The sequence below is a fragment of the Amaricoccus sp. W119 genome (assembly GCF_047275745.1).
Classification (GTDB): Bacteria; Pseudomonadota; Alphaproteobacteria; order Rhodobacterales; family Rhodobacteraceae; genus Amaricoccus.
Window position 1 is genome coordinate 1 of sequence record NZ_JBKQWU010000002.1, and the last position, 54,392, is coordinate 54,392.

Here is a 54,392-nt window from a genome sequence, read left to right on the forward strand (position 1 = left end):
CCCATCATCGAGCAGCCGAAACCACCCTAGAGAGCCGATATGCCAGCGATCCGCTTCGTCGAAACGAAACCCAACCGCCCGCATATCCCTTCATCAAATTCAAATTTCAAAGAGCTACCGGGGCCAAAAAACCGACCGTCTGCGCTTTCCTTGAGCGCATCCAGCCGCCTCAACTCCGATCTTTCACCGTCGCGGGCCGTTCGGAGCGTTTCGCTCGTTCCGTCCTCGCCGCCGGTGGAGGGGTGTTTAGGGTTATGGCCGGAGAGTCGCAAGCGGAAAAAACGCGCTTCATGACAGATTTTTCTCAGACCCTGATTTCACTCGATTTTTTCTCACTCCGCCCCTTCGCTCAGGCCGGCCGGGCGAGAGTTCGAACCCGCCCTCGGCGCGGCAGAAGGCGGTAAAGCAGCAGAATCGCCACGATTCCCGCGTAGACCAGAGGCTCGGGTGGCCAGGCCTTCACGAGCCAGACGAAGTGAATCGCCCCAAGCGCGGTTGCCGGATAGGCCAGCCGGTGCACCGTCCGCCATCTCGCCCCACCCAGCGCGCGCACGGCGCGGTCCGTCGAGGTCAGCGCGAGCGGCAGCAGCAGGAGAAGCGCCGACATGCCCACGATGATATACGGGCGCTTGGTCAGGTCCGTCACCGCCGCCGCCACGTCCAGCCCGCGATCGAAGGCGAACCAGGCCCCCAGATGCAACAGCACGTAGTAGAAGGCCATCAGCCCGATGAGCCGCCGGAAGCGGAGGAAGTTGACGCCGGTCAGTTCGCGCACCGGTGTCACCGCCAGCGCGGCGATCAGGAGTTGCAGCGCCGTGATCCCGAGGTTCTGCTCCAGCGTGCGCGCGGGGTCCGGTCCGAGCTGATTGAGGAGACCCGCGCGCAGCCAGAGCGCCGCCGGGATGAAGCCGATCAGATACCACGGCCAGACCGGCACGCGCCGGAGCCACCGGTTCACCAGAGGGGCGACATCACCCATCGACCCGCCCCTCAGTAGAACTTCCGGAGGTCCATGCCCGCGTAGAGGCTCCCGACCTCTTCGGCGTAGCCGTTGAACATCTCCGTGTCGCGCTTGGCGAAGAGCCCGCCGCCGATCACCCGCTCGCTCGCCTGACTCCAGCGCGGGTGGTCCACATTCGGATTCACATTCGCATAGAAGCCGTATTCATTGCCCGCCTGCTGCTTCCAGGTCGTGGGCGGCTGATCGGCGACGAGGCTGATCCGCACGATCGACTTGATCCCCTTGAAGCCGTATTTCCACGGCACGACCAGTCGGAGCGGCGCGCCGTTCTGGTTCGGCAGCGTCTCGCCATAGAGGCCAACCGCGAGGATCGTCAGCGGATGCATCGCCTCGTCGAGCCGCAGCCCCTCGACATAGGGCCAGTCGAGCGTGGGCAGGAAGCCGCGTTGCGCCGGCATCTCCTCCGGGCGCACGACGGTCTCGAAGGCGACGTATTTCGCGCCCGGCGCCGGCTCGACGCGGGCGAGGAGGCTCGCGAGCGGAAAGCCGACCCAGGGGATCACCATCGACCACGCCTCGACGCAGCGCATCCGGTAGATCCGCTCCTCGAGCGCCTCGGGTCTCACGATGTCCTCGAGCGCGTAGGTGCCGGGCTTGCCGCAGGCGCCGTCGATCACGACGGACCAGGGCTCGGTCGTGAGCGCGCCGGCGTGTTTCGCGGGATCGCCCTTGTCGAAGCCGAATTCGTAGAAGTTGTTGTAGGTCGTCACATGCTCGTAGGAGGTCGGCCGCGCATCGGTGGAGAACGGGCTCGGACGCGCGTCGAGCTTCGCCGCTTCTCCCGGCCCCGCGAGTCCCGCCGCCGCGAGACCGGCCATTCCAGCGAGCAGGGCGCGGCGGTCGAGATAGGCTGCTTTCGGCGTCACCTCGGAATAGGGCAGTCTGGGTGCTCGGCGGATCAGCATGGTCTTCTCCCGTTTTCCCGAAGCTAGCGCGAATCCCGGCGGATTTCCGCTCAAACTCCGCGGGCATCCCATCACTTCCGCGCGAATCGCCCGTGCTCGCCCGACCTCGGACGCCGCTAGCCTGGACGGCGCGCGAGCAGGAAAAGCCGCGGGAACCGCAGCGCGACCCGGCCGTCGGGAAGCGGCGGATAGGCGGCGCGCAGTTCCTCGAGATAGGCGGCGGTGAAATCCGGGCGCTCCTCCTCGTCGAGCCGGTCGAGATAGGGCTTGAGCCCGGTCGAGCTCACCCAGTCCACGATGGCCTCTGGCCCTGCGAGCTGGTGATAGTAGGTGGTGCGCCAGACCTCCGCCGTCGCGCCATGCCGCTGGAAAAGCGCGAGATAGCCCTCGGCGGTCATGAGAGGCGCCCGTCGCGCCGAGGCGAGTCGCTCCGCCCAGGGACCGCGCGCCGCCACCTCGGCCATGAGCACGTGGCTCGGCTCGGTGAGATTGTCCGGCATCTGGACCGCGAGCCAGCCTCCCGGCCTGAGCCGCCCGATGAGGTCAGGGAGCAGCCGGTCATGATCCGGCAGCCATTGCAGCACCGCGTTGGCGAGCAGAAGATCCGCGGCCTCTCCCGATCCCTCGCCGAGATCGCCGAGGGTGAACCGGGTATCTGGAAGGCGCCGGCGCGCGGCGGCGATCATGTCGGGCGAGGAATCAACCCCTTCCACCTCCGCTCCGGGGAAGCGCGCGATCAGCACCTCCGTCGAATTGCCCGGCCCGCAGCCGAGATCGACGGCGCGGCTGATCCCCTCGGGCGGGATCTCGGCGAGGAGATCACGAACCGGGCGGGTCCGCTCGCGCTCGAAGGCGAGGTAGCGGGTGGCCGACCAGTCGCGGCCCGCGCGGCCTTCCGCCGTCACCCGCGCGCCTCCAGCCAGGCCGAGAATTCGGCGATCAGCGGGCCGACCTCCTCCTCGCCGGGGAAGGTCTGATAGGAACGGACCGCTCCGGTTTCCGCCCAGGGCAGCTTGTCCGCGGCGCAGGTCTCCATGAACGGCGCGAACCAGGAGTGATCGTCGAGCATCGTCGGGCGCATGTTGACGAGCCCCGCGAGCATCGGAATTCTCGAGAACATCCAGGTCTTGCAGAAGCCGCAGAAGTGGTGCTTCGCCTCGCCCTGAAGCCCACCGAGCACCGTCTCGCCGGCGATCACCTCGAAGGCGGGTTCGGGCACCGCCATCGAGAGCGAATAGGCGCTCGACGACATCTTCTGGCAGCCCGAGCAATGGCAGGCGACGGTGAAGACCGGCGGCGCGCTGATGCGCAGCCGCACCCGGTCGCAACGGCAGCCGCCTTCCATGGGCCTCGTCCAGTCCGGCATCGTCATCCTCCGTTTTCGCAACGAAATCGCATCCGCTTCGCGCCCGCTGTTTCCGCCGACCAGCCCAACCGGGCGGCCCTCTCCGCCTTCGATCACCTGGCGCGCGATCAACCCGCCTTCCCGGCCTTCCGGCTGTCGAGGATCAGCTTGAGCGGGTTGGGCTTCGCGGGGCCGATGCGCCGCAGCGTGTTCTGGTCATGATGGTCGAACGGCTTGTCGCGCCCATGCACCAGAAGGGTCGTGCGGACCTCATAGCTCCACGAATCCTCGCCCTCGAAGCTCAGGTCGATCCGGTAGTTCTCCGTGCGGAACGCGTATTCGAGGAAGGCGGTGGAGCAGATCCCGTCCTCGGTCTCGCCGCGTTTCGCGGTCAGCACCAGCCGGTCGTCGTCGGGCTTCGCTTTCCCCGCCGCCAGCGCCACCTGCCCGCGCGGGATCGTCAGCGTCTGGAGCACGAGGCCGGTCGCCGGTTCCCACAGCCAGTAGCCGATCTGGTCGTGGAAGGTGATCGCCTCTTCCTTCGTCGTGATATGGATATGGTAGCGCAGCCCGTAGAAGAGCTGCGGCCCGTTGGTCTGCGGGTCGATCGCATCGAAGGTGACATGCTCGATGAAGGTCCGGCGCTCCGGCCCGGCGGCCTTCGGATTAACATCGACGCCCTTCTCCGCCTCCCATTCACCCGCGAGCCGCCTGAGCGGCCCGAGATTTGCAAGCGTGTCGGGATCGACATCGCTCGGCTCGGTGAAGATATCGGCCGGGAATGGGTTCACCGCCTGCTCCTTCGACGACACTGCGAACTGGCGTCACAGTCGGCGAACTCTAGACCGCGCGGGCGCGGCGAGGCAACGGGCGCGGCGAAGCGACCCGCGACCCGGCCCCCGTCGCCCTAGAGGATGAAATCTCCAGCTGTATAGGCCGAGGCACGCACCGCACCATCGTCGATCCGGACCTCGAACTCGATCGTGCCGTCGAGATCGACGTTGCCGCGGACGAGCGTGCTGTCCCCGGGACCTTCCTCGGTCCAGAGACGGCCCCGCCCGGTTCCCCCGAAGGTGAAATCCTGGCTTCCGGATCGGGTCGTATCGGCGTCGATCCGCGAGACATCGATCACATCGCCACCGGAACGCCCCGCCCGCGCGAAAGCCGCGGTGCCGGAGTCGCCCACAATGGAATCGCGTCCCGCGCCCGGTCTCGAATGGATCACGGAATCGAAGCGGAAAGTGTCCGTGCCGGTTTCGCCGTAGAGCACATCCGCTCCCGCCCCGCCCGAGAGCGTGTCGGAACCGGCGCCACCCCTCAGGCCGCCGTCGACGCTTTCGGTGCCATCGTTGCCCGTGCCACCGAAGATCAGGTCGTCGCCGCCGTCACCGGAAAGTAGCTGGTCGTCACCCGCGCCGCCAAGGATCAGGTCGTTCCCATGGTCGGCGCCGGATCCGGTTCCATCGTCGCCGTAAACCGCATAGTCGTCGCCAGATCCGCCGCGGATGGTGTCGTTGCCGGCACCGCCATCAACGGAGCTGTCACCATTCTTCGACCCGCGATAAAGGTCGTCGCCGTCACCCAGTTTGACATGGGTACTCGCGGAAGCGGTGTCGAGGCGGCTTCCGCCATCAAGGATCGGCCGCGCATCGCCGCGCGCGTCGACGACATCGTTGCCCGCGCCCGCGTCGACCCTGTTCTCTTCCCCGCCGGCGATGTAGATCGTGTCGTCCCCGTCACCGGTGTTTGTGTTCAGGAAATTGGCGAACATGGGGTAGACGGTGTCGTCTCCCGACCCGGTCGTGAGAGTGGTGTAGTCGCCGAAAATGGCGTGGGTCATCTGATCGTAGTAGAGGCCTGGCTCCAGATCGGACCCGAACGGGTCTTCATAGCTTTCAGATCGGGGGATCCGGCCATAGCCGACGATGAAGAGATCTTCGTCGAGCGCGCCGAGGTCCAGAAAGGCCTCCGGTCCGTACTCGGTCACAATGAGCGTCCGACCAGCGGCCGCCCCGACTTCCCGGTAGGTTCCGGCGCCGGCGTCCATCCAGACGCCGTTGTCACCAGTTCCCGGGTCCACCTCGATCGAACCACCGAAGTAGAGGATCGTGTCGTCACCGGCACCGCCGAGGATCGTGTCATTTCCCACCTCGCCGTCGATCGTGTCATTCCCGGCGCCGCCGTCGATCCAGTCGTCTCCCGCGCCGCCTCTGATGGAATCGTGCCCTGTGCCGCCCTCGATCGTATCGTTTCCGCCGCCGCCATCGATCGTGTCGGCGCCGCCACCGCCGTCGATGACATCCACCCGGTCCGTCACCGTGCCGTCATAGTCGGCCCTCGCCACGTCCGTGAAACCGTGTCTGTAGAGGCCCGTGATGGGATCCCGGATCAGGCCCCAGTTGTAAGGGATGAACTGATAGCTATCGACGGAGGGCGAGACGTAGGAGGTTGTGATCGTCTCGGCGCGCCCGGTGCCCCGAAAATGAGGCGTGAAAAACGGTGTCGCCATGTGCATATCCAATCGTCATAAAGTTTTTCAGGCTCCGAAATATTGAGCTGTGGAATTTTACAATTCTCGGATCGCTTTGACAACGCGCCCATACTCATGGGATTCCGACCCATACGGCAGGCGACTGGCGGGTATTTCTGAACCGGCGCGGTGGCGATGAACCGGACTCCCGCGATGATCACCTTCGAAAGCCAGTCCCCGGAGCTCGCGCCGGCGGCGCTGCTCGACCACTTCGCCGGTATGCTCATCGTGCGCGGCGGCATCGGCGGGCCTTCGCGGGCGATCAACGGCCCCGAGGTGCGATTGTCCTGGCAGCGACGGTACCCGCGGGCAGGCGGCCTCGGCGGATCGAGCCGCGTGGGCCGTCCCCCGTCAATCGTCGCCTTCGGCATGCTCCAGTATTCCGGCGTGCCGCGTCGATGCGAGGTCTTCGAACTGGTCCTCGATCATCGACCGCGCATGTCGAGCGAGGCGCCCTGAAGTTCGGATTTCGGGTTTGGCCGCGTTTTCGCGGAGAGCGCCGCGCCCGCGGCCTTCTGTTGCGCCTTCGACTTGGTCGGCACCATCACGCCTTCCGCCTATCGTCGCTGAGCGAACGCGGATCACGCGCCACCGTTCCTGCCACGCGGGCCGGACGAGCCGGAATGCCGCCGCCCGGTGAAACCCGCCTCAGACGCCGAGGCACCAGCGCATGATCGCCTTCTGCGCGTGGAGCCGGTTCTCCGCCTCGTCGAAGACGACGGAATTCGGACCGTCCATCACCTTGTTGGTGACCTCCTCGGAACGGTGCGCCGGCAGGCAATGCATGAAGAGCGCGTCGGGCTTGGCCGCGTCCATCAGGTTCTGGTTGACCTGATAGGGGCGGAGCAGCTTGTAGCGCCGCTCGCGCGCGCTCTGCGCGTCATGCATCGAGAGCCAGGTGTCGGTGACGACCAGATCCGCGCCCTCGACCGCGCGGGCGGGGTTCCGTTCGATCTCGACCGTGGCGCCCTTCTCCCGCGCGAAGGCGATCGCGCGCGGGTCGGGATCGAGCGACTGCGGCCCGGTGAAGGTGAGGTCGAAGCCGAACTGCCCGGCCGCGTGCAGGAAGGAAGCACAGACGTTGTTGCCGTCGCCGACCCAGACCACCTTGCGGCCCCTGATCGGCCCGCGATGCTCCTCGAAGGTCATCACATCCGCCATGATCTGGCAGGGGTGGCTCGCGTCGGTCAGCCCGTTGATCACCGGTATCGTCGCATGTTCCGCGAGTTCGAGCAGCGTGGTCTCCTCGAAGGTGCGGATCATCACGATATCGACGAAGCGCGACAGCACGCGGGCGGTGTCGGCGATGGTCTCGCCATGGCCGAGCTGCATCTCGCCGCCCGAGAGCACCAGCGTCTGGCCGCCCATCTGACGCGCGCCCACGTCGAAGCTGACGCGGGTCCGCGTCGAGGGCTTCTCGAAGATCAGCGCCATGACGCGGCCCGCCATCGCCTGCTCCGCGTCGGGCGTGCCTTTCGGCTGGTCGCCGCGCGCGGTCTTCATCCTCACCGCGAGATCGAGGATGCCCCGCAGGTCCTCCGCGGGGGTTTTGTGCAGATCGAGGAAATGCCGCATCACGCGGGTACCTTCGCCGCTTCGAGAGCGGTCGCGGCCGCGTCGAGACGGCGGAGTCCTTCGTCGATGTCTTCGTCAGAGATATTGAGCGGCGGCAGCAGGCGGACGAGATTGTCGGCCGCGGCGACCGTCAGCACCTTCTCGGCATAGCCCGCCTTCACCACGTCGGCGTTCATCGCGCGGCATTTCAGACCGAGCATCAGACCTTCGCCACGCACACCTTCGAAGACCGCCGGATGCCCGGCGACAAGCCCTTCGAGCCCCTGACGCAGCCGGCCGGCGGCGCGGCTCACCTGGTCGAGAAAGCCCTTTTCGGCGACGATATCCATGACCGCGTTCGCGACCGCGCAGGCGAGCGGATTGCCGCCATAGGTCGAGCCATGCGTGCCGAGGCCCATGCCGGAGGCCGCCGCCTCGGTCGCGAGACAGGCGCCGAGCGGGAAACCGCCGCCGATTCCCTTCGCGACCGTCATGATGTCGGGGGTGATCCCCGCCCATTCATGATGGAAGAGCTTGCCGGTCCGGCCCATCCCGCACTGGATCTCGTCGAGGATCAGAAGGAGGCCGTGCTGATCGCAGAGCTCGCGCAGGGCGCGCAGGTCTTCCGGCGAAACCGGACGAATGCCACCCTCGCCCTGGATCGGCTCGATCATGACGGCGCAGGTCTCGGGCGTGATCGCGGCCTCGACGGCTGCGAGCTCGAGGAAGGGCACCACGTCGAAACCCGGCAGGACCGGGCCGAAACCCTTCACCATCTTCTCGGCGCCCGAAGCCGCGATCGCCGCGGTCGAGCGGCCGTGGAACGAGCCCTCGAAGGAGATGATCCGGTAGCGTTCCGGTTCCCCCTTCTCGGCGAAATGCTTGCGCGCCATCTTCACCGCGCATTCGATCGCCTCCGTGCCCGAATTGGTCACGAAGACCGTGTCGGCGAAGGTACTGGCGACCAGCCGCGCCGCGAGCGCCTCCTGATTCGGGATCGTGTAGAGGTTCGACGTGTGCCACAGGCGTCGCGCCTGATCCTCCAGCGCCTTCACGAGCGCGGGATGCGCGTGGCCGAGGACGGTGACGGCGATGCCGGCGCCCAGGTCCAGATAGCGCTCCCCACTCTCCTCGATCAGCCAGGAACCCTGCCCTTCGACGAAGGACATGGGAGCCCGCGCATATGTCGGCAGGACGGGCGAGATCACGGGGTCGAACTCCCTCGAAGCGGCCGCGGGCGAGAAAGGCGAAGCCCCGCGAGCGGCCGGGGGCGCGGGGCGAGCGGGTCTTCTGGCCCAAAGCACCCCTTCGAGTCAACTCGGACGCCTGCCCGCCGGCGGGGGTGACAGCCGGGCCACACGGGCGGTGGCGCATGGCACCCCCGCGGCCATGCGCCCCCCTCCCTTGTAACCGCCGGTCGGGTGACTAGAATAGAGCCCGAGTTGAAGGCCTGTCGGCCTGTCCCATCGCAAAAGTTTCTCTGGAGTGCCGGCCAATGTCCTGGACCGATGAACGTGTTGAGATGCTCAAGGTCATGTGGTCCGAGGGCAAGAGCGCGAGTCAGATCGCCAAGGAACTCGGCGGCGTGACCCGCAACGCGGTGATCGGCAAGGTGCATCGCCTCGGCCTCTCGAACCGCGGGCCCGGGGCCGAGGGCGCCGACGAGGAGATCGCCGCCCAGTCCGGCGTCCAGTCGGGCGTCCCGTCCGGCGCGCAGCCGGGCGCCCCCTCCGGCACGCTCTCCGCCGCTTCGATGGAACAGGCGGCCGCGCACGCCGGCGAGGAGGAGGAAGAAGTGCACGAGCAGCCCCGGCCCGCCACCGCGTCGCCCGCCTCGGCGCCGCCGCGTCCGCCGGTAAAGGAAACCGCGCCGGTCCCCCCGCAGCGCCCGAAGCCGATCATGGGCCAGCCGCTGCCGCCGCAGCCCGCGCAGAACGAGATCAGCCCCGAGGCGCTCGCCAATCTCGCCGAGGTGGCGAAGAAGGCGAAGAAGCTCACGCTGATGCAGCTGACCGAGCGGACCTGCAAATGGCCGGTCGGCGACCCCGCGACCGAGGATTTCTGGTTCTGCGGCCTGCCCTCGGCTCCGGGCAAGCCCTATTGCGAAACCCATGTCGCCGTCGCCTTCCAGCCGATGTCGGCCCGGCGCGACCGGCGTGCCGGCGGGCGTTGACCTCCGAGGCATCGGCGCGCGAGGCGCCCGTTCCCGACAGGGCCGCATCCGTTGGGTCCCGATCCAGAGGCGCCGCGGCGGCGGCCGGGCATACGTCCCCGGCATTGCCGCCCGCGCGCGCCTTGCCCGACCTCAGCCATGAGAGCGCCTGCGCCGCGCCGGTCTGTGGCGTGGACGAGGTGGGCCGCGGCCCCTGGGCGGGCCCGGTCGTCGCCGCGGCGGTGATCCTCGACATATCGGCGATCCCCTCCGGCCTCGACGACAGCAAGCGCCTGCCCGCCGCCCGGCGCGCGGCGCTCTATGACGAACTCACCGTCTCGGCCCGCTGGGGCGTCGGCATCGCCAGCGTCGCCGAGATCGACGAGATCAACATCCTCCAGGCGAGCTTCCTCGCGATGCGGCGCGCGCTCGGAGCACTCGGAGCGCCGCCCGCCGTCGCGCTCATCGACGGCAAGCACCTGCCGCCCGACCTGCCCTGCGAGGGCCGCGCGATCGTCGGCGGCGACGGGCGCGCGCTCTCGATCGCCGCCGCCTCGGTGATCGCCAAGGTCACACGCGACCGGATGATGATCGAGCTGGCGGGCGAATTTCCGGGCTATGGCTGGGAAAGCAACATGGGCTACGGCACCAGAATTCATCAGGCGGGGCTCGCGCAACACGGCGTCACCCCACATCATAGACGCTCGTTTCGCCCCATACACAACATGTTGTGCAAAGCCGAATAGATAAGTCGTTGATTCAATTTACAAATTGACGGCGAATCAGTTTTGACTCATCTTAGCCGCCTGAACGCGGTACAAATGAGAAACAGAACCGATGGCGCGAGTGAAAGCCTTGACCGAATCCTCCGGTCCGACCCTGAACACCATTCTCGCGGGGGATTGCATCGAGGCGATGAACGCGCTGCCCGCGGAGAGCGTCGATCTGATCTTCGCCGATCCCCCCTACAACCTCCAGCTTCGCGGCGACCTGCACCGCCCGGACAATTCCAAGGTCGACGCGGTGGACGACGACTGGGACCGGTTCGCCTCCTTCGGGGCTTATGACGACTTCTCCCGCGCCTGGCTCTCCGCCGCGCGCCGGCTCCTGAAACCGGACGGCGCGATCTGGGTGATCGGCTCCTATCACAACATCTACCGCGTGGGCGCCAACCTGCAGGACGCGGGCTTCTGGATCCTGAACGACGTGATCTGGCGGAAGTCGAATCCGATGCCGAATTTCCGCGGCAAGCGGCTCACCAACGCGCATGAGACGATGATCTGGGCCGCGAAGTCGGACCAGTCGAAATACACGTTCAATTACGAGGCGATGAAGGCGCTGAACGACGGGGTGCAGATGCGCTCCGACTGGGTGATCCCGCTCTGCACCGGCTCGGAACGCCTGCGGACCGCGGATGGCGAGAAGGCGCATCCGACGCAGAAGCCGGAGGCGCTGTTGCACCGCGTGCTGGTCGCCTCGACCAATCCCGGCGACATCGTGCTCGACCCGTTCTTCGGCACCGGAACGACCGGCGCGGTCGCCAAGCGGCTCGGACGGCATTTCATCGGCATCGAGCGCGACCCCGCCTATCGCATCGCCGCCGAGGCGCGGATCGCAGCGGTCCGCGCCCTGTCGCCCGACGCGGCCGCCGTGACGCCGCGCAAGCGCGCCGAGCCGCGGGTCGCCTTCGGCCAGCTCGTCGAGCGGGGCATGCTGAGCCCGGGCGAGATGCTGCACTCGATGAACGGCAGGCGCGAGGCGAAGATCCGGGCCGACGGCACGCTGGTGGCGCGCGACGTGCGCGGCTCGATCCACCAGGTCGGCGCGGCGCTCGAGGGCGCGCCATCGTGCAACGGCTGGACCTACTGGCATTTCAAGCGCGACGGCGTCTCGATCCCGATCGACGTGCTGCGCCAGCAGGTCCGGGCGGAACTCACGGACTAGCCGCGACCGGGACGCCGCGGCCGACCCGGAGAAAGCTCAGGCTTCGAAGGCGTCGAGGCCGAGCCGCAGCGCCTTGCGCATCACGGTCGGCATCGCCGCGGCCGCCTCCCCGCGCGGGCGGTAGTCGCCCGGCGCATCGGCTGGAACCGTGGCGCCCATGAGCCGCAGCCGCAGATGAAAATGCGTGAAGGTGTGCCGCGCCTCGGCGTCGAGCGGGCGCCAGTCCGCCGCGAAGGGCGGAGCCGCCTCCGCCGCGTCGCCCCAGGCCCCGCCCGGCAGGCCGAGCATTCCGCCGAGCAGGCCCGAATCCGGCCGCCGTTCCACCAGCACCGCGCCATCGGTCCGAACCGCGAGATAGGCGATGCCAAGACGCACCGGTTTCGCGGCCTTCGGCGCCTTGAGCGGCAGGTCCGCCGCGACCCCGAGCGCGCGACCGGCGCAGTCGTCGAGCCAGGGGCAGATGCCGCAGGCCGGCCGGCGCGGTACGCAGATCGTGGCGCCGAGATCCATGATCGCCTGCGCATAGTCTCCCGGGCGGTCATCGGGCGTCAGTTCGGCGGCGAGCGCGCGGAGCCGTTCCTTCACCCCCGGCAAGGGCTCGCGCACCGCGCGAAGCCGGGCGATCACCCGCTCGACATTACCGTCGAGCACGGTGTCGGGCCGGTCGAAGGCGATCGCCGCGATCGCCGCCGAAGTGTAGGCGCCGATACCGGGGAGCGCGCGCAGACCGGCGCCGGTGCCTGGGAACCGCCCTCCATGCTCACGCGCCACGACGCGGGCGCATTTCAGAAGATTGCGCGCCCGCGCATAATAGCCGAGCCCCGCCCAGGCGGCCATGACCTCCTCATCCTCGGCGGCCGCGAGGTCGGAGACGGTCGGCCAGCGGGTTACGAATCTCTCGAAATAGCCCTTCACCGCCGCGACCGTGGTCTGCTGCAGCATCACCTCGGAAAGCCAGACGTGGTAGGGATCGGGCCGGACGCCGGCGAGACGCGCGCCCGGCGGCACCCGCCACGGCATCCTCCGCGCCGCGCGGTCGTACCAGGCGAGCAGATCCGCCGCCATCCTCGCATTCGCCATCCTCGCATTCGACCGCCTCGCAGCGCCGCCGTCCAAGCGATCCCCTCCTGACAACCGCGCCGTGAGGCGCTAGCCTCCGCACCTCGCAGGCAACGGAAGCTGGCATGGCCGGGAACAGTGACACGCGCAAGCCCGAAGGCAAGGGCGGGAGACGGTACGGGGGCGGCCCGCCGGAGCGGCGCGCCCGCGGCTTCACCCGCGCGGGCGGCCTGATCGGCGCGCAGATGGGCCGGGTCTCGGCCCGGCGCGGCTATCTCGAAGCCCGTCTCGCGGCGCTCTGGCCCGAGATCGCCGGGCCGGAGATCGCGGCGATCGCCTGGCCCGCGCGGCTGACGCTGAGCCGGGGACCCGCGGGCGGCGCGCTTTCCCTCGCCGTGCGGGGCGCCCACGCGCCGCAGGTGCAGATGATGTTGCCCGCGATCCTCGAGCGGGTGAGCGCGGCGGTCGGGCCCGGCCTCGTGCGCCGGATCACGCTCACGCAATCGCCCCGCGCCTTCGCCGACACGCCCCGCGCGGCGGCGATGCCGGCGCACCGCGCGCCCGTGCCGGAAGAGGCGGTACCGGAAGAAATCTCAAGTATTGGTGATGACGATCTGCGGCGGGCGTTGGAGACTTTGGCGCGGAATGTGCTAAGCCGGGATCGCACCTGATTTCGATGGACCCACCGATGACCATGCTTCTGTCCCGCCGCCACGCGCTCATCACCGGCCTGGCCGCCGGCCTCGCCGTGCCCGGCCTCTCCCTCGCGCAGACAACAGAGGCTGACTCGGCCTCCGAGGGGTCCGCGGGAGCATCCTCCGGGGCACCGGCCCGCACGGTCCAGGAAATGACGATGGGCGATCCGGACGCGCCGATCACCATGATCGAATACGCGATGTTCACCTGTCCGCATTGCGCCGATTTCGTCACCGACGTCTTCCCGAGGATCAAGGAGAATTACATCGACACCGGCAAGGTGCGGCTGATCTTTCGCGAGGTCTATTTCAACGCCCCGAGCCTCTGGGCGGCGCTGATCGCACGCTGCGCGCCCGCCGACCGGTATTTCGGCATCTCCGACCTGCTGTTCGAGACACAGGCCGGCTGGCTCAATTCGACCGACGGCCCGACGATCATGAAGAACCTCTACGGCATCGGCCGGCAGGCGGGGCTGACGGACGCCGAGATGGACGCCTGCCGCGAGGATACCGCCTTCGCCGAGGCGCTGGTCGCGGAGTACCAGAAGTATCAGGCGGAGCACCGGATCGATGCGACGCCGATGTTCGTCATCAACGGCGAGCGGCTCGAGAACGCGCCCTACGAGATGTTCCAGCAGAAGTTCGACGCGATCCTCGCCGGAACCCAGGGCGCGAACTGATCCGTCCCGGCTGGCGCGCGGCCTACCGCGGGCGGCGCGCCGTGGGGGCGTGAAAGGCCGGCGGCTTGCCCTGGACCCAGGCGCGGAAGCGCGCGAGACCGGGATGCGCGCGCAGCGCCTCCACCGTCGCGTAGTTCCGGGCAAGCTCCGCCTCGCTCAGCGTCGCATGGATCGTATTGTGACAGATCTGGTGCAGCAGAACGGTCGGACCGCGCTTGCCGCCCTTGAGTCGGGGAACGAGGTGATGGATGCTCTGGCGTGCCTCCGGCGGGATCGGCCGGTCGCAGAGCGGGCAGATCGGATGCTCCATGCGGCGAGGATGCGCCGGGAGGACGCCGGCGCCAAGGGGAGGCGATGAGCGCGGAAGACGTCGAAGCCCTGGTGATCGGCGGCGGGCCGGCCGGGCTCATGGCCGCGGCGATGCTCGCCGAGGCCGGGGCCGGGGTGATCGTCGCCGAGGCGAAGCCTTCGCTGGGCCGCAAGCTTCTGATGGCGGGCAAGTCCGGTCTGAACCTGACCAAGGACGAGACCCCGGCGCAGTTTCTCGACGCCTACGGGCGCGAAGGCGCCTGGCTCGCGCCATATCTCGCGGCGTTCGGGCCGAAGGAGGTCAAGGCCTGGGCGCGCGACCTGGGGCAGCCGGTCTTCACCGGGACCTCGGGCCGGGTCTTTCCCGAGGCGATGAAGGCTTCGCCGCTCCTGCGCGCCTGGGTGGCGCGCCTCGCCCAGAGCGGGGTCGCGACGCGCCCGCGCTGGCGCTGGATCGGCTGGGCTGGCGGTGTGGCGCGATTCGAGACGCCGGACGGTCCGCGCGATATCCGTTCGCGGGCGACGGTGCTGGCGCTCGGCGGCGCGTCCTGGTCGCGACTCGGCTCCGACGGCGCATGGGCGGTGGTGCTCGCGGGGGAAGGAGTCGCGCTCGCGCCCTTCGCCCCGTCCAATACCGGCTTCAGGATCGCATGGTCCGGGGCGATGGCCCGGCATTTCGGCGCGGCGATCAAACCCGCGCGGCTCTCCGCCGGGGCCCGTGAGTCGCGGGGCGAGATCGTCCTGACGGCCCAGGGGATGGAAGGCGGCGGCATCTACGCGCTCGGCCCGGAACTGCGCGCCGGCGCGCGGGCCGTGCTCGACCTCGCGCCGGATCTGACGGAGGCATCGGTGCTGGCGCGGGTCTCGCGGCCGCGGGGCGGCGACAGCCTGTCGAACCACCTCCGCAAGGTGCTGCGCTTCCCGCCGCAGAAGATCGCGCTCCTGCGGGAATGCGCGCCGGACCGGCTGGCCGAACCCGCGAGCCTCGCGGCGGCGATCAAGGCGCTGGACCTCCCCCTCGAAGGCCCCGGCCCGCTCGACGCGGCGATTTCCACGGCGGGAGGCGTGGCGGCGGCGGCTCTCGACGGCGACCTGATGCTCCGCGCGCGGCCGGGCGTCTTCTGCGCGGGCGAAATGCTCGACTGGGACGCGCCAACCGGCGGCTATCTCCTGACGGCCTGCCTCGCGACCGGACGGCACGCCGGACGGGCGGCGGCTGCCTGGCTCGGACGGAACGCCGGGTGAGGAACCTAGCAGGCGGTCAGAGCCGACGCAGCGCCTCCTCGACCTGATCGCGCGTCAGCCCGACATCACGCAGGAAATCGTCATGGTGGCGCAGCAGTTCGATGTATTCGCGCCGCTTCCGCGCGGCGTCCCGCCGCTGCGAACCGATCATGCGCGCACGACGCTCCAGTTCGCCAAGGAAGCCCCGCAGGCTGAAGCCCCGCCGGGCCCCGCTCGTGAAGTCGAATAGAGTGAACATGAGTTCTGTCCTGAACTTGCGTTGAACCCCGCGCTTCCGAAGAAAACAGGCGTCGTGGGCAGGGTTATTCTCGCAAATCGGCCGTGACGTCCCCGTGACGAGGCTGTGACGTCTGGGAGTGGTGAAGCCCGCGGGGGAGAAAGCGCGCGTCACGCGCGACGGAGCATCGCGATCCGGATGAAGAGCCGCTCGACCAGCGCGGCCGCCGGCACGGGCCGCGAAGAGCGCAGATCGAGCTCGGTATCGACGATCCAGGCCAGCGCGCGTTCGAGCCGTTCGGGCCCCAGCGCGCCCGCCTGACGCGCCATGCGCGCCCGGCGAGGGCCGAAGACCGGCGGACGCGCGCGCGACAACGCCGCTTCCGGACCCTCGGGCGCGACGGCGGCGGCGTGCAGGGCACGAAAATGCCGGGCGGCGGCGATCGTCATGCTGGTCGCATTGGTATGGCCTGCCAGACGCCGGATCTCCTCCGCGAGATCGGTGGCGCGCCCCTCGGCCACGTGGTTCAGCAGCGTGTCGAGATCGGCGTCCTGCGAACGAGGCGCCAGCGCCGCCACTTCCTCCGGCGAGAGCGGCGCCGGATCGCCGCGCTTGTAGAGCGCGAGGCCACGGAGGAATTGCGCGAACTCGCCCGGCTCCAGCCCGCGCGCCAGCGATTCGAGATCGCCGAGCGCCTCCGCCGACACCGCCTCGACGCCCTCCTTCGCCAGATCGGCCGAGATGTCGGCGCGGCCCGGCGGATCGGCGTAGAGCCCGATCGCCACCGCCGCGCGCGATTTCTCGAAGAGCTTCCGCAACCCGCTCGACGCACCAAGCTGTCCCGCGGTCACGAGAATCCGCGCGTCGCCCGGCGCCCAGTCCCCGAGCGCGGCGTCAATGGTCTTCGCGAGCCCGTCCGTCGCATCTTCGACCAGGACCAGCCTGGGGCCGGGGAAGAATCCGATCTCCTTCACCGCGTCGCCGAGAGCGGCCGGATCGCGGCGAAGCTCCCCGCCGCCGATCCGCGTCAGCCGCATCTCCTCAGCGCCCTTCGGACCGATGACGGCCGCGACCAGCGCCGCCCGCCGCATCGCGACCAGTGACGAATCGGCCCCGTAAAGCAGCGCGCCGGCCGCTTTCGGATCGGGCGCTTCGAGATAGCGCGCGGCGTCGCGGCCGGAGAGTTTCATGGCCCGCGCCTCAAGGCGCGCGATCGCCGGCGGTGACCGCGAGTTCCATCACGATCTGATCGGCCATCGCGCGAGCAACGCGAACCTCGGCGTCGCGGCCGGCGACGAGGCTCGCGAAGGCCGAGGAACTGTCGCCCTCCGGCGCGCTGTAGGCGGTCGCGGAAGTCACGGTGCCGGTCAGAACCGGCGCGCCACCCGCGAGCGGCAGGACCTCGTAGCGCGCCACCCCGGAGACATCGTAGCGCGTGGTATAGTCCTGTTGGGTCAGCGCCGAGCCCTCGGTGTCGAGATCGAGCCTGACGCTCAGTCGATAGACCGGCTGATCCGCCGGGCCGAGTCGCTCCAGCAGGCGCTCCCGCATCTCGAACCCGGGCTGGCCATCGGGAGTCTCGAGCACGAACCGGCCGCGCATCGCGGCCGCCGGTGAGCCCTCGCCATAGAGCGGCCGGAAGCCGCAGCCCGCCAGCGCGAGGCCCGCGAGCGCAAGTGATAGCAATCCGCGGCGGTCAGAGCACCACATTCACGATCCGGTCCGGGACGACGATGAGCTTCTTCGGCGTGGCACCGTTCAACGCGCGCTGGACGGCGGAATCGGCGAGCACGATCGCCTCGATCGTCGCCTTGTCGGTCCCGCTCGGCACCACGATCTCCGCCCGGCGCTTGCCATTGACCTGCACCGGCAGCGTCACGGAGGCCTCGACGAGCAGCGCCGGATCGGCTTCGGGCCAGGGCGCGCGGGCGATAAGACCCTCGCCGCCCAGCATCGCCCAGATTTCCTCCGCGAGATGCGGCGTCATCGGCCGTTGCAGGAGCGCGAGCGCCCGCGCCCCTTCGCGCCTCGCCTCGGCCAGCCCGGGCGCGTCGCCGGACGCCTTGGCGAGCACGCTGGTCAGCTCATAGAGTTTCGCGATCGCCTTGTTGAAGGCGAAGCCCTCGATTCCCTCGGTCACGTCGCGAATCGCCCGGTGGACGGCGGAGCGGAGCGCGCGCGATGCGTCACTCTCTCCCTCGACCCCGTCCGGCGCGGCGGCGATATCCGCGGCCACCCGGTAGACGCGGCCGAGGTGGCGCGAAGCGGCCTCGGCCCCGGCGGCGGTCCATTCCACATCCCGCTCCGGCGGGCTGTCGGAGAGCACGAACCAGCGCGCGGTATCGGCGCCGTATTGCGCGATGATCGCCTCGGGATCGACCGTGTTCTTCTTCGACTTCGACATCTTGATCGAAGGACCGACGGTGACCGGCGTGCCATCGGCGAGCCGCGCCCCGGCCTCGTCGCGGATCACCTCCGCGGGCTCGCGCCAGACCGCCCTGCCGTCCTCGCCCTTCGTCGCATAGGTCTCATGCGTGACCATGCCCTGCGTGAAGAGCGCGTCGAACGGCTCCGCCGCCCGCGCCGGCAGGTGACCGGTCTCGCGCATCGCACGTGCGAAGAAGCGCGAATAGAGCAGATGCAGAATCGCATGCTCGACGCCGCCGATATACTGGTCGACGTTCATCCAGTAGTCGGCATCCGCCATCACCGTCGGCGTCGCCGCGTGCGGCGCGGTGAAACGCGCGTAATACCAGGAGGAATCGACGAAAGTGTCCATCGTATCGGTCTCGCGCCGCGCCGGAGCGCCGCAGGCGGGACAGGTGGTGGCCTTCCAGGTCGGATGGTGTTCGAGCGGATTGCCCGGCTTCTCGAAGGTCACGTCCTCGGGCAGCCCGACCGGCAGGTTCGCCTTCCGCTCCGGCACCACACCGCAGCTTTCGCAGTGCACCATCGGGATCGGACAGCCCCAGTAGCGCTGGCGGCTGATGCCCCAGTCGCGCAGTCGGAACTTGGTCTCGCCCCGCCCATGGCCCTCGGCCTCGATTCGCGCGATCACCGCCGCCTTGGCGTCTTCCACCTCCATCCCGTCGAGGAAGCCGGAATTCACGAGCCGCCCGGGCCCGGTATAGGCCTCGTCACCCACCTCGAAACCGGCGCCTTCCGGGCTGACGACCACCGGTACGGGCAGGCCGTACTTGCGCGCGAAATCAAGGTCGCGCTGATCATGCGCCGGGCAGCCGAAGATCGCGCCGGTGCCGTAGTCCATCAGGATGAAGTTCGCGATATAGACCGGCAGTTTCCATGCCGGATCAAAGGGATGCGTCACCGTGATCCCGGTGTCGAATCCCTTCTTCTCTGCGGTCTCGAGCTCCTCCTCCGAGGTGCCCATGCGGCGGCATTCGGCGACGAAGGCCGCGACCGCCGGATCGCTCTCCAGCGCCCGCGCCAGCGGATGATCGGGCGAGATCGCGGCGAAGCTCGCGCCGTAGAGCGTGTCGGGCCGGGTGGTGTAGACCTCCAGTTCCTCGAACCCCTGGGGCGCGCCCGTCGTCGCGAAACGGAACTGCAACCCCCGGCTCTTGCCGATCCAGTTGCGCTGCATGATCCGGACCTTCTCGGGCCAGCCGGTCAGCCCGTCGATCGCCTCGAGAAGCTCCTCGGAATAGTCCGAGATCCGGAAGAACCACTGCGTGAGCTCGCGCCGCTCGACCGGGGCGCCGGAGCGCCAGCCCTTGCCGTCGATCACCTGCTCGTTGGCGAGCACGGTCATGTCGACCGGGTCCCAGTTCACCACCGCCGACTTGCGCGTGACGAGACCCTTCTCGAACATGTCGATGAAGAGCGCCTGCTGCTGGCCGTAGTAGTCGGGATCGCAGGTGGCGAATTCGCGCGTCCAGTCGATCGAGAGGCCGAGCGGTTTCAGCTGCGCCCGCATCGCATCGATGTTCTGATAGGTCCAGGTGCCCGGATGGACACGTTTCTCCATCGCCGCGTTCTCCGCCGGCATCCCGAAGGCGTCCCAGCCCATCGGGTGCAAGACGTTGAAGCCCTTGGCGGATTTGTAGCGCGCGACGACATCGCCCATCGTGTAGTTGCGGACATGCCCCATGTGGATGCGCCCCGAGGGGTAAGGGAACATCTCGAGAACGTAGTACTTTCGGCGATCGGGATCGGGGGTCGCGCGGAACACCTCCGCCTCCGCCCAGGCGCCCTGCCATTTCGACTCGATCTCGCTCGCGACGTAACGCGACATGGGCTCAGTTCCGTTCTGCTTGACCACCCGTGAGTGGCGTCCTCGGAGGTGGTGTCCTCGGGGGCGGTGTCACTGCGACCCGGCGATGCGGATCTGACGCGCGCGGGTCAGGATCGCATCTTCGAGCCGGCGATTGTCCGCCTCGGTGACCGGAACGGCCCGGCCGCCCGACTGCCGGAAGGCGGCGACCTTGAGCGAGCGCGCGTCGAGCGCCGGAGAGGTCACGTAGACCGTCGCCTTGAACGGCGTCGGATCGCCGGCGATCCGGCCCCAGTCGGTGATGATGATGCCCGAGAACGGATCTACGCTTTCGAGCGGCAGGAACGACAGGATGTCGAGCGACGCCTGCCAGATCTCGCCGCTGACCGCGGTGCCGGCCCTCGGGCGCGAACTGTCGCGGAAGAGGTCGAAGATCGACTCGTCGGAGATGTCGTATTCCGCGTTGCGGGTCTGTTCGGCGCGGCGGCCCTGCTCGGCCGGATCACCACAGGCCGCGAGGGCGCCGCAGGCGGCGATGACGAAGCAGAGTGAGCGCATTCGGACCACGGGGCCTTCCGGGCTGAGGATTTGTCAGGGGGGGTATGTAAAGGCTCGCCCCGCCGCCGGCAAGCAATAACCCGGGCACCCCTAGGGGCCGGCCGGCGACGGCCATCCCCAGGTCCATCGGCGGGGCGCCGAAGGCGGAGCCGCCGGATGGAACCGGCGACGTTTCCGGGGCGCCGATTCACTGTGGCAAGAGTGCATCAACCCGGCGGCCTTTCATGAGTGCTTTCTGTACTTTGCTTGACCCGCGAGCGCCGTTTGCGCCAAACAGTTCTCACTTGATCCGGACACCCCGGGTTTGAGATGGGTTTCGATCTTAAGGACATGAGGAAACAATGAAAAAGGTTCTCTTCGCCTCGTCCGCTCTCGCCGCTCTGGCGATCGGTGGCGCGGCGTCCGCTCAGGGCATCTCCCTGTTCGGTAGCGCCCGCCTGGGTCTCGGCTACGGCATCAACAACGACGGCTCGGTCAACCTCGACGACAACGGCGAAGCCAGCGACGACCTGCGCGCCGTTTCTCGTGTCCGCTTCGGCGTGAACATGACGGGTGAGACCAACTCGGGCATCACCTTCGGCGCCACCATCCGCGCCGACAACGCGGTCGGCGGCAACGGCGACCAGAACGGTGGCGAGGGCGACGGCCAGAACGAAGGTGAAGTCTACGTCTCGGGCAGCTTCGGCACCCTGACCTACGGCGACACCAACGGCGCCGACGAGCAGTGGGTCGGCGACCTGATCGGCGACTACTCGCTGACCGGCCTGGCTGACCTCGACGAGACCATCTTCCTTTCGAACGGTGGTTCCTTCGGCAACGACACCGGCAACAACTTCTTCGCCGATCCGAATGCCCGTCCGACCGTCCGCTACGACTTCGAGATCGCGGGCTTCGGTGTGTCGGCCTCGGCCAATCGTGACCTCGACTCCTACGCGGTCGGCGCCGGCTATGCCGGCAACTTCGGCGGCGGCACCTTCCGGGTCGCTGGCGGCTACTATGACTACGAAGAGTTCGACACGACCGATCTCGGGATCATCCAGGGTGGCGATCAGGTCTCGGCGGTCATCGAAGGCACCTTCGGCGACTATGGCGCCAACGTGATCTGGACCGACGCGAACTCCGACGGCGACTCCGGGTTCTCGACCCTCGGCGCGGGCGTTTCGGCCGGCTTCGGCGACTTCGCGCTCGGCGCCTGGTACCGCACGATCCTCGAAGCCGACGGCGGTCTCTCCGGTGTCGACGGCGACGACGCCTACGCCCTCACCGGTCAGTACGACCTCGGCGGTGGTGCGACGGTCAACGGTGGTGTCCAGCGCAACTTCGACTTCCAGTCCGCGGACGACGACGGACCGATCACCGCCGACTTCGGTATCTCGATGGCGTTCTGATCTTCCACGGGACAGTGAGCAATGGAAAGGCGGGCAAAATGCCCGCCTTTTCTCTTTCCGGGACGGCGGGCAGGCAGATCGGAACGTGCACGCCGGCCTTTAACTCGTTGCCTGGCCGCGATATTCTCTCAGCTCGGATATCGCTTCGGAGGCCTGCCATGTCACTCCCGCGGATTCGGGACCGGATCGCACGCGCCGCCGAGCGCGCCGGACGGGCTCCGGAAGCCATCACGCTGATCGCCGTCTCCAAGACGCAGCCGCTCGACCGTGTCATCGACGTGCTTGACCAGGGCCACCGGGCCTTCGGCGAGAACCGGGTGCAGGAGGCGCGGAGCAAATGGCCCGCGCTCCGCGAGAAATACGGTCCCGTGGAGCTGCATCTCCTCGGCCCTTTGCAGAGCAACAAGATCGGCAAGGCGCTCGAACTCTTCGACGCGATCCACAGCCTCGATCGCGAGAAACTCGCCTCGCGCATCGCCACCGCGGCGCAGGAGGTGGGGCGTTGTCCGAAGCTCTTCGTTCAGGTGAACACGGGCCGCGAGGCACAGAAGGCGGGCGTCGATCCCGGAGAGATCGACGGATTTCTCAAGGCGTGCCGATCCGTCTACGACCTCCCTGTCGCCGGCCTCATGGTGATCCCGCCCGCCGACGCCGATCCCGCGCCGCATTTCGCGATGCTGCGGGAGATGGCGGAGCGGAACGGGATCGAGGGGCTCTCGATGGGAATGAGCGACGATTTCGAGACCGCGATCGCCGAGGGCGCCACACATCTGCGCGTCGGCTCGGCGATCTTTGGAGCGCGTCAGGCTTCCGGCTGATCCGTCGCCCCGCCCCGGCCGAGAAAATCGCGCAGCCGGCCCGCGAGCGCGTCGATCCGTCGCGGCGTGGTCTCGCATTCCCAGGCTATGAGGACACGCCAGCCCAGAGCCTCCAGCGCCGCCCGCGCGGCCGCGTCGCGCGCGACGTTCGCTTCCAGTTTCGGAACCCAGAACTCGGGCCGCGTTTTCGGCAGCCGGCTTCGCCAGCAGTCCGGGTCCGGATGGCGATGCCAGAAGCAGCCATGCACGAAGACCACGGCACGCCGGCCGGGGAACACCAGATCCGGCGAGCCCGGAAGATCGCGCCGGTGCAGACGGAAGCGAAAGCCGAGCCGATGCGCGAGGCGGCGGACGCGAAGCTCGGGCCGGGTGTTCTTGCCCTTCACCAGCGCCATCTGTGCCGAACGCGCCGGATCGACCTTCCGTGGCGGATCAGGCGCCGCGCTCACCCCGTCCGCCGAAGCGCCTCCACCTGCGCGCGGTATTCCCGCTTCTCGCGATAGAGGATCACCCGGCTCGGCAGGACCGTCACCTGCCACCCCCCCGGCAGCGCGGCGAGGATCAGGTTGAAGAGCGCGCGCGTCGAGACCGGTCCCTCCGGGACCGTGATCGTCCGGAACATCATGTCGCGATGCCCGCCGCGCCATGCCCCCCTGCCCGTGCCATCCGACTCGTAGCGCAGGAGATAGGGCAGTCCGGACTTGAGCGCCATCACCGCTTCCAGCACGTCATGGGTGCCGGGCGGCAGGATCGCCACCTCCCGGTCGATGTCGATCGGAAATTCGCTGTCGAAGAGCGCCGGCTTCTGATCTTCCCGGTTGCGGCCGGGATCGTTGGAGCCGAAGCCGGAGAAGTTCCACGCCGGCCGCTGGCCTTCGAGCCGGGTGAATTCCTCGATCAGCATGGTTTCGAGGTCGAAGGTCGAGAAGACGAAGATCCGCGCCGCCTTGAAGGTGATCCTCGCCGGATCTAGACCGCGCCGGTGGCGCACGCTCCGGGCATGGCGCGTCAGCCGCTCGCGAAATCCGGCCTGGGCGTCGGTCTTGCCGACATAGACGAGCGTCTCGTCGAGATAGAGCAGATAGGCGCCCTGCGCGCCCTCCGGTATCCGCTGCACCGCGTCCGGACTCAGCGGTTCGGCCGGAAGCGCCGCGAAGAAGGCCGGCAGCTGGTCGCGCATCACCTTGGGAATATCGAGCTCGAATTCTCCGTATCCGACGGTCGCGCCCCGGCGATGGGTTGCGACCTCGGGTTCCGCCCGAGCGGTGCGAGGCTCGCCCGCCGACTCGGGCGCGAAATCGGCGCCCGGGAACCCGGGTCCGCCGGCGCTCCGGTCCCGCGACGCCATCACGCGGCGCGGCGCCGGCCCGCTCCCGGCGCTGTCCGGTCCAGCGCGGCGCCGAGCGCGCGGGCGGCCGACTCGGCCAACTGCGTCGGCACGGCGTTGCCAAGCTGGCGCATGTTCTCGGACCAGGAGCCGATGAATTCGTAGTCATCAGGCAGCCCCTGCAGACGCGCCGCCTCCCGGACCGTGAGGTAGCGCACCGAACCATCGGTGAGGGCCAGCATGTTCTCACCCCCCGGCACGCCATGCACGCCAGCCTTCAGCGCCTTCGCCGGCTGGTCGAGCGGACTGCCGGTATGGCCGGGGTAGGCGCGCGCACCGGGCTGAAGCACATGGTTCGCGGCCGTGCCCGTCCCCGGCGCGCCGAGACCCTCGAGCGCGTCGCGCACCGTGCGCCAGGGCAGGCCTTCGGGCGCCGTGCCGGCCTCCGCGAGCCGGCGGGCCAGCGCGGCATCCTGTTTCGCGATGGCGGAGGGCCGCGCGAGGCCATGCCGGTTCCAGTAATCGCCGGTCACCCATTGATCCCAGACCAACCGCGCGCGCGAATGGCTTGGCACGAGATCCGGCGGCGCGAGGCCGAGATCGGCGCGGATGCCGATCAGGATCACCCGGTGCCGCTTCTGCGCCGCGCCGAAATCGGCGGCGTTGACCGACTGCACGCTGACCCGGTATTCCGCCGCCCCCCTGAGCCGCGCGCGATGGGCGAGGCGCGACTCGCCGTCACGGAGCGCAATCGACGGATGGCTCAGCGCCTTACGAATCCAGTCGAGATATTCGGCGAAGGCGGGCCGGGTCAGGCCGCGGACATTCTCGAACAGGAAGGCACGGGGGCGGGTCTCGCGCACCGCGCGGACCGCCTCGGGCCACATGTCCCGCCGGTCGTCCTGCCCTCGGTGCTTGCCGCCGATCGAGAACGGCTGGCAGGGCGGGCCGCCCGCCACCAAATCAAGCCCATGATCGGGACACGACTGATCGGGACACGACTGACCGAACCCGGCACGACCGGAACCCGCGTGCGCGGTCCAGTCAACGCTTCGCACATCATCCTGATGGAGCGGCCAGTCACGGATGTGGTCAAGCCCGCGGTCACGGTTGTGACGCACGTTCTCGACCGAATGGCGATCCCATTCGACCATCCGCGCGGCCCGAAACCCCGCGCGGGAAAGTCCCAACGCCAGGCCGCCGCAGCCTGTGAACAACTCGACGCTCGACTTCACCGCGACGCCCTTCCTGCCCTGCCGCCAATCTGCCGCGTCCGGGCCCGCCGAACAATGCGAAAATTGTCATCGGCGCAGTTGTACTCGATATGTTCTCATCCGCCAAGCACCGAGACGGTCCCGGTTAACGGGCCGCGCGGAAACCCCTCACGATCACGCGCGACGCCGGCGTCCAACGGGAGAGCACCCAGATGAGATCCGCCGCCCGGAACGCGACACAGCCCGCCGTAGGCCGGCGCGGCGCACGCCAGACATGCAGGAAGATCGCGCTGCCTTGTCCCGGGGCGATCGGATGCCGGTTCCAGTCCAGCACACCCACGACATCGTACATCGGATCAGCCCGCCGCAACCGCTCGTGGCTGAACCCACGCGGCAGCGAAACGTCCGTGTTGTACGCCGGATCGGCCGGATCGTCGGACCATCCGTCCATCGGACCGATCGCCCGCGCCCGCCGGAAGACATGCGCCGCGGCGCGGCCGGCCGCCCGGTCCGGGCGATAGAGCACCGCCTCGAGCGCATGAACCCCGACCGGCGTCACACCATCCCCTTCGCCCCGCTTCGCGCCGAGACCACCGCGCCCGATGGCGCAGGGCAGGCGCCGTCCGGCGAACCACGCGCCCCAGGGCCCGACGACGAGATGCGGCGTCACAGCAGATGGCCGCTCTTCGCCGCCTTCACCCGCAGATATTCCGCGTTGAACCGGGTCAGCCCGACCCGGAGCGGGACCCGCTCGCTGACTTCGAGCCCGCAGTCCGAGAGCATCGCCACCTTGCGCGGGTTATTGGTCATCAATCGCACCTGCGAGAAGCCCATCGCCTTCAGGATGTTCGCGCCAAGCCGGAAGTCGCGCTCGTCATCCTCGAAGCCGAGCCGGTGATTGGCATCGACGGTGTCGAATCCCTGATCCTGCAGCGCATAGGCCCGCATCTTGTTGGCGAGCCCGATCCCCCGCCCCTCCTGGTTGAGATAGAGCAGGACGCCCGCGCCCTCGGCCCCGATCTGCGCCAGCGCCGCGCGAAGCTGCGGCCCGCAATCGCATTTCAGGCTCCCGATCACATCCCCGGTGAAACAGGCGGAATGGAGTCGGCAGAGCACCGGTGCCGAGCGGTCCGGCGCGCCGATTTCGACGGCGTAGTGCTCCTCCCCGCCATCGCCGGGGCGGAACACGTGCACCCGCCCGGCCTCGGAAACTTCCAGCGGCACGCGGGCGGCGGCGACATCCTCGAAGGGGCCGGGGTCTTCATGCACGAGAGAGATGTCGAGCGCGCTGATCCCATCGGCCAGAAGACCTGCCACCTCTCCGGGCGAAACCTCGGCGACGAGCGCGGCGGGCAGGAGCCGCGCCTGCTTGCAGAGCCGGATCGCCGTTCGATGGAACTCCGCCGAACCCTCACGCCGCGTCGCATAGGGCCCCTTCATCGGGTAGCGCAGATCCGCGGAAGGGTCGGCGGTCGCCCGGACCCAGGCGAGATCAGCGTCGCCCGGCAGTACCACCCGCGCCACATCGCCATCGTAGGCGCGGGCCTTCAGGGTCTCCGCGCGCCAGTCCGAGATCGCGAGATCGACGCGGGCACCGCGAGCTTGGGCGCGCGCGCGAAGCGCCTCGAACCGCTCTGCGCCCGCGGTCTCCGCGGCCAGGGCGAGCGCGGCCGCCTCCCCATCCCGCAGCAGCACCGGAACGCCCATCCGCAGATCCCCCCTGAGACGGGCGAGCTGTTCGACGGGACCTGGGCCTAGGCTCATTCTCTGGCTCCTCCGGCGGGCCGATCGCGGGACCCCTCACTTAGTTCCGTCCGGCGTGAAGTGAAACAAAGTCGCGTCAGGAAACACGGTCGCGTGAGACCGACCCGGGAAATATTGCGCGAGCCACGCCGCCAAAACAACTGACGCCATCAGACACGCCCTTCGGGCACATAAGGAGCGCGAGAATGAGCACTCTGAAGAAGATCCTCATGGTGGACGACGACGCCGATCTGCGCGAGGCGCTGGCCGACCAGCTGGTGATGACCGAGGAATTCGATGTCTTCGAGGCCGGCACCGGCGCCGAGGGTCTCTCGAAGGCGGGCGAGCAGCATTACGACCTCGTCATCCTCGACGTGGGCCTGCCGGACATGGACGGGCGCGAGCTCTGCCGGCTGATGCGCAAGCACGACGTGAAATGCCCGATCATCATGCTGACCGGCCATACCTCCGACAGCGACACGGTGCTCGGCCTCGACGCGGGCGCCAATGATTACATCGCGAAACCGTTCAAGCTCCCGGTCCTGCTCGCCCGGATTCGCGCCCAGCTGCGCCAGCACGAGCAGTCGGAAGACGCGATCTTCGGCGTCGGCCCCTATACGTTCAAGCCCGCCGCCAAGATGCTGCTCGACGCCAAGGAGAAGAAGATCCGCCTGACCGAGAAGGAAACCAACATCCTGAAGTATCTCTACCGCGCGAGCGACGCGGTGGTGCCGCGCGACGAGCTCCTGCACGAGGTCTGGGGCTACAACGCGGGCGTGACGACGCATACGCTGGAGACGCATATCTACCGCCTCCGCCAGAAGATCGAGCCCGATCCGACCAATGCGCGGATCCTCGTGACCGAACCGGGCGGCTACCGTCTCGTTCCCTGACGCCCCCTTCAAGGGGTTGCGGCCAGCGCGCGGGCGGCTAGAAACTCCGGGCGAATCCCGTCCGGAGTTCTCATGACCGCGATCCCATGCCGCTGAAGGTCTGCACCTGGAACATCAACTCGGTGCGCCTGCGCGAGGGGCTTGTGCTGCGCCTCCTGCGCGAGGAGGCGCCCGACATCCTCTGCCTGCAGGAAATCAAGTCGCCGGTCGAGAAGGTCCCGCTCGAAGGCTTCCACGAACTCGGCTACCGCCATGTCGCGATGCGCGGCCAGAAAGGCTACAACGGCGTCGCGATCATCTCGCGCGTACCAATCGAGGACGCGGGCCAGCGCGATTTCTGCGCCATGGGCGACGCCCGCCACGTCGCGGCGCGGCTCGCAGGCGGCGCGATCATCCACAACCTCTACATCCCGGCGGGCGGCGACATTCCCGACCCGAAGGTGAATCCGAAGTTCCATCACAAGCTGAGCTTCCTCGAGGAACTCCGATCCTGGTTCGCCGCCGATCGCCCGCGCAAGGCGATCCTCGTCGGCGACCTCAACATCGCCCCGCGCGAGGACGACGTCTGGAACCACAAGGCGCTCCTGAAGATCGTCTCGCACACGCCGGTCGAAACCGAGGCGATGGAGGCGATGCGCGCCGCCGGCAACTGGGTCGACGTGACCCGCGCCCATATCCCCGACGGCAGGCTCTATTCCTGGTGGTCCTACCGCTCGCCGAACTGGGAGGCGGCCGACAAGGGCCGGCGGCTCGACCATATCTGGGCGACGCCCGACCTCGCCGGGAGTTCGGGCGGCAGCCGGGTCCTGAAATCCGCCCGCGGCTGGCAGCAGCCGAGCGACCACGTTCCCGTCTTCGCTGAATTCGAGGTCTGAGATGATCGACGCGACGCTCGACGGCCGGATCGGCCGGCTCACGCTGAACCGGCCCGAGGCGCATAACGCGCTCGACACGGCGGGACTCCAGGCGCTCCAGGACAGGCTGGAAGCCTGGGAGAAGGACGAGACCATCCGGGCCGTGGTACTGACCGGAACCGGCAAGAGCTTCTGCTCGGGCGTCTCGCTCGGCGATGTCGCCGGGCTCGACTTCGCGGCCGACAATCCGCTGACGCGGCTCTGCGACAGACTCGAAGCGTTTCCAGCTCCAACGATCGCGGCGCTGAACGGCGGCGTCTACGGCGGCGGTGTCGAGCTCGCGCTCGCCTGCGACTTCCGGATCGGCGTGACCGGCATGCGCGCCTTCGCCCCGCCGGCGCGGCTCGGCATCCACTACGAACCGGCGGGCATCAACCGCGCGATCCAGCGCCTCGGCGCCCAGATGGCCCGGCGGATATTCCTGCTCGCTGAGAGCTTCGAGGCCCCGGCGCTGCTCACCGGAGGGTTCCTCGACCACCTTGTCGAGCCGAAGGATCTCGCAGGCAAGACCACCGAACTCACCGATACGCTCGACCGGCTCGCCCCGCTCGCCGTCCGCGGCATGAAGCGGACGATCCTCGAACTGACGCGCGGCGCGCTCGATACCGAGGCGGCGCGCGCGCGCATCGCCGCCTGCTTCGCCTCCGCCGATCACGCCGAGGGCCTCGCCGCGCAGAAGGAGCGCCGCGCCCCGTCCTTCACCGGCCGCTGAAAAAGCCCGAACCGACACCCCTGTTCCGGCCACCGGGCGCGTCGACCGCCCGGGTCGTCTTCCGGCTTTCATTCAGGCTTGAAACCCTGTCGAGCAGACCGACCCGGCCAACAGGCCGGTGCGAGGGGCCCCGCCGAAAGGCGGGGAGAAACCGGTTCGCGGCCAAAGGGCCGCTCCGCCAGGCCCGCCGGAACGGCGGGCGCCTCGTCTCCTCACCCCCGCTCAGTCGGGCGCCAGCATGTAGCCCGAACCCCGCACGGTCTGCAGATAGCGCGGCGCCTTGGGATCGAGCTCGATCTTGCGCCTGAGCCGCGTGATCTGCACGTCGACCGCCCGTTCCTGCGCCTCGGCGATGCCGCCGCCGAGATCCTCGACCAGTTCCTGCCGACTCACCGGCTCATGCGCGCGCGCCGCGAAGATGCGCATCAGCATGGCCTCGGTCGCGGTCAGCCGGATCGGCTCCCGCCCGCGCCAGAGCTCGCCCCGCGTCAGGTCGTAGCGCACCTCGCCGAGCTGCAGCGTCTTCGGCGGCTCGGCCTTGGCCGGCGGCTTCGGCACGCGGCGCAGGATGGCATGGATGCGCAGGAGAAGCTCGCGCGGCTCGAACGGCTTCGGCAGATAATCGTCCGCCCCCGCCTCGAGCCCCTTGATCCGGTCATCCGCGTCGCCCCGCGCCGTGAGCAACAGGATCGGCGTCTGGAGCGTCTCGCGCAGGCTCGCGGTCAATTGGACCCCATCCTCCCCGGGCATCATCACGTCGCAGATGATGATGTCGAAATCGAGCCCTTCGAGAAGATTGCGCGCATGCGCCGCGTCGCGCGCCGGCGTCACCCAGAATCCTTCCCGGTTGAGAAACTTGCGCAGAAGCTCGCGAATCCGGGCGTCGTCGTCGACGACGAGGACATGCGCCTGCCGGCCCGGTTTCTCGCCAGCCCTATCGGAAGCCTTCTCACCCTCGCCGCCGGTCTCGCCACTCATGGGCGGGCCGCCTCGAGCGAGCGCAGCACCTGTTCGCGCAATTCCGGATCGATCATCTGCTCCAGCACCTGTCGGAATCCATGCACGGCCTCGGGTCCCGCGTTCGAGAAGGCGACGCGCATCCGCCGCCGTTGCGCCGCCGAAAGCTCCTGTTCGAGCGCCCGGCCCGCCTCCGTCAGAAAGAGGTTGCGCTGCCGCCGGTCCTCGCGGCCGATGCGGCTCGCCACCAGCCGGTCCTCGACGAGTTGGCGCAGCACGCGGTTCAGACTTTGTTTCGTCACCCGCAGGATGTCCAGCAGCTCGTTCACGGTGAGCCCCGGACGGCGGTTGATGAAGTGGATCGCGCGATGGTGAGCGCGGCCGTATCCGCGCTCCTCCAGGATGCGGTCGGGGTCCGCCGTGAACCCGCGATATGCGAAGAACATCAGTTCGATACCCTGGCGAAGCTGCTCGTCCGTCAGGAACAGCAGCTGCTCGCCCCGGGTGGTTGTCGCGGAATGCCTGCCTTGCGCCATCTCTTGCCTCGCGGCCCGCTTCGGGCCACCCTTGTCGGGCCGCAGTTTATGTCAGGCATGTTGACATTCCAAGGGCCGAATGATACCGCGGGGCCCGAGCCGGGAAAGAAACTGTCGCGCGCGACGGCGGCCAGGAAACAAAACGAACCAACAAACCGAAAAGCTTAGGAGCGTATCATGGCTGGGGCGTATGACGACCGCGAGGGTGTCATCTGGATGGACGGCGCCTTCGTACCGTGGAGCGAGGCCAAGGTGCATGTCCTGACCCACGCGCTGCATTACGCGAGCGCCGTCTTCGAAGGCGAGCGCGCCTATGGTGGCAAGATCTTCAAGAGCCGCGAACACAGCGAGCGACTCCTGACGTCCTGCGATCTGCTCGACATGCCGCATCCCTATTCCGTGGACGAGATCGAGGCGGCGAAGGCGGCGACGCTGGAGAAGATGGGGATGACCGACGCCTATGTCCGCGCGCTCGCCTGGCGCGGCTCGGGCGAGGACATGGGGGTCGCCGCGAAGCGGAACCCGGTGCATCTCGCCATCGCCACCTGGGAATGGGGCGCCTATTACGGCGACGCCAAGATGAAGGGCGCGAAGCTCGACATCTCGAAGTGGAAGCGGCCGAGCCCCGAGACCATCCCCTCCGCCGCCAAGGCGGCCGGGCTCTACATGATCTGCACCATGTCGAAGCACGCGGCCGAGGCCAAGGGCTGCTCGGACGCGCTGATGATGGACTACCGCGGCTATGTCGCCGAGGCGACGGGCGCCAACGTGTTCTTCGTCAAGGACGGCGAGGTGCACACGCCCGAGGCCGACTGCTTCCTCAACGGCATCACCCGGCAGACCGTCATCGGGATGCTGCGCGACAAGGGCGTGCGGGTGAACGAACGCCACATCGAGCCGGGCGAGATGGCGGACTTCCAGCAGTGCTGGCTCACCGGCACCGCCGCCGAGGTGACCCCGGTCGGCCAGATCGGCGACTACAATTTCGAGGTCGGCGAGCTCACCCGGGAGATCGCCGGCGACTACGAGAAGCTGGTTCGGGGCCTCGTCCCGGCCTGATCAACTGGGGCCTGATCAAGCGGGGCCTGATCAAACGGGCCCGATCGACACGCCAGTCAACACGGCCCGGTGACTCCGGGTCCGGTGAGTTCGGGCCTGAATGTCTGGCCTGAATCTCCGGGCTCGACAATCTCCGAGCGTCCCGGGACAGGTCCCGGCCGAACACGGCGCCGATGCGCCGTGTTCTTTTTTTGTTCCCATCACTTCCCTCTGGCTACGATCAGGCTATGATCGCCATGCGAGGGGTCGTCCGCTCCGAGACGGCCGGCAGACGAGGGAGACCGGGCTTCATGGCAGATATCCGGACGCCACCTTTCCTGGAATTCGATCGGCCGCGCCCGACCGGAAACGTGCTCGTCACGCTCAAGGAACTCAGTTCCGACGACCAGTTGCGCGTGCTCGAGCGCGGTGCGCACCGCGCGGGGCTCGCCGGCGTCACGGCGCGGATCGTGGACAGCGCGGAGGTCGGCACGGTCGATCTGCGCCATATCGAGGAGCCGGTGCTGCTGCGCGACTACGGGATCGGCCTGATGCCCCGCGCCCAGCGCTCCGAATACAGCGCGGGCCAGCTCGCGAATCTCCTGCGCGAGGAGGAAAACGTCGTCACCGCGCGACCGGAGTTCTACATGTTCCCGATCGAGGCTCCGGTGAGCGACACGCCGGAACGCACATGGGGGATCGCCGCGACTGGCGCCGAGGAAAGCCGCTTCACCGGAAAGGGCATCCGGATCGCGATCCTCGACACCGGGATCGACCTCGGTCATCCCGATTTCCAGGGCCGCGACATCACGACGCGCAGCTTCATCGCCGGCGAGAGCGTCGAGGACGCGCAGGGCCACGGCACCCATTGCGCCGGCACGGCGGCGGGCCCCCGGGCACAGGGCGACCGCCCGCGGTACGGTGTCGCACCCGACGCGGAGCTTCACGTCGGCAAGGTACTCTCGAACGCGGGCTCGGGCACGGAGATCGACATTCTCGCCGGGATGGCCTGGGCGGTGGAGGCAGGCTGCGAGGTCATCTCCATGTCGCTCGGCCGCTCCGTGCGCGTCGGCGAGGAACCTACGATCGAATACGAGCGCATCGCACGCCGCGCGCTCGACGCCGGTTCGCTGATCGTCGCCGCGGCCGGCAATGATTCGAGCCGTGAATTCGGCATGATCGCGCCGGTCGGCGAGCCCGCGAACGCGCCATCGATCCTCGCAGTCGCCGCGGTCGACGCGCTGGGCGCGGTCGCGCGGTTCTCCTGCGGCGGCATCAATCCGGGCGGCGGCGAGGTCGATCTCGCGGCGCCGGGCGTCGATGTGCTCTCCTCGGTGCCGCGGCCCCGGCTCTACCGGGCGCTTTCGGGCACCAGCATGGCCTGCCCGCATGTCGCGGGCCTCGCGGCGCTCTGGGCGGAATCGGACCCGGCGCTCCGGGGCCGCGCGCTCTGGAAGGCGCTGGTCGACCATGCGCGAAGCCTCGACGCGCCGGTCCGGGATGTCGGCGCGGGTTTCGCCTGGGCGCCCGGAACACGCGCCGCCGCGGGGGTCTGAACGAAGACGCGGCCGCGATCTTTTGCTTGTATAAAGGCGCGTCCGGCATAAATCTTGGCTCGGGACCGGTATCGCGCCGGTCCGGGGAGCATGGGCATGCCGAACATATCCCTTTCCATAACGGTGGATGACGCGCATCTGACGAAGACCGAAGCGATCGCGCATGAGATCCGGGCCTGCGGGCTCGAGGTGCAGCGCATCGTTCCCGAAGCCGGGGCGATCCAGGCCACGGGGCAGGAGAGCGACCTCGAAGTGGTCCGCCGGATCACCGGCGTCGTCCGCGTCAGGGCCGAGCGCACCTACCGCCTGCCGCCGATGAGCGGTTCGATCCCGCAGTAGCGCGGGAGGTTGTACGTGGCCCAGGATGACTCCCCCGGCGGAACACCGGGCGGTTTTCCACGCAAGATCATCATCGACACAGATCCGGGCCAGGATGACGCGGTGGCGCTCCTGCTCGCGCTCGCGAGCCCGGAACTCGACGTTCTCGGTATCACCGCCGTCGCGGGCAACGTCCCGCTCCCTCTGACCGAGAAGAACGCCCGCAAGATCCGGGCGCTCGCGGGCCGCGCCGAGGTTCCCGTATACGCGGGCGCCGACCGCCCGCTGCGCCGTGCGCTGGTGACGGCGGAGGCGGTGCACGGTCGCACGGGGCTCGACGGACCCGATCTTCCCGAACCCGCGGACCCGCTCGGGCAGGAGCACGCCGTCGATTTCATCGTCGGGACCCTGCGCGACCAGCCCGCGGGCGCCGTGACGCTCTGCACCCTCGGCCCGCTCACCAATATCGCCCTCGCCTTCGAACAGGCGCCCGAACTCGTGAGCCGTATCCGCGAGATCGTCGCCATGGGCGGCGGCGCCTTCGAGGGCGGAAACACGACGCCGGTCGCCGAATTCAACATCCTGGTCGATCCGGAAGCCGCGCAGGCGGTGCTCGCCGCCGCCCACGACGCCGGCGTGCCGGTCACCATGCTGCCGCTCGACGTGACGCATCAGGCGCGGACGCGGGGCGATCGAATCGCCAGGCTCCGCGACATCGGGACGCCGGTCAGCGCGGCGGTCGTGGCCATGCTCGAATTCGCCGAGCGTTTCGACGAGGCGAAGTACGGCACCGACGGCGGCCCGCTCCACGACCCCTGCGTCATCGCCTGGCTGATCGCGCCCGAGATCTTCGACGGCCGCGTCGTCAACGTCGAGATCGAGACCGGGTCCGAGCTCACCCTCGGCCAGACCGTGGTCGACTGGTGGGGCGTCACGTCGCGCCCGCGCAACGTCCGGTTCATCCGCTCGATCGACGCCGACGCCTTCTTCGCGCTCCTGACCGAACGGATCGCGCGGCTTTCGGGGTGACGGGCCGCATTCGTTAACGTGATCGGCACGGCCTTCTTGAGAGAATGGGTCTTCCGCGTTACATTAAGAATTGGTTAGCGCCGGATTGACGGCGCACGTCACGGAGGAACAGGAAACTGTCCGAGCATTCCCCGGCGGCTTCGGCCGCGACCCCAGCGGGCAGCTTCACGCCCGCCTCGGGGGAAGCCGACGGCGCGTTGCTGTCGACCATCCTCGCCTCGCTCGAAGACGACAAGGCGGAGGAGATCCTCTCGATCCCGCTCGCCGGAAAGTCCGAGATGGCCGATCACATGGTGATCGCCTCCGGCCGCTCGTCGCGCCAGGTCGGGTCGATCGCCGAGCATCTCGCCGACCGGCTGAAGCAGGACCACGGCATCATCGTCCGCACCGAGGGCAAGGAACTCGGCGACTGGGTGCTGATCGACGCGGGCGACGTGATCGTCCATGTCTTCCGGCCCGAAGTGCGCGAGTTCTACCAGCTCGAGAAGATGTGGATGCCGCGCGAGGCGGGAGCCCCGGCCGCGACGCGGACCGCCTGAAGCTCACGGCCGCGGGGGACGGGCAGCGTCGTCGCGCCGCGGTCAAGCAATCCGGACGGCCCCTGAACGTCCCGGTGGCGGCCCCGGAGATGTTACGTGTCGTCGGGGACACCGCCGGTGCCAACGCTGTCCCGCGCGGTGGCCCCGAGTGGATTCACGGCCCGCGCCGACGGGCAGGCCGCCCGGGGCTCGATCATCAGGTCGGGCGGAACGCAATGACGGAACAGAGACCGCCCCCGGGCGACTCTAGGCAGACCACCGCCGCGGTCGATGCTTTGGGCGATGTCCTGGGGGACGACCTGCTGGCGGTCTATCTGCACGGGTCCGCCATTCTCGGCGGGCCGAGACCTCAGAGCGACATCGATCTCATCGCCATCGTCGGGGCTCCGGTGACGGCGGAGCGGCGTGACCGCCTGCTGTCGGTCCTGACGGCGCTTTCGGGCCGCCACCCGACTCACCCGGGTGGTCCCCGTCCCATCGAAGTGATGGTGTTCCTGAGACGCGACCTGACCCCGCCGCCGTTCCCTGCCCGGGCGGAATTCGTCTATGGCGAATGGCTTCGCGATGCCTTCGTCCGCGCTCCCGACCGTTCGGGACCCGTCTCCGACCCGGAGAACACATTGATCCTGGCGCAGGCGCGGCTGTTCGCCCGCCCGCTGATCGGCCCGCCCGCGGCCGCGCTGCTTCCCGAGATCGCTCCGTATCTCATCCGTCGGGCAATGCGCGACGCGCTCCCGGCGCTGGTCGAGGGCCTGGCGGGAGACGAACGCAACGTGCTGCTGACCCTGGCCCGGATGTGGCGAACCGCCGTCACGGGGGAGTTCGTGACCAAGGACGCGGCCGCGGCCTGGGCGGTCGCACGGATGCCGGGCGAGGAAGCGGAGGCGTTGGACCTGGCGCGGCGGGGCTATCTCGGCACGGCGGCGGACGACTGGTCCGACCGGCGCGGCGCGGCCCGCGAGGCGGCGGACTTCCTGCGCGCGCGGGTGTCGGAGGTCGTCTGATCCCATCCGTCATAACACGGCCTGACGGCCTGCTTCGGCTCGACAACCCCGACGCACCGTCCGATCATTGGCGCGAAGCAGGCAGGGGAGCATCATGCGCGTCCACGTTCTCGCCATCGGGCGTCTGCGCGGCGGACCCGAATCGGCGCTGATCGACGACTATCTCACACGATTCGACCGAACCGGCCGCGCGCTCGGTCTCGGACCCGCGCGCGTCGTGGAACTGGAGGATCGCAAGGGCGGCGGGCCGGAGGCGGAGGGCGCGCTGATCGCGGGCGCCCGGCCGAAGGGCGCGCTGCTCGTCGCGCTCGACGAACGGGGACAGACGATGTCCTCGCCCGAATTCGCGGCGAGCCTCTCGCGCTGGGCGGAGATGGGGACGCGCGACCTCGCCTTCGCGATCGGCGGCGCGGACGGTCTCTCGCCCACCCTGCGCGGCGAGGCCGATTACCTCCTGTCCTTCGGGCACATGGTCTGGCCGCACATGCTGGCCCGCGTCATGCTCTGCGAGCAGCTCTACCGCGCGGCCTCGATCCTCTCGAACGGCCCCTATCACCGGGGCGGCTGATCCGCCTTCCGCTCCGGCGTCGAATGTCCGTGGCGGCGGTGGAACCAGTCCACCACCCGGTCCCCGAGGAGATAGACCAGCGCCGCGACGCCGAAATTGCGCGCGCCCCGCGCCAGCAGGACGGCGACGATGAAGCTCAGCGTCGGAACGCCGAAGGCGCCCGCGCCGATCATCAGAATCTGCGTCGGCAGCGGCGTGAAGCCGATCGCGACGACCGCCCAGAAGCCCCAGTCCTGCAGGAAGAGCTCGACCTCGCCGAACTGCTGCTGCCAGCCCATCCAGGCGATGAGCGGCTGGCCGACCTGCTCGAAGAACAGCGCGCCGATCGCGAAGCCTATGATCGCCGAGGTGAAGAAACCCGCGAGCGCGATCGCCGGGATGAGCCAGAGAATGTCGCGCCTGAGCTGCATGAAGGGCACGATCACCGCCTCGATCGGGATCGGCAGGATGGCACCCTCCAGGACAGCGTAGCCGAACAGCGCCGGGAGAGCGAAGCGCCTGTGCACGACGCGATGGAGAAATTCGCGCGGGTCGCGCAACCACTTCATGAATCGGCTCCGGGCCGCCCGCCTGCATCGCCGGGCCGGTCGCGACTTAATCGCTCGCGCCGCCCGTGCCAACCCTCCGCGGGCCGAATAGCGCTCCATCGCGTCCGGAGACGGCCATATATCGCTCTCCCGCCCCCATCTCACCCCGGCCCCAGCCCCGTCAGGCGGCGGTCGCTCCCCGTCGCAAAGGCGCTGGACCCGCGGCTGGTAACGTTCTAAACGGCTGAGATACCCGACCGAATGGAGGCATCCGGCCGAGGGATCGAATTGCGCGTCCCAATGGCGGGGTAAGGCAAGGAGAAAGCGTGTGGCCCATGTAGACGATCATTCCGGAACGCGACGCGACTTCCTCTATGTCGCAACCGGGGCGGCGGGAGCCATCGCCGCCGGGGCCGCCGTCTGGCCGTTGGTCAACCAGATGAATCCGAGCGCGGACGTTCAGGCGCTGGCCTCGATCCAGGTCGACATCTCCGCCGTCGAGGTGGGAAGCCAGTTGACGATCAAGTTCCTCGGCAAGCCCGTCTTCATCCGCCGCCGCACGCCGGAGGAGATCGAGGAAGCCCGCGCCGTGCAGATGTCAGAACTGGTCGATACCAACGCGCGCAACGAGAACCTCGAACCCGACGCGATGGCGACGGACCAGGACCGCACGCTCGACGAGGCGGGCGAGTGGCTGATCATGACCGGCGTCTGCACCCATCTCGGCTGCGTGCCGATCGGCGAGGCGGGTGATTTCGGCGGCTGGTTCTGCCCGTGCCACGGATCGCATTATGACACCGCCGGCCGCATCCGCAGGGGCCCGGCGCCCGAGAATCTGCCTATTCCGGTGATGCGCCGCGTCTCCGACACCGTGGTCGAGCTGGGCTGAGGGGACGAGAGATGTCAGGTATTCCGCACGACCATTACGAGCCCAAGACCGGCGCGGAGAAATGGGTCGAGAGCCGTCTTCCGGCGATCGGCATCGTACATTCGACGCTCTTCATCCCGACGCCGAAGAATCTCAACTGGATGTGGATCTGGGGCATCGTGCTCGCCTTCTGCCTCGTGATGCAGATCGCGACCGGCGTGGTGCTGGTGATGCACTACACGCCGCACATCTCCCTCGCCTTCTCCTCGGTCGAGCACATCATGCGCAACGTGAACGGCGGCTGGGCCCTGCGCTACATCCATGCGAACGGCGCCTCGCTCTTCTTCTTCGCCGTCTACTGCCACATCTTCCGGGGCATCTTCTACGGCTCCTACAAGACGCCGCGCGAGATCACCTGGATCGTCGGCATGCTCATCTACCTCCTGATGATGGGCACGGCCTTCATGGGCTACGTGCTGCCCTGGGGCCAGATGTCCTTCTGGGGCGCCACCGTGATCACCGGCCTCTTCGGCGCGATCCCGGTCGTGGGCGAGCCGATCCAGACGCTGCTCCTCGGCGGGCCGGCCGTCGACAATCCGACGCTGAACCGGTTCTTCTCGCTGCACTATCTGCTGCCCTTCGTGATCCTGGGCCTCGTGGTCGTCCACATCTGGGCCTTCCACACCACGGGCAACAACAACCCCGCGGGCGTCGAGGTGCGGCGCGGGTCAAAGGCCGAGGCGGAGGCCGATACCCTGCCGTTCTGGCCGTATTTCGTGATCAAGGACCTCTACGCGCTGGTCTTCGTCCTGGTGATCTTCGCCGCGATCGTCGGTTTCATGCCGAACTTCCTCGGCCATCCCGACAACTACATCGAGGCGAACGCGCTGCAGACTCCCGCGCATATCGTGCCGGAATGGTACTTCCTGCCGTTCTACGCCATGCTCCGCGCGATCACCTTCGACATCTGGTTCATCGACTCGAAGCTCGGCGGCGTGCTCGCGATGTTCGGCTCGATCATCCTGCTCGCCCTCGTGCCCTGGCTCGACACCAGCAACGTCCGCTCGGGCCGGTACCGGCCGATGTTCAAGATCTGGTTCTGGATCCTTGTCTTCGACTTCCTGCTCCTGATGTGGTGCGGGGCGATGCCGGCGGAACAGCCCTATGTCATCATCAGCCAGCTCGCGACGCTCTACTGGTTCGGCTTCTTCCTCGTGATCCTGCCGCTTCTCGGGGTGATGGAGAAGCCGACGGCCCAGCCGGCGACGATCGAGGCGGATTTCGCCGCGCATTACGGGCCCAAGGCCGATGGCGCGACGATGGCCGGCAAGCCGGCGGAATGAGACGAGCGAGGACAGAGCCAATGAAGCCCAAGACCATTCTCGCCCGCCTCGCCGCCAGCGCGCTCGTCGCCCTCGGCCTGGCGCAGGCCCCGGCGATGGCCGCCGAGGAACAGGCGATCACCGATTTCGCCTTCTCCTTCGAAGGTCCGTTCGGCCGCTACGACCAGTCGCAGCTCCAGCGCGGGCTGCAGGTCTATACCGAGGTCTGCGCCGCCTGCCACGGGCTGCGCTACGTCTCCTATCGCACGCTCGCCAATGGCGGCGGCCCGGCGCTGAGCGAGGAGGCGATGCGCGCCTACGCGGCGCAGAACACCGTGACGGATGCCGAGACCGGCGAGGACCGCCCGGCGACGCCCACGGACTATTTCCCGCTCTCGGCGATCGAGAACGCGCCGGACCTCAGCTTGATGGCCAAGGCCCGCGCGGGCTTCCACGGCCCGGCGGGGCTCGGCATCAACCAGATCCTCTTCGGCATGGGCGGTCCGGAGCACATCGCCTCGATCCTCACCGACTTCAGCGGCGAGGAAAAGGAAGAGGCGGGGGTGGTGCTCTACGAGAACCACGCCTTCCCGGGCGGCTGGATGGCGATGGCGCCGCCGCTCTCCGACGACATGGTGACCTATGCCGACGGCACGCCGGCGACGACGGATCAGATGGCGCAGGATGTCGCCGCCTTCCTGATGTGGACCGCCGAGCCGCACATGATGGCCCGCAAGCAGGCCGGCATCGTCGCGGTGCTGTTCCTCGCGATGCTCTGCGTGCTGCTCTACTTCACCAACAAGAAGCTCTGGGCGCCGCACAAGCGCGACAAGCACACGGCCTGACCGCACGGTCTGATCGGCCCCACGAGGCCCCGCTCCGGCGGGGCCTTTGGTTTTACGGAGGCTGGAGCACCCGTTTCCCCCCGTGTCGGTCAGCCGAGTGCTCGGCCCGGCGACGGAGGCCGGGTTCGGCCGTATGGGGCAAACGGTCGCAGGGGCCCGAGCGCGGCGACGGGAGCCCTGCGTGGACGCTTCAGGCTCTGGCGGCTAGGTTCGTCCCGCGACCGCGAGGGAGGGGTGACGATGGCAAAGACGGCCAACGCGGATCAGGCGGATTTCTGGAACGCCGAGGCCGGTCGAAGCTGGAGCCGGTTCCAACCCGATCTCGATGCGATGCACACCGAGGCGACGGCGCTGCTGCTCACCGCCTGCGCGGCGCGGCAGGGCGAGGCGGTCGCCGACATCGGCTGCGGCGCCGGCGGCACGACACTCGATCTCGCGGCGGCGGTCGGTCCCGATGGCACGGCGCTCGGCCTCGACATCTCGGAGACCTTGATCGTCCATGCGCGCGAAAGCGCGGCGCGGGCGGGTGTCGGCAACGCCCGTTTCGAGACCGGCGACGCGCAGACGGCCGCGCTTGGCCCGGCCGTGTTCGACCTCGCGGCCTCCCGGTTCGGGGTCATGTTCTTCACCGATCCGGTGGCCGCCTTCCGCAACATCGGCGCTTCGCTCAGACCCGGCGGGCGCTTCGTTTTCGTGGCCTGGGCCGGGCCGGAGCACAACCCGTGGTTCGCAGTGCCCGCTCGGATCGCGCAGGCCCGACTCGGCGCCCTGCCTCCGGTGCCGCCCGAGACGCCCGGACCCATGGCCTTTCGCGACGCCGACCGGGTGCTCGGCCTGCTGACCGCGGCGGGTTTCGCCGAGCCCCGCGCCGAACCCGCCGACATCCGCCTCGGCCTGCGGGGAGGGATACCGGCGGCGCTCGAACTGCTGCGCCACATCGGGCCGATCCTCGGGGTGGTTCGTGCCCATGGCGCGACCGCGGATGATCTGACCGCGATTCACGCAGGCGTCGCCGAGGCCTTCGGTCCCTTCGACACGGAGGACGGGCTCCAGCTGCCCGCCCGCGTGACAGTCTTCTCGGCGCGGATGCCGGCCTGACCCGCGCGGGGCTTTTCGCCGTCGGCGCCGCGCGCTAAGGGGGAACACCCGGAGCAAGGCAGGAGCGCGCCCATGTCGATCAACGGTTTCGGCCATCTCTTCCGCGTCACGACCTGGGGCGAGAGCCATGGTCCCGCGCTCGGCTGCGTCGTCGATGGCTGCCCGCCGGGCGTGGCGCTGAGCGAGACGGATATCCAGCCCTGGCTCGACGCGCGCAAGCCCGGGCAGAACCGCTTCACCACGCAGCGGCGGGAGGCCGATCAGGTCGAGATCCTGTCGGGCGTCTTCGAGGGGAAGACCACCGGCACGCCGATCAGCCTGATGATCCGCAACACCGACCAGCGCTCGAAGGATTATGGCGACATCGCCGAGAAATTCCGGCCCGGCCACGCCGATATCACCTATTTCCAGAAATACGGGCTGCGCGACTACCGCGGCGGCGGACGTTCCAGCGCGCGGGAGACGGCGGCGCGGGTCGCGGCGGGCGGCGTGGCGCGGGCGGCGCTGGCGGAACTCGTGCCCGGCATCCGCGTCCGGGGCGCGATGGTGCGGATGGGCAAGCTCGCGATCGATCCCGCCGCCTGGGATTGGGACGAGGTGCCGCGCAATCCGTTCTGGTGCCCGGATGCGAAGGCCGCGGCCGGCTGGTCGGACTATCTCGACGAACTCCGCAAGTCGGGCAATTCCATCGGCGCGGTGATCGAGGTCCGGGCCGAGGGCGTACCCGCCGGACTTGGCGCGCCGGTCTATGGCAAGCTCGACACCGAGATCGCCGCCGCGATGATGTCGATCAACGCGGTCAAGGGGGTCGAGATCGGCGCGGGCTTCGCCTCCGCCGAACTGACTGGATCGGAGAACGCCGACGAGATCTTCATGGGCGATGATGGCCCGCGGTTCTCCTCGAACCACGCGGGCGGCATCCTCGGCGGCATCTCCAGCGGACAGGAAATCGTCGCGCGGTTCGCGGTGAAGCCGACCTCGTCGATCCTGACGCCGCGACGCACGATCACGAAATCGGGCGAGGAGACCGAGATCGTCACCAAGGGCCGCCACGACCCCTGCGTCGGCATCCGCGCGGTGCCGGTGGGCGAGGCGATGATGGCCTGCGTGCTGCTCGACCACCTGCTGCTGCATCGGGGACAGATCAGCGACCGAGGCGGCCGGATTCGGCGCGTGACGATCAACGGCTGAGCGCCGCCACGATCTCGACATGGCCGGACCAGCGGAACTGGTCCACCACCTGAACCCAGTCGATCCGGTAGCCGCCCTCGGCGAGGATCGCCACGTCGCGGGCGAAGGTCACCGGATCGCAGGAGACCATCGCGATCCGGGGCACGTCCGAGCCCGCGAGCGCGCGGGCCTGCGCCTCCGCGCCCGCGCGCGCCGGGTCCATCACCGCCGCCTCGAACCGCGCCAGTTCCGGGCCGAGCAGCGGACGGCGAAAGAGGTCGCGGCGCTCGGTCGTCACCCGGCGAAGCCCCTGCGCCTCGCGCCAGCCCTGATCGAGCGCCGCGAGCGCGGGGGCGGAGTTCTCGACCGCGTGCACCTCCGCCGCCCCGGCGAGCGGCAGCGAGAAGGTGCCGCAGCCCGAGAAGAGATCGGCGATGCGCCGCGCGGACCCCACTGCCTCGCGAACAGCGGCTGTCAGCGTCGTCTGGCCCTCGGCCGTCGCCTGCAGGAAGCCACCGGGCGGCGGTGTCACCCGCGCCGGCCCGAAAGCCTGCCAGGGCGGGCGCCGGAGCGCCACCGTCTCGCCGTTCCAGCTCAGCCGCGCGAGATCGCCGGATTCCGCGAGCCGCGCCGCCTCGGACAGGCCCTTGGCATCGAGCGGCTTCGCCTCGCTCACATCGAGGTCCAGCCCGCCCTCCGAGACCGTTAGCGCAAGGCGGATCGTCCCCCCGCGCGCCGCGCCGAGCGCCGTCGCCGCGGCGAGCAGCGGTTTCGCCTCGAAGAGTTCCGGCCGGATCAGTGGGCATTCCTCGATATCGACCACCGCCTCCGAGCGTCTGGCGTGAAAGCCGGTCTGGACGGTCTTGCGGGTTCGCCTGCCGGTGAAGCTCGCGCGGCGGCGGGAGCGGACGGGAGAGGTCGCGACCGGCCGGAAGACGGCGGCGAGCCCGCGGCGGGCGAGCGCCGTCTCGACCATCCGCCGTTTCCAGCCGGCGAGAAAGTCGTCCGAGGCGTGCTGCAGCGCGCAGCCGCCGCAGGTTCCGAAATGGCGGCAGGGCGGGGTCACGCGCTCGGGCGAAGGTTCAAGGATGCGCTCGGGTCTCAGCACACCGTCCGAAACGGCGCCCCGGACCAGTTCCCCCGGCAGTGCGAAAGGCACGGTCACCGCGCTCTCGCCGGCACCGCCCGTCGCCACGCCCTCGCCCGCGCGGTTGAGCCGCTCGACGCGGCATTCGCGCGGGTCGCCGCTCGTCTCCGCCATCCGGCGCCTCCGACAATCCCCTGGCGGGCCTCTTAGTCGCCGCCACGCCACCACGCAATCCGGCGCGCCAGAAGCGCAGGCGAAGGGGCGAGCGGATCGAGGACCGGCGACTCAGCGGCGGGGTGGCGCCTCGCCCGTGAGGCCGATCCGGGCGCGCATCTCCGGGTCGCGGAGCGAGATCTCCTCACCCGCGAAGGGCGCCGCCGCCTCGGTGCAGAGCCAGACCAGCGCCTTCGCCGGGTCCTCGGGCGAGGCATGGCTCTCGAAATCCATCCGGCTCACCGCGTTGATACCCGATGCCTTGATCCGCCGCTGCATGTCGGTCGCCACCGTGCCGGGCGAGAGGCCGAAGACGCGGATGCCGTGGCCCTTCATCTCCAGATGGGCACAGCGCGTCAGCATCGCCGCGCCGGCCTTTCCGGCGCAATAGGCGCTCCAGCCCTCGAGCGGGTTGTGCGCGGCGCCGGAACTGAGGTTCACGATCACGCCCCGCCCCCGCGCGCGCATCACCGGCAGGGCGGCGCGCATGCCGTGGTAGATGCCCTTCAGATTGACATCGATATGGTGCGACCAGTCCCCCGGATCGCCGCTGGCGAGCGGGGCGATCGGGTCGATCATGCCGGCGTTGTTGATGAGCGCGTCGAGCCCGCCCAGCCCCTTGTCCGCGTGGCCGATCGCGGCCTCGACCTGGGACCAGCGCGCCACGTCGCAGGTCATCGCCTCGACCCGGGCGCCTTTCGCGCGCAACTTCTCGGCGAGCGTGGTCAGCCGGTCGGCGGAGCGCGCGAGGAGGAGGAGCGCCGCGCCCTCGGCGGCCATCGCCTCCGCCGCGGCCGCCCCGATGCCCCGGCTCGCGCCGGTGATCACGATCGTCCTGCCCGCCAGACTGTCGCCCATGGCTCCCTCCTCCCAGTCGCCCGCGGATAAAGGCGCGGGCGGGCCGGAAAGGCAACCCCGCAAGACGCCGCCCGGCACCGCGCAAGGTTGTGTCGCCGGGCGGAAGGGATTACCTCTCACGACGTCCCGTCACCGCCGGAGGAGCCGCCATGCCGCAGGAGGAACCGCAAGGGCTTCTGATCGTTGGCTTCTACGCCAGCCTGCTCGGCTTCGTGCTCTGCTGGCTCGCGCTGGCCGCCGGCCGGGCGCGGAGCCGGGCGGGTGTCCTGATCGGCGACGGCGGTGACGCCTATCTGACGCGCACCATGCGCGGCCAGGCCAATTTCACCGAATACACGCCCTTCGGCCTCATTCTCCTCGCCATCATGGCGCTGCTCGGCGCGCCGGCCTGGGAGCTGCACGCGCTGGGCCTCTGCCTGACGCTCGGCCGCGCGCTGCACGCGGCGCATTTCACGCGCGCCTCCGCCCCGGCATGGCAACGCGCCGGCGGCACGCTCCTGACCTTCCTCGCGCTCTTCGCCGCGAGCGCCGGGCTTCTCTACCATGCTCTCCCGAGGATCTTCTGACATGCCCGACACGGCCCATGACGCCGGCTCCGACCTCCAGCTGCTGACCGAGGCTCTGCTCGAAGCCGCCGAGCGCGCCGGGGCGGACGCCGCCGACGCCGTCGCCGCCCAGGGCGAGAGCCTGTCGATCGGTGTGCGCGACGGCGCGCTCGAACAGGCCGACCGCTCGGAGGGCGTCGACATCGGGCTCCGGGTGCTGATCGGCCAGCGGCAGGCCTGCGTCTCGTCGAGCGACATAAGGCGCGAGACCATCGCCGCGATGGCCGAGCGCGCGGTCGCGATGGCCCGGGAAGCGCCGGAGGACCCCTGGTGCGGCCTCGCCGATCCGTCGGAGATTGCCACCGACTGGGACGCGCAGGCGCTCGACCTCATCGACCACGTCCATCTGCCCGGGCCGGAAGATCTGCGGGAGGCCGCGCTGACCGCCGAGGCGGCGGCGCGCGCGGTGCCGGGTGTGACGCGGATGGACAGCGCGGGCGCGAGCTGGAGTTCCAGCCGCTTCCATCTCGCCGCCTCCAACGGCTTCTCCGGCGGCTATGGGCGCACGCATCACGGGATCGAAGCGGTGGCGATCCAGGGCGAAGGGCTCGCGATGGAGCGCGACTACGCCTATGACTCGCGCACGCATTTCGCCGACATGGAGGACCCCGAGGCCATCGGCCGCCGCGCCGGCGAGCGGGCCGTGGCGCGCAAGGGCGCGCTGAAGCCTCCGACCGGCGCCTTTCCGGTGATCTTCGACGAGCGCGTCGCCCAGACGCTGATCGGCCACCTCGTCCAGGCCGCGAACGGGAGCGCCATCGCGCGCGGCTCGAGCTGGCTGCGCGATGCGATGGGTACCGAGGTGCTGCCCGCCGGAATGGATCTCATCGAGGACCCCCACCGGGCGCGCGTCGGCGGCTCGCGCCCCTTCGACGGCGAAGGCATCCTCGCGCGCCGCCGCGCGATCGTCGCGGATGGCGTGCTCCAGTCCTGGACGCTCGACCTCGCGACCGGCCGGCAGCTCGGCCTCGCCACCACCGGGAATGCGAACCGGGGCACCTCGGCCCCGCCTTCGCCCGGCGTCTCGAATCTCACGCTCACCCAGGGCTCGGCCACGCGCGAGGATCTCGTCGCCGCGATGGGGACCGGGCTCGTCGTCACCTCGCTCATCGGCGCCTCGATCAATCCGACGACCGGCGACTATTCGCGCGGCGCCGGCGGGTTCTGGGTCGAGAAGGGCGAGATCGTCCACCCGGTCAACGAATGCACGATCGCGGGCAATCTCCTGGAGATGCTGGGCTCGATCGTCGCCGCGAACGACGCGCGCGGTCATCTCTCGCGCGTGGTGCCGAGTCTGCTCGTGGAAGGGATCGTCATTGCCGGCGACTGATCTCGCGCTCATCATCGAAGCCGCGGAGGCGGCGGGCGAGATTGCCCGGCGCCACTTCAACCGCGGCCCGACCGTCTGGGAGAAACCCGACGGTTTCGGGCCGGTGTCCGAGGCGGATCTCGAAATCGACGCGATGCTGCGCGAACACCTGCTCGGCGCGCGGCCCGGCTACGGCTGGCTCTCCGAGGAAACGCCGGACGATCCGGCGCGGCTCGCACGCGACCGGGTCTTCGTCCTCGACCCGATCGACGGCACCCGCGCCTTCCTCGGCGGGCAGAAATCCTGGGCGCATTCGATCGCGCTCGTCGAGGGTGGCGAGGTGATCGCGGGCGTCGTCCATCTGCCGATGCTGGAACGGACCTATGCCGCGCGGGCCGGCGCGGGTGCCACGATGAACGGCACGTCGATCGCGGCCAGCCGCCGCGAGGAGCTCGACGGCGCGGGACTGCTCGCCACCAGCACGACGCTGGACCCGGAACGCTGGATTGGGGCCCCGCCGGGGTTCGACCGACACTTCCGGCCCTCGCTCGCCTACCGGCTCTGCCTCGTCGCCGAGGGAAGATACGATGCGATGCTGACGCTCCGGAAGACCTGGGAGTGGGATGTCGCGGCGGGCGACCTCATCGCGCGCGAGGCGGGCGCGGCGGTGGCCACCACGGGTGGCGCGGCGCCGCGCTACAACCAGCCCGAACCCCTGCTCCCGGGCTTCCTCGCCTCGGCCCCCGCCCTGCGCGCGCCGATCCTCGAACGACTGGCGCGCGGCTGAGGCGAGTCGCCGCGGGCTCGCGGCCGCGGCATCGAATCCCCGGCGCTGAATCCTCCCGGCATTGAATTCACCGCCGCGTCGGCTAATCTCGCGCCACCGATCCAGAGGAGGACGACATATGGCCCAGCTGTTGCATCTCGTGTTCGGCGGTGAGCTGACCGATGCCGGGGGCACCGAGTTTCGTGACGTGGACGCGATTGATATCGTGGGGATCTTCCCGAACTACGCGAGCGCCTACACCGCCTGGAAGGCCAAGGCCCAGGGCACGGTCGACAACGCGCATGTGCGCTATTTCATCGCACACCTGCATCGGCTACACGACGAGCCGAAGCCCGCTTCCGGCGGCTGACAGCACGCAGGCATCATGGCTCCCGTCGCGCCCCGCTCGATCCTTCTCGGCCTCTATCTCTTCGTGTCGCGACGGCTGGGCCCCGCGACGCAAAGGCTGCTGCTCAGGCGGCGCATGGCGGGCAAGGAACATCCCGAGCGCATGGGCGAGCGGATGGGACAGGCCAGCCTGCCGCGCCCCGAGGGCCGGCTGATCTGGTTTCACGCCGCCTCCGTCGGCGAGGCAGCCTCGCTGCTCGAACTCCTGCGCCGACTGGAGCTCGCCCATCCCGACGTGACCTCGCTCGTGACCACGGTGACCGTCACCTCCGAGCGTTTCCTCGCCGAGCGCCTGCCCCCCGGCTGCCTGCATCAGTTCGCGCCCGCCGACGTGCTGCCCTGGGTCGAGCGGTTCCTCGACCACTGGCGTCCCGACCTCGCGGTCTGGACCGAAAGCGAGCTCTGGCCCGCCACGCTCGACGCGACATCGGCGCGCGGTATCCCGATGCTGCTCATCAACGCGCGGATCTCGAACCGCAGCTACCGGCGCTGGCGGCTGCTGCGCGGGCTCGCGCGCGGGCTGCTGCGCCGCTTCGACCGGATCCTGGCGCAGGACGATCTCGCAGGCCAGCAGCTGACCGCGCTCGGCGCCGATCCGGAGCGGCTGAGCGTCACCGGCTCGCTGAAGGAAGGCGCGGCGCCGCTGCCGCATGACGAGACCGAGCGCGTCGCCATCGCCCGCGCGCTGGCGGGGCGGCCGATCTGGCTCGCCGCCTCGACCCATCCGGGCGAGGAGGAGATGGCGATCGCCGCGCATCTGACCGCGCGCCGCTCGCTCCCCATGCTCGCGCTCATCCTCGCGCCGCGGCACCCGGGTCGCGGCGACGAGGTGGCGGCGCTGCTGCGCGCGCGCGGGCTCACCGTCGCGCAGCGCTCGAAGGGCGAGGCCATCCGGGGCGAGACCGACGTCTATCTCGCCGATACGCTGGGCGAGATGGGGCTCTGGTACCGGATCGCCTCGGTCAGCTTCATCGGCGGCAGCCTGATGGAGATCGGCGGGCACAACCCGTTCGAGCCGGCCCTGCTCGGCAGCGCGATCCTCTATGGCCCGCATGTCCGCAATTTCTCCGACGCCTATGCCCGGCTCAGGGCGGCGAACGCGGCGATCGAGGTGACGAACGCGGAGGAACTCGGCCGCGAGCTCACCCTCGCACTCGCCCCCGACCGCGCGGCGGCGATGGCCGCGAATGCCTGGGCGGCCTGCTCCGAGGGGGCGGAGGTCACCGACACGGTCCTCGACACCATCGCGACCCTGCTCGACCGGCCGCGCTGATGCGCGCGCCTGCCTTCTGGAGCAACCCGCCGCGCGCCCCCGGCTGGCAAGCGCGGCTGCTCGCGCCGCTCTCCTGGCTCTGGGCGGCGGTGGCGGCGCGGCGTCTCGCGCGCGGCGCTCGGGTCCGGGTCGGCGTGCCGGTGATCTGCGTGGGCAACATCACCGTCGGCGGCAGCGGCAAGACGCCCGCGGTGATCGCGCTCGTCGAGCGGCTCCGGGCGCGCAGGCGGGTGCCGCATGTGATCTCGCGCGGCTACGGCGGGCGGCTCGAAGGCCCGCTCCAGGTCGAGGAACGGCGCCACACAGCCGAGGATGTCGGCGACGAACCCCTGCTCATCGCGCCCTTCGCCCCGGTCTGGATCGGCGCCGACCGGGCCGCCTCCGCCGTCGCCGCCGTCGCGGCCGGCGCGGAGGTGCTGGTCATGGACGACGGGTTCCAGAACGCCGGGCTCGCGCAGGATCTCGCCATCGTCGTGGTGGATGCCGGCTTCGGCTTCGGCAACGGCCGCGTGCTTCCCGCCGGCCCGCTGCGCGAACCGGTCGCGAGCGGCCTCGCCCGCGCCGGCCTCGTGCTCGCGATCGGCCCGGCGCCGGCGCGGGAGAGCTTCGCACGTGACTGGCCCGAGGCCGCGCGGCTTCCCCTGGTCGGGGCGGAGATCCGGCCGCTTCGGACGGGGATGGATTGGGGGGACGTGCGCGCGCTCGCCTTCGCCGGGATCGGCAGGCCGGAGAAGTTCTTCGCCACGCTTCGCGAGGAGGGCGCCGAGATCGTCGCGACCCGGTCCTTCGATGACCATGCGACCTACGACCCCCGGCTCCTTTCCCGGCTGCGCGCCGAGGCGAAGGCGCTGGGCGCGCAGCTGGTGACGACCGAGAAGGACGCCGTACGCCTGCCGCCCGCGGTGCGCGCCGAGGTTCTGCCGCTGCCGGTCCGGCTCGGCTTCGCGGACCCCGCGCCGCTCGACGCCGCGCTCGACCGGCTCGGGCTCTAGGTCAGTCCCCCTTCCGCGCCGCCATCAGATATTCGGTATTGCCGTCGCCGCCGAGGATCGGGCTCTCCGCCTCGCCGATCAGGGTCCAGCCGGAAGCCGCGAGAAACGCGCGCGCCGCTTCCCGTGCCCGCGCCACCGCCGCCGCGTCGCGCACGATCCCGCCCTTGCCGACGAAGGCCGGGCCGACTTCGAACTGCGGCTTCAGGAGCGCGACCAGCGCCGCGCCGGGCCGCGCGAGGGTCAGCGCCGGCGGCAGCGCCTTGGCGATCGATATGAAGGAGAGGTCGGAGACGACGAAATCGGGCGGCGGCACGTGGTCCGGCCCGAGATCGCGGGCGTTCAGCCCTTCGATCAGGTGCAGCCGCGGCTCGCCGAGGAGCGCGGGCGCCAGCTGACCATGCCCCACATCCACCGCCCAGACCTCTGCCGCGCCGCGTTCGAGCAGCACCTGGCTGAACCCCCCGGTGGACGCCCCCAGATCGAGCGCCACCGCGCCCGCCGGATCGAGCGCGAAGGCGTCGAGCGCGTGGAGAAGCTTCACCGCGGCGCGGGAAACATAGGGGAGCGGGTCACCGCTCAGTGCAAGCACCGCGCCCCGGCCGACCTTCAGCGCCGGCTTCGCCGCGGCCGTGCCATCGACGAGAACGACCCCGGCGGCGATGAGCGCCTGGGCGCGGGCACGGCTCTCGGCAAGGCCGCGGGCGACCAGCGCCTGATCGAGCCGGGTGCCTGGTCGAGTTTCGGGCCGTGCAGGCGCTCTCCCGCCCGCCTCGCCACGCGAACTCATTCGGCGGCGAGATCCATGAAGCCGCCGGACTGGCGGTTCCAGAACCCGGCGTAGAGCCCGCCCCGGCGCAGAAGCTCCGCATGCGTGCCTTCCTCGACGATCCGCCCGTCGTCCAGCACCACGATCCGGTCCATGCGCGCGATGGTCGAGAGCCGATGCGCGATCGCGATCACCGTCTTGCCCTCCATCACCACGTCGAGCGTGTCCTGAATCACGGCCTCGACCTCTGAATCGAGCGCCGAGGTCGCCTCGTCGAGCACCAGGACCGGCGCGTTCTTCAGGATGACGCGGGCGAGCGCGATCCGCTGCCGCTGGCCGCCGGAGAGCTTCACCCCGCGCTCGCCGAGATGCGCCTCGTAGCCCTCGCGGCCCTTGTAGTCGCGCAGACCCAGGATGAACTCGTGCGCCTCCGCCCGCCGCGCCGCCTCGTGGACCTCCTCCTCGGTCGCGCCGGGACGCCCGTAGCGGATGTTCTCGAGCGCCGAGCGGTTGAACATCGCGGTCTCCTGCCGCACCACGCCGATCTGCGCGCGGAGCGAGTCCTGCGTCAGGTCGCGGATGTCCACCCCGTCGAGAAGGATGCGGCCCCCCTCGACATCGTAGAGCCGGAGCAGGAGCGAGACCGCCGTGGTCTTGCCGGCGCCGGACCGGCCGACGAGCGCCACCCGCTCGCCCGGCCGCACGTTGAGCGTGAAGCCTCCGAGCGCCGCCTGCTTGCGTCCATAGCCGAAGCGCACCGCGTCGAAATCGACCTGCCCCCGCGCCGGCGCGGTCGCGGGCGTCGCATGCGAGGCATCGGTGATCCGGTGCGGCGGGCTCAACGTCTTCATCCCGTCCTCGATCTCGCCGAAATTCGCGACGATGCCCATCGCGGTCATGCTGACCCAACCCGACATCTGCGCCAGCCGCGTCGCGATCATGCCGGCCGTCGCGATCTCGCCCGCGCTCGCCGCTCCCCGCGTCCAGAGCAGGAGCGCGCCGCCGACGAGCAGCACCGGAAGCCCGCCCGAGAGCGTCATCAGCCAGAAGCGGAACGACGCGCTCGCGGTGCCGAAGCGGATCGCCGCCTCGCGGTAGCCGCCGAGCGCGCGGCTCGTCGCCTGATCCTCGCCCTCGCCATGGCTGAAGAGCTTGACCGTGGCGATATTGGTGATCGTGTCGACGACCTGGCCCGTCACGACGGCGCGCGCCGCCGCCCGCTCGGTCGAGCCGCCGCGGATCTTCGGCATGTAGTGGCGGATCAGCACGACATAGGCCGAGAGCCAGACCAGCATCACCGCGCCGAGCCAGAGGTTGACGCCCGCCATCACGGCGACCGCGCCGACGATCGCCGTCACCGCGAGGCCGAGCGTGTTCACCGTCTCGCTCACCGCCTCGGTGATCGCGCGCGCCGTCTGCTGCTGCTTCTGCGCGATACGGCCCGCGAAATCGTCGTCGAAGAAGGAGAGCGCCTGGCCGAGCGTGTGCCGGTTCAGCCGCGAGAGCACCAGCGGATAGAGGTTCGGATTGAGCGCCAGCGCGTTCATCGCCGCGCCCGCGCCCATGAGGGCGGGACGCAGCAGCAGGAAGAACGCCATCGCGAGCAGCAGCAGGTGCCAGTGATCGGCGATAAGCGTCGCCGGACCGCTCGATTGCGCGAGGTCGATGAGCCAGCCGATGATCTGCGCGCTCATGACCTCGGTCACGCCGACCGAGACCGAGATGACGAGCCCGAGCAGCACGGCGGGCAGCGCGCCCCGGAGCGCCCAGCGCAGGAAGGTCCAGACCCGGTCCGGCGGCGGCCCGTCCGCGGTCCGGGTATGGTCGATGAGACTCGAGAAGAACCGCTTCACTCGGCCGCCTCCAGATTGATGAAACCGCCCGACTGGCGATCCCAGAACATCGCATAGAGGCCTTCCTGCGCGCGAAGCTCCGCGTGGGTGCCTTGCTCGGCGATCCGGCCCTGATCAAGCACGACGATCCGGTCCATCCGCGCGATGGTAGACAGCCGGTGCGCGATCGCGATCACCGTCTTGCCTTCCATGACGCCATAAAGCGTGTCCTGGATCGCCGCCTCGACTTCGGAATCTAGTGCGCTTGTCGCCTCATCCAAGATCAGGATCGGCGCGTCCTTCAGGATCACCCGCGCGAGCGCGATCCGCTGCCGCTGTCCGCCGGAGAGCTTCACCCCCCTTTCGCCCACCACCGCGTCATAGCCTACCCGGCCCTCGGCGTCGCGCAGCGCCATGATGAAGTCATGCGCCTGGGCCCGCCGCGCGGCGGCGATCATCGCCTCTTCCGCGGCCTCGAGCTGGCCGTAGAGGATGTTCTCGCGCACCGAGCGGTGCAGGAGCGAGGGGTCCTGCGTCACCATGCCGATCCGGCGGCGAAGGCTGTCCTGCGTCACCGCGCGGATGTCCTGGCCGTCGATCCGGACCGTGCCACCCTCGGGATCGAAGAAGCGCAGGCCGAGATTGACGAGGGTGGACTTGCCCGCGCCGGAGCGGCCGACGATCCCGACCTTCTCGCCCGGACGGATCGTGAGCGTCACCCGGTCGAGCCCGCCCGCGCCGCGTCCGTAATGATGCGACACCGCGTCGAAGGCGATCTCGCCGCCCTCGACGCGAAGCTCCGCCGCCTCGGGCGCGTCGGTGAGGTCGATCGGCTGCGAGATCGTGAGCATCCCCTCGCGGATCACGCCGATCTGGCGGAACAGGTCCGAGAGCACCCACATGATCCAGTAGGTCATCGAATTGAGCCGCAGCGTCAGCGCCGTCGCGGCGGCGACCGTGCCGAGCGTCGCCGCCCCGAGCCCCCAGAGCCAGGCGGCGAAGCCGACAACCGAGACGATGAGCAGCCCATTCAGGATCGAGAGCCCGAGGTCGAGCGTCGTCATCTCCCGCGTCTGCCGCGCGAAGGCGGCGCGGGTCGCCTCGATCGCCTCGTCGGCATAGGCTTCCTCGGAGCCGCCATGCGCGAAGAGCTTCACCGACTGGATATTGGCGTAGGAATCGACGATCCGGCCGCTCAGCGTCGAACGCGCATCCGAGAAGGCGCGCGAAGCCGCCTCGATCCGCGGGATCATCCGCAGGATCAGCCCGAGATAGAGCGCCGTCCAGATCACCAGCGGCACGGCGAGTCGCGCATCCGTTCCGGCCAGAAGCCAGATCGCACCGAGGAGATAGACGACGGAATAGGCGAGCGCGTCGATCACCTGGAAGACGACATCGGTGACCGCCGGCGCGGTCTGCATCAGCCGGTTCGCGATCCGCCCGGCGAAATC

General features: G+C 69.4%; 59 protein-coding genes (1 of these 59 running past the window's edge). 30 read left to right on the forward strand and 29 right to left on the reverse strand.

All coding sequences use genetic code 11. The features are described from left to right. Positions 1–349: 349 nt before the first annotated feature. The 6 genes from msrQ to ACLJK8_RS01745 form a co-directional block, all read right to left on the reverse strand. Positions 350–979 carry a protein-methionine-sulfoxide reductase heme-binding subunit MsrQ gene (msrQ, locus tag ACLJK8_RS01720; protein WP_413148269.1) on the reverse strand — a complete coding sequence of 210 codons (630 nt, stop codon included), beginning with the start codon at positions 977–979 and terminating at the stop codon, positions 350–352. A gap of 11 nt (positions 980–990) precedes the next feature. Beyond that, positions 991–1,926: a protein-methionine-sulfoxide reductase catalytic subunit MsrP gene (gene msrP / locus ACLJK8_RS01725; RefSeq protein ID WP_413148270.1), complete on the reverse strand. Its 936-nt coding sequence runs from the start codon at positions 1,924–1,926 to the stop codon at positions 991–993. Between the two features lie 116 nt (positions 1,927–2,042). Beyond that, on the reverse strand, positions 2,043–2,831 hold the full coding sequence (gene tam / locus ACLJK8_RS01730) for a trans-aconitate 2-methyltransferase (protein ID WP_413148271.1): 789 nt from the start codon (positions 2,829–2,831) through the stop codon (positions 2,043–2,045). After that, positions 2,828–3,292: a GFA family protein gene (locus ACLJK8_RS01735; protein ID WP_413148272.1), complete on the reverse strand. Its 465-nt coding sequence runs from the start codon at positions 3,290–3,292 to the stop codon at positions 2,828–2,830. The genes tam and ACLJK8_RS01735 overlap by 4 nt, the downstream gene beginning before the upstream one ends. 107 nt (positions 3,293–3,399) lie before the next feature. Further along, positions 3,400–4,062, reverse strand: a complete 663-nt coding sequence (locus ACLJK8_RS01740; RefSeq protein ID WP_413148273.1) for an FABP family protein — start codon at positions 4,060–4,062, stop codon at positions 3,400–3,402. Between the two features lie 116 nt (positions 4,063–4,178). Beyond that, a complete protein-coding gene (locus ACLJK8_RS01745) occupies positions 4,179–5,780 on the reverse strand; it encodes a calcium-binding protein (protein WP_413148274.1) in 1,602 nt (533 codons plus the stop codon). Between the two features lie 156 nt (positions 5,781–5,936). Between ACLJK8_RS01745 and ACLJK8_RS01750 the strand changes: the two genes are divergently transcribed. Beyond that, positions 5,937–6,260, forward strand: coding sequence for a hypothetical protein (locus ACLJK8_RS01750; protein ID WP_413148275.1), 324 nt, complete (start codon positions 5,937–5,939; stop codon positions 6,258–6,260). On the opposite strand, the gene ACLJK8_RS01755 is transcribed toward ACLJK8_RS01750, so the two are convergent. The 3 genes from ACLJK8_RS01755 to ACLJK8_RS01765 form a co-directional block, all read right to left on the reverse strand. Further along, positions 6,227–6,346 (reverse strand): DUF3008 family protein, encoded by a 120-nt coding sequence (locus tag ACLJK8_RS01755; RefSeq protein WP_413148276.1) that lies wholly within the window; start codon positions 6,344–6,346, stop codon positions 6,227–6,229. The two genes, ACLJK8_RS01750 and ACLJK8_RS01755, sit on opposite strands and share 34 nt — an antisense overlap. Before the next feature lie 103 nt (positions 6,347–6,449). Next, on the reverse strand, positions 6,450–7,376 hold the full coding sequence (gene argF / locus ACLJK8_RS01760; protein WP_413148522.1) for an ornithine carbamoyltransferase: 927 nt from the start codon (positions 7,374–7,376) through the stop codon (positions 6,450–6,452). Beyond that, positions 7,376–8,563, reverse strand: coding sequence for an aspartate aminotransferase family protein (locus tag ACLJK8_RS01765; protein ID WP_413148277.1), 1,188 nt, complete (start codon positions 8,561–8,563; stop codon positions 7,376–7,378). The genes argF and ACLJK8_RS01765 overlap by 1 nt, the downstream gene beginning before the upstream one ends. A gap of 287 nt (positions 8,564–8,850) precedes the next feature. Here ACLJK8_RS01765 and ACLJK8_RS01770 point away from each other — a divergent pair, with 287 nt between their 5' ends. The 3 genes from ACLJK8_RS01770 to ACLJK8_RS01780 all read left to right on the forward strand — a co-directional run bounded on the left by ACLJK8_RS01770 (position 8,851) and on the right by ACLJK8_RS01780 (position 11,451). Then, positions 8,851–9,528, forward strand: coding sequence for a GcrA family cell cycle regulator (locus tag ACLJK8_RS01770; protein WP_413148278.1), 678 nt, complete (start codon positions 8,851–8,853; stop codon positions 9,526–9,528). 122 nt (positions 9,529–9,650) lie between these two features. Beyond that, positions 9,651–10,253, forward strand: coding sequence for a ribonuclease HII (locus tag ACLJK8_RS01775; protein WP_413148279.1), 603 nt, complete (start codon positions 9,651–9,653; stop codon positions 10,251–10,253). Between the two features lie 100 nt (positions 10,254–10,353). Next, the gene (locus ACLJK8_RS01780; RefSeq protein WP_413148280.1) at positions 10,354–11,451 is read left to right on the forward strand and encodes a site-specific DNA-methyltransferase; all 1,098 of its coding nucleotides are present in this window, start codon (positions 10,354–10,356) and stop codon (positions 11,449–11,451) included. Positions 11,452–11,487: 36 nt separating this feature from the next. Here ACLJK8_RS01780 and mutY read toward each other — a convergent pair whose 3' ends face one another. Next, a complete protein-coding gene (gene mutY, locus ACLJK8_RS01785) occupies positions 11,488–12,531 on the reverse strand; it encodes an A/G-specific adenine glycosylase (RefSeq protein WP_413148281.1) in 1,044 nt (347 codons plus the stop codon). Between the two features lie 104 nt (positions 12,532–12,635). Here mutY and ACLJK8_RS01790 point away from each other — a divergent pair, with 104 nt between their 5' ends. After that, positions 12,636–13,181, forward strand: coding sequence for a DUF721 domain-containing protein (locus ACLJK8_RS01790; protein ID WP_413148282.1), 546 nt, complete (start codon positions 12,636–12,638; stop codon positions 13,179–13,181). A 17-nt stretch (positions 13,182–13,198) separates the two neighbouring features. After that, positions 13,199–13,885 (forward strand): DsbA family protein, encoded by a 687-nt coding sequence (locus tag ACLJK8_RS01795; protein ID WP_413148283.1) that lies wholly within the window; start codon positions 13,199–13,201, stop codon positions 13,883–13,885. Between the two features lie 22 nt (positions 13,886–13,907). Here the strand turns inward: ACLJK8_RS01795 and ACLJK8_RS01800 are convergent, their stop codons facing one another. Next, on the reverse strand, positions 13,908–14,195 hold the full coding sequence (locus tag ACLJK8_RS01800; RefSeq protein WP_413148284.1) for an HNH endonuclease: 288 nt from the start codon (positions 14,193–14,195) through the stop codon (positions 13,908–13,910). A gap of 44 nt (positions 14,196–14,239) precedes the next feature. Here ACLJK8_RS01800 and ACLJK8_RS01805 point away from each other — a divergent pair, with 44 nt between their 5' ends. Then, positions 14,240–15,439, forward strand: a complete 1,200-nt coding sequence (locus tag ACLJK8_RS01805; RefSeq protein ID WP_413148285.1) for a TIGR03862 family flavoprotein — start codon at positions 14,240–14,242, stop codon at positions 15,437–15,439. A 16-nt stretch (positions 15,440–15,455) separates the two neighbouring features. Here the strand turns inward: ACLJK8_RS01805 and ACLJK8_RS01810 are convergent, their stop codons facing one another. The 5 genes from ACLJK8_RS01810 to ACLJK8_RS01830 all read right to left on the reverse strand — a co-directional run bounded on the left by ACLJK8_RS01810 (position 15,456) and on the right by ACLJK8_RS01830 (position 20,448). Beyond that, complete coding sequence (locus ACLJK8_RS01810; protein WP_413148286.1) at positions 15,456–15,677, reverse strand: hypothetical protein; 222 nt, start codon at positions 15,675–15,677, stop codon at positions 15,456–15,458. Between the two features lie 149 nt (positions 15,678–15,826). After that, the gene (locus tag ACLJK8_RS01815) at positions 15,827–16,846 is read right to left on the reverse strand and encodes a DNA polymerase III subunit delta (protein ID WP_413148287.1); all 1,020 of its coding nucleotides are present in this window, start codon (positions 16,844–16,846) and stop codon (positions 15,827–15,829) included. Between the two features lie 10 nt (positions 16,847–16,856). After that, complete coding sequence (locus ACLJK8_RS01820) at positions 16,857–17,342, reverse strand: hypothetical protein (RefSeq protein ID WP_413148288.1); 486 nt, start codon at positions 17,340–17,342, stop codon at positions 16,857–16,859. 10 nt (positions 17,343–17,352) lie between these two features. Beyond that, positions 17,353–19,911, reverse strand: coding sequence for a leucine--tRNA ligase (leuS, locus tag ACLJK8_RS01825; protein ID WP_413148289.1), 2,559 nt, complete (start codon positions 19,909–19,911; stop codon positions 17,353–17,355). A gap of 69 nt (positions 19,912–19,980) precedes the next feature. Further along, positions 19,981–20,448: a DUF3576 domain-containing protein gene (locus ACLJK8_RS01830; protein ID WP_413148290.1), complete on the reverse strand. Its 468-nt coding sequence runs from the start codon at positions 20,446–20,448 to the stop codon at positions 19,981–19,983. A gap of 341 nt (positions 20,449–20,789) precedes the next feature. Between ACLJK8_RS01830 and ACLJK8_RS01835 the strand changes: the two genes are divergently transcribed. Both ACLJK8_RS01835 and ACLJK8_RS01840 read left to right on the forward strand, forming a co-directional pair. Further along, positions 20,790–21,836 carry a porin gene (locus ACLJK8_RS01835; RefSeq protein WP_413148291.1) on the forward strand — a complete coding sequence of 349 codons (1,047 nt, stop codon included), beginning with the start codon at positions 20,790–20,792 and terminating at the stop codon, positions 21,834–21,836. A gap of 158 nt (positions 21,837–21,994) precedes the next feature. Further along, positions 21,995–22,654: a YggS family pyridoxal phosphate-dependent enzyme gene (locus ACLJK8_RS01840; RefSeq protein ID WP_413148292.1), complete on the forward strand. Its 660-nt coding sequence runs from the start codon at positions 21,995–21,997 to the stop codon at positions 22,652–22,654. Here the strand turns inward: ACLJK8_RS01840 and ACLJK8_RS01845 are convergent. The 5 genes from ACLJK8_RS01845 to ribA form a co-directional block, all read right to left on the reverse strand. Beyond that, complete coding sequence (locus ACLJK8_RS01845) at positions 22,639–23,103, reverse strand: very short patch repair endonuclease (RefSeq protein WP_413148293.1); 465 nt, start codon at positions 23,101–23,103, stop codon at positions 22,639–22,641. The two genes, ACLJK8_RS01840 and ACLJK8_RS01845, sit on opposite strands and share 16 nt — an antisense overlap. After that, positions 23,100–23,834 carry an Eco29kI family restriction endonuclease gene (locus ACLJK8_RS01850; protein WP_413148294.1) on the reverse strand — a complete coding sequence of 245 codons (735 nt, stop codon included), beginning with the start codon at positions 23,832–23,834 and terminating at the stop codon, positions 23,100–23,102. Before ACLJK8_RS01850 ends, ACLJK8_RS01845 begins: the two co-directional genes overlap by 4 nt. A 167-nt stretch (positions 23,835–24,001) precedes the next feature. Then, positions 24,002–25,216, reverse strand: coding sequence for a DNA cytosine methyltransferase (locus tag ACLJK8_RS01855; protein WP_413148295.1), 1,215 nt, complete (start codon positions 25,214–25,216; stop codon positions 24,002–24,004). A 124-nt stretch (positions 25,217–25,340) separates the two neighbouring features. Beyond that, positions 25,341–25,865, reverse strand: coding sequence for a L,D-transpeptidase family protein (locus tag ACLJK8_RS01860; RefSeq protein ID WP_413148297.1), 525 nt, complete (start codon positions 25,863–25,865; stop codon positions 25,341–25,343). After that, complete coding sequence (gene ribA / locus ACLJK8_RS01865) at positions 25,862–26,959, reverse strand: GTP cyclohydrolase II (protein WP_413148298.1); 1,098 nt, start codon at positions 26,957–26,959, stop codon at positions 25,862–25,864. Before ribA ends, ACLJK8_RS01860 begins: the two co-directional genes overlap by 4 nt. 185 nt (positions 26,960–27,144) lie before the next feature. Here ribA and ACLJK8_RS01870 point away from each other — a divergent pair, with 185 nt between their 5' ends. The 3 genes from ACLJK8_RS01870 (at position 27,145) to ACLJK8_RS01880 (ending at position 29,457) form a co-directional block, all read left to right on the forward strand. Beyond that, the gene (locus ACLJK8_RS01870) at positions 27,145–27,831 is read left to right on the forward strand and encodes a response regulator transcription factor (RefSeq protein ID WP_413148299.1); all 687 of its coding nucleotides are present in this window, start codon (positions 27,145–27,147) and stop codon (positions 27,829–27,831) included. Between the two features lie 86 nt (positions 27,832–27,917). After that, positions 27,918–28,706 (forward strand): exodeoxyribonuclease III, encoded by a 789-nt coding sequence (locus ACLJK8_RS01875; RefSeq protein ID WP_413148300.1) that lies wholly within the window; start codon positions 27,918–27,920, stop codon positions 28,704–28,706. A gap of 1 nt (position 28,707) precedes the next feature. Beyond that, positions 28,708–29,457 carry an enoyl-CoA hydratase/isomerase family protein gene (locus ACLJK8_RS01880; RefSeq protein WP_413148302.1) on the forward strand — a complete coding sequence of 250 codons (750 nt, stop codon included), beginning with the start codon at positions 28,708–28,710 and terminating at the stop codon, positions 29,455–29,457. 222 nt (positions 29,458–29,679) lie between these two features. Here the strand turns inward: ACLJK8_RS01880 and ACLJK8_RS01885 are convergent, their stop codons facing one another. After that, positions 29,680–30,435: a response regulator gene (locus tag ACLJK8_RS01885; RefSeq protein ID WP_413148303.1), complete on the reverse strand. Its 756-nt coding sequence runs from the start codon at positions 30,433–30,435 to the stop codon at positions 29,680–29,682. Further along, positions 30,432–30,950, reverse strand: coding sequence for a MarR family winged helix-turn-helix transcriptional regulator (locus tag ACLJK8_RS01890; RefSeq protein ID WP_413148304.1), 519 nt, complete (start codon positions 30,948–30,950; stop codon positions 30,432–30,434). The genes ACLJK8_RS01885 and ACLJK8_RS01890 overlap by 4 nt, the downstream gene beginning before the upstream one ends. Positions 30,951–31,127: 177 nt before the next feature. Between ACLJK8_RS01890 and ACLJK8_RS01895 the strand changes: the two genes are divergently transcribed. From ACLJK8_RS01895 to rlmH, 7 genes are all read left to right on the forward strand, one after another. Then, positions 31,128–32,009, forward strand: coding sequence for a branched-chain amino acid aminotransferase (locus ACLJK8_RS01895; protein ID WP_413148305.1), 882 nt, complete (start codon positions 31,128–31,130; stop codon positions 32,007–32,009). A gap of 290 nt (positions 32,010–32,299) precedes the next feature. Beyond that, positions 32,300–33,544: a S8 family peptidase gene (locus tag ACLJK8_RS01900; protein ID WP_413148306.1), complete on the forward strand. Its 1,245-nt coding sequence runs from the start codon at positions 32,300–32,302 to the stop codon at positions 33,542–33,544. Positions 33,545–33,640: 96 nt separating this feature from the next. Beyond that, positions 33,641–33,883, forward strand: a complete 243-nt coding sequence (locus ACLJK8_RS01905) for a hypothetical protein (protein WP_413148307.1) — start codon at positions 33,641–33,643, stop codon at positions 33,881–33,883. 15 nt (positions 33,884–33,898) lie between these two features. Next, the gene (locus tag ACLJK8_RS01910) at positions 33,899–34,891 is read left to right on the forward strand and encodes a nucleoside hydrolase (RefSeq protein ID WP_413148308.1); all 993 of its coding nucleotides are present in this window, start codon (positions 33,899–33,901) and stop codon (positions 34,889–34,891) included. A gap of 197 nt (positions 34,892–35,088) precedes the next feature. Then, complete coding sequence (rsfS, locus tag ACLJK8_RS01915) at positions 35,089–35,430, forward strand: ribosome silencing factor (protein ID WP_413148309.1); 342 nt, start codon at positions 35,089–35,091, stop codon at positions 35,428–35,430. A gap of 215 nt (positions 35,431–35,645) precedes the next feature. Then, positions 35,646–36,434 carry an aminoglycoside adenylyltransferase domain-containing protein gene (locus tag ACLJK8_RS01920; protein ID WP_413148310.1) on the forward strand — a complete coding sequence of 263 codons (789 nt, stop codon included), beginning with the start codon at positions 35,646–35,648 and terminating at the stop codon, positions 36,432–36,434. A 94-nt stretch (positions 36,435–36,528) separates the two neighbouring features. Then, the gene (gene rlmH, locus ACLJK8_RS01925; protein ID WP_413148311.1) at positions 36,529–37,002 is read left to right on the forward strand and encodes a 23S rRNA (pseudouridine(1915)-N(3))-methyltransferase RlmH; all 474 of its coding nucleotides are present in this window, start codon (positions 36,529–36,531) and stop codon (positions 37,000–37,002) included. On the opposite strand, the gene ACLJK8_RS01930 is transcribed toward rlmH, so the two are convergent. Continuing rightward, positions 36,987–37,550, reverse strand: coding sequence for a YqaA family protein (locus tag ACLJK8_RS01930; protein ID WP_413148312.1), 564 nt, complete (start codon positions 37,548–37,550; stop codon positions 36,987–36,989). The two genes, rlmH and ACLJK8_RS01930, sit on opposite strands and share 16 nt — an antisense overlap. A gap of 307 nt (positions 37,551–37,857) precedes the next feature. Here ACLJK8_RS01930 and petA point away from each other — a divergent pair, with 307 nt between their 5' ends. The 5 genes from petA (at position 37,858) to aroC (ending at position 42,853) form a co-directional block, all read left to right on the forward strand. Beyond that, entirely contained in the window at positions 37,858–38,418 is a 561-nt protein-coding gene (gene petA / locus ACLJK8_RS01935; RefSeq protein WP_413148313.1) for a ubiquinol-cytochrome c reductase iron-sulfur subunit, read from the forward strand. An 11-nt stretch (positions 38,419–38,429) separates the two neighbouring features. After that, on the forward strand, positions 38,430–39,740 hold the full coding sequence (locus ACLJK8_RS01940; protein ID WP_413148314.1) for a cytochrome b: 1,311 nt from the start codon (positions 38,430–38,432) through the stop codon (positions 39,738–39,740). 35 nt (positions 39,741–39,775) lie between these two features. Continuing rightward, a complete protein-coding gene (locus ACLJK8_RS01945) occupies positions 39,776–40,564 on the forward strand; it encodes a cytochrome c1 (RefSeq protein ID WP_413148523.1) in 789 nt (262 codons plus the stop codon). Positions 40,565–40,804: 240 nt separating this feature from the next. Next, positions 40,805–41,662, forward strand: coding sequence for a class I SAM-dependent methyltransferase (locus ACLJK8_RS01950; RefSeq protein ID WP_413148315.1), 858 nt, complete (start codon positions 40,805–40,807; stop codon positions 41,660–41,662). Positions 41,663–41,734: 72 nt separating this feature from the next. Next, positions 41,735–42,853, forward strand: coding sequence for a chorismate synthase (aroC, locus tag ACLJK8_RS01955; RefSeq protein ID WP_413148316.1), 1,119 nt, complete (start codon positions 41,735–41,737; stop codon positions 42,851–42,853). Here aroC and ACLJK8_RS01960 read toward each other — a convergent pair. Continuing rightward, a complete protein-coding gene (locus ACLJK8_RS01960; protein ID WP_413148317.1) occupies positions 42,843–44,093 on the reverse strand; it encodes a class I SAM-dependent RNA methyltransferase in 1,251 nt (416 codons plus the stop codon). The genes aroC and ACLJK8_RS01960 overlap by 11 nt on opposite strands. Before the next feature lie 111 nt (positions 44,094–44,204). Beyond that, on the reverse strand, positions 44,205–44,990 hold the full coding sequence (locus ACLJK8_RS01965; RefSeq protein ID WP_413148318.1) for an SDR family oxidoreductase: 786 nt from the start codon (positions 44,988–44,990) through the stop codon (positions 44,205–44,207). A 149-nt stretch (positions 44,991–45,139) separates the two neighbouring features. On the opposite strand from ACLJK8_RS01965, the gene ACLJK8_RS01970 reads away from it, so the two are divergent. The 6 genes from ACLJK8_RS01970 (at position 45,140) to lpxK (ending at position 50,343) form a co-directional block, all read left to right on the forward strand. Beyond that, positions 45,140–45,556: an MAPEG family protein gene (locus tag ACLJK8_RS01970; protein WP_413148319.1), complete on the forward strand. Its 417-nt coding sequence runs from the start codon at positions 45,140–45,142 to the stop codon at positions 45,554–45,556. Position 45,557: 1 nt separating this feature from the next. Then, a complete protein-coding gene (locus ACLJK8_RS01975; protein ID WP_413148320.1) occupies positions 45,558–46,925 on the forward strand; it encodes a TldD/PmbA family protein in 1,368 nt (455 codons plus the stop codon). Then, positions 46,912–47,691 (forward strand): 3'(2'),5'-bisphosphate nucleotidase CysQ, encoded by a 780-nt coding sequence (locus ACLJK8_RS01980; protein WP_413148322.1) that lies wholly within the window; start codon positions 46,912–46,914, stop codon positions 47,689–47,691. The genes ACLJK8_RS01975 and ACLJK8_RS01980 overlap by 14 nt, the downstream gene beginning before the upstream one ends. Positions 47,692–47,809: 118 nt before the next feature. Continuing rightward, the gene (locus tag ACLJK8_RS01985) at positions 47,810–48,040 is read left to right on the forward strand and encodes a DUF4170 domain-containing protein (RefSeq protein ID WP_413148324.1); all 231 of its coding nucleotides are present in this window, start codon (positions 47,810–47,812) and stop codon (positions 48,038–48,040) included. A 15-nt stretch (positions 48,041–48,055) separates the two neighbouring features. Continuing rightward, a complete protein-coding gene (locus ACLJK8_RS01990) occupies positions 48,056–49,351 on the forward strand; it encodes a 3-deoxy-D-manno-octulosonic acid transferase (protein ID WP_413148325.1) in 1,296 nt (431 codons plus the stop codon). After that, a complete protein-coding gene (gene lpxK / locus ACLJK8_RS01995) occupies positions 49,351–50,343 on the forward strand; it encodes a tetraacyldisaccharide 4'-kinase (protein WP_413148326.1) in 993 nt (330 codons plus the stop codon). The genes ACLJK8_RS01990 and lpxK overlap by 1 nt, the downstream gene beginning before the upstream one ends. A 1-nt stretch (position 50,344) precedes the next feature. On the opposite strand, the gene ACLJK8_RS02000 is transcribed toward lpxK, so the two are convergent. The 3 genes in view from ACLJK8_RS02000 to ACLJK8_RS02010 are tightly spaced (each overlapping or abutting the next) and all read right to left on the reverse strand, a layout consistent with a single transcriptional unit that may run on beyond the window. After that, a complete protein-coding gene (locus ACLJK8_RS02000; protein ID WP_413148328.1) occupies positions 50,345–51,130 on the reverse strand; it encodes a TlyA family RNA methyltransferase in 786 nt (261 codons plus the stop codon). Next, positions 51,127–52,962, reverse strand: coding sequence for an ABC transporter ATP-binding protein (locus ACLJK8_RS02005; RefSeq protein WP_413148329.1), 1,836 nt, complete (start codon positions 52,960–52,962; stop codon positions 51,127–51,129). The genes ACLJK8_RS02000 and ACLJK8_RS02005 overlap by 4 nt, the downstream gene beginning before the upstream one ends. Further along, positions 52,959–54,392: the 3' portion of an ABC transporter ATP-binding protein gene (locus ACLJK8_RS02010; RefSeq protein WP_413148330.1), read on the reverse strand. Its footprint extends 408 nt past the window's final position; 1,434 of the gene's 1,842 nt are visible here — the last part of the coding sequence; the start codon falls outside the window, past its right edge; the stop codon is at positions 52,959–52,961. The genes ACLJK8_RS02005 and ACLJK8_RS02010 overlap by 4 nt, the downstream gene beginning before the upstream one ends.

What these genes read in the sequence shown, in the direction of transcription:
- ACLJK8_RS01930 (WP_413148312.1), bottom strand. Translation starts at nt 37,550, where the DNA reads ATGAAGTGGTTGCGCGACCCGCGCGAATTTCTCCATCGCGTCGTGCAC.
- leuS (WP_413148289.1), bottom strand. Translation starts at nt 19,911, where the DNA reads ATGTCGCGTTACGTCGCGAGCGAGATCGAGTCGAAATGGCAGGGCGCC.
- ACLJK8_RS01815 (WP_413148287.1), bottom strand. Translation starts at nt 16,846, where the DNA reads ATGAAACTCTCCGGCCGCGACGCCGCGCGCTATCTCGAAGCGCCCGAT.
- ACLJK8_RS01885 (WP_413148303.1), bottom strand. Translation starts at nt 30,435, where the DNA reads ATGAGTGGCGAGACCGGCGGCGAGGGTGAGAAGGCTTCCGATAGGGCT.
- ACLJK8_RS01895 (WP_413148305.1), top strand. Translation starts at nt 31,128, where the DNA reads ATGGCTGGGGCGTATGACGACCGCGAGGGTGTCATCTGGATGGACGGC.
- ACLJK8_RS01970 (WP_413148319.1), top strand. Translation starts at nt 45,140, where the DNA reads ATGCCGCAGGAGGAACCGCAAGGGCTTCTGATCGTTGGCTTCTACGCC.
- ACLJK8_RS01810 (WP_413148286.1), bottom strand. Translation starts at nt 15,677, where the DNA reads ATGTTCACTCTATTCGACTTCACGAGCGGGGCCCGGCGGGGCTTCAGC.
- ACLJK8_RS01985 (WP_413148324.1), top strand. Translation starts at nt 47,810, where the DNA reads ATGGCCCAGCTGTTGCATCTCGTGTTCGGCGGTGAGCTGACCGATGCC.
- ACLJK8_RS01800 (WP_413148284.1), bottom strand. Translation starts at nt 14,195, where the DNA reads ATGGAGCATCCGATCTGCCCGCTCTGCGACCGGCCGATCCCGCCGGAG.
- ACLJK8_RS02000 (WP_413148328.1), bottom strand. Translation starts at nt 51,130, where the DNA reads ATGAGTTCGCGTGGCGAGGCGGGCGGGAGAGCGCCTGCACGGCCCGAA.
- ACLJK8_RS01850 (WP_413148294.1), bottom strand. Translation starts at nt 23,834, where the DNA reads ATGCGCGACCAGCTGCCGGCCTTCTTCGCGGCGCTTCCGGCCGAACCG.
- ACLJK8_RS01890 (WP_413148304.1), bottom strand. Translation starts at nt 30,950, where the DNA reads ATGGCGCAAGGCAGGCATTCCGCGACAACCACCCGGGGCGAGCAGCTG.
- ACLJK8_RS01880 (WP_413148302.1), top strand. Translation starts at nt 28,708, where the DNA reads ATGATCGACGCGACGCTCGACGGCCGGATCGGCCGGCTCACGCTGAAC.
- ACLJK8_RS01950 (WP_413148315.1), top strand. Translation starts at nt 40,805, where the DNA reads ATGGCAAAGACGGCCAACGCGGATCAGGCGGATTTCTGGAACGCCGAG.
- ACLJK8_RS01905 (WP_413148307.1), top strand. Translation starts at nt 33,641, where the DNA reads ATGCCGAACATATCCCTTTCCATAACGGTGGATGACGCGCATCTGACG.
- msrP (WP_413148270.1), bottom strand. Translation starts at nt 1,926, where the DNA reads ATGCTGATCCGCCGAGCACCCAGACTGCCCTATTCCGAGGTGACGCCG.
- ACLJK8_RS01795 (WP_413148283.1), top strand. Translation starts at nt 13,199, where the DNA reads ATGACCATGCTTCTGTCCCGCCGCCACGCGCTCATCACCGGCCTGGCC.
- ACLJK8_RS01750 (WP_413148275.1), top strand. Translation starts at nt 5,937, where the DNA reads ATGAACCGGACTCCCGCGATGATCACCTTCGAAAGCCAGTCCCCGGAG.
- ACLJK8_RS01805 (WP_413148285.1), top strand. Translation starts at nt 14,240, where the DNA reads ATGAGCGCGGAAGACGTCGAAGCCCTGGTGATCGGCGGCGGGCCGGCC.
- aroC (WP_413148316.1), top strand. Translation starts at nt 41,735, where the DNA reads ATGTCGATCAACGGTTTCGGCCATCTCTTCCGCGTCACGACCTGGGGC.
- ACLJK8_RS01875 (WP_413148300.1), top strand. Translation starts at nt 27,918, where the DNA reads ATGCCGCTGAAGGTCTGCACCTGGAACATCAACTCGGTGCGCCTGCGC.
- ACLJK8_RS01735 (WP_413148272.1), bottom strand. Translation starts at nt 3,292, where the DNA reads ATGCCGGACTGGACGAGGCCCATGGAAGGCGGCTGCCGTTGCGACCGG.
- ACLJK8_RS01830 (WP_413148290.1), bottom strand. Translation starts at nt 20,448, where the DNA reads ATGCGCTCACTCTGCTTCGTCATCGCCGCCTGCGGCGCCCTCGCGGCC.
- ACLJK8_RS01975 (WP_413148320.1), top strand. Translation starts at nt 45,558, where the DNA reads ATGCCCGACACGGCCCATGACGCCGGCTCCGACCTCCAGCTGCTGACC.
- ACLJK8_RS01870 (WP_413148299.1), top strand. Translation starts at nt 27,145, where the DNA reads ATGAGCACTCTGAAGAAGATCCTCATGGTGGACGACGACGCCGATCTG.
- argF (WP_413148522.1), bottom strand. Translation starts at nt 7,376, where the DNA reads ATGCGGCATTTCCTCGATCTGCACAAAACCCCCGCGGAGGACCTGCGG.
- ACLJK8_RS01965 (WP_413148318.1), bottom strand. Translation starts at nt 44,990, where the DNA reads ATGGGCGACAGTCTGGCGGGCAGGACGATCGTGATCACCGGCGCGAGC.
- ACLJK8_RS01840 (WP_413148292.1), top strand. Translation starts at nt 21,995, where the DNA reads ATGTCACTCCCGCGGATTCGGGACCGGATCGCACGCGCCGCCGAGCGC.
- ACLJK8_RS01920 (WP_413148310.1), top strand. Translation starts at nt 35,646, where the DNA reads ATGACGGAACAGAGACCGCCCCCGGGCGACTCTAGGCAGACCACCGCC.
- lpxK (WP_413148326.1), top strand. Translation starts at nt 49,351, where the DNA reads ATGCGCGCGCCTGCCTTCTGGAGCAACCCGCCGCGCGCCCCCGGCTGG.
- ACLJK8_RS01900 (WP_413148306.1), top strand. Translation starts at nt 32,300, where the DNA reads ATGGCAGATATCCGGACGCCACCTTTCCTGGAATTCGATCGGCCGCGC.
- mutY (WP_413148281.1), bottom strand. Translation starts at nt 12,531, where the DNA reads ATGGCGAATGCGAGGATGGCGGCGGATCTGCTCGCCTGGTACGACCGC.
- rlmH (WP_413148311.1), top strand. Translation starts at nt 36,529, where the DNA reads ATGCGCGTCCACGTTCTCGCCATCGGGCGTCTGCGCGGCGGACCCGAA.
- ACLJK8_RS01835 (WP_413148291.1), top strand. Translation starts at nt 20,790, where the DNA reads ATGAAAAAGGTTCTCTTCGCCTCGTCCGCTCTCGCCGCTCTGGCGATC.
- ACLJK8_RS01790 (WP_413148282.1), top strand. Translation starts at nt 12,636, where the DNA reads ATGGCCGGGAACAGTGACACGCGCAAGCCCGAAGGCAAGGGCGGGAGA.
- ACLJK8_RS01940 (WP_413148314.1), top strand. Translation starts at nt 38,430, where the DNA reads ATGTCAGGTATTCCGCACGACCATTACGAGCCCAAGACCGGCGCGGAG.
- msrQ (WP_413148269.1), bottom strand. Translation starts at nt 979, where the DNA reads ATGGGTGATGTCGCCCCTCTGGTGAACCGGTGGCTCCGGCGCGTGCCG.
- ribA (WP_413148298.1), bottom strand. Translation starts at nt 26,959, where the DNA reads ATGAGCCTAGGCCCAGGTCCCGTCGAACAGCTCGCCCGTCTCAGGGGG.
- ACLJK8_RS01755 (WP_413148276.1), bottom strand. Translation starts at nt 6,346, where the DNA reads ATGGTGCCGACCAAGTCGAAGGCGCAACAGAAGGCCGCGGGCGCGGCG.
- ACLJK8_RS01745 (WP_413148274.1), bottom strand. Translation starts at nt 5,780, where the DNA reads ATGGCGACACCGTTTTTCACGCCTCATTTTCGGGGCACCGGGCGCGCC.
- ACLJK8_RS01770 (WP_413148278.1), top strand. Translation starts at nt 8,851, where the DNA reads ATGTCCTGGACCGATGAACGTGTTGAGATGCTCAAGGTCATGTGGTCC.
- ACLJK8_RS01990 (WP_413148325.1), top strand. Translation starts at nt 48,056, where the DNA reads ATGGCTCCCGTCGCGCCCCGCTCGATCCTTCTCGGCCTCTATCTCTTC.
- ACLJK8_RS01960 (WP_413148317.1), bottom strand. Translation starts at nt 44,093, where the DNA reads ATGGCGGAGACGAGCGGCGACCCGCGCGAATGCCGCGTCGAGCGGCTC.